The organism is Klenkia terrae (assembly GCF_900491935.1).
Lineage (GTDB): Bacteria > Actinomycetota > Actinomycetes > Mycobacteriales > Geodermatophilaceae > Klenkia > Klenkia terrae.
This window is the reverse complement of sequence record NZ_UEXK01000004.1, coordinates 160286-217956: the sequence shown is the minus strand read 5'-3', so window position 1 is coordinate 217956 and position 57671 is coordinate 160286. Positions and strand designations below refer to the sequence as shown.

51 protein-coding genes and 1 tRNA gene (1 of these 52 cut by a window edge) are annotated in these 57671 nt (G+C 73.6%); 33 read left to right on the top strand and 19 right to left on the bottom strand.

What is annotated here, in order from left to right; all coding sequences use genetic code 11:
• The 5 genes from LFA75_RS01265 to LFA75_RS01245 all read left to right on the top strand — a co-directional run.
• Positions 1-735, top strand: partial view of an RluA family pseudouridine synthase gene (locus LFA75_RS01265; RefSeq protein WP_225231964.1) — the 3' portion only. The gene continues 198 nt to the left of window position 1, outside the view; only the last 735 of its 933 coding nucleotides appear in the window; its start codon lies off the left edge, out of view; its stop codon occupies positions 733-735.
• A gap of 16 nt (positions 736-751) precedes the next feature.
• A complete protein-coding gene (locus LFA75_RS01260) occupies positions 752-1591 on the top strand; it encodes a CPBP family intramembrane glutamic endopeptidase (RefSeq protein WP_225231963.1) in 840 nt (279 codons plus the stop codon).
• Between the two features lie 144 nt (positions 1592-1735).
• A complete protein-coding gene (gene dnaE / locus LFA75_RS01255) occupies positions 1736-5293 on the top strand; it encodes a DNA polymerase III subunit alpha (protein ID WP_225231962.1) in 3558 nt (1185 codons plus the stop codon).
• A 24-nt stretch (positions 5294-5317) separates the two neighbouring features.
• Positions 5318-5995: a DUF2567 domain-containing protein gene (locus LFA75_RS01250; RefSeq protein ID WP_225231961.1), complete on the top strand. Its 678-nt coding sequence runs from the start codon at positions 5318-5320 to the stop codon at positions 5993-5995.
• 124 nt (positions 5996-6119) lie between these two features.
• Entirely contained in the window at positions 6120-7646 is a 1527-nt protein-coding gene (locus LFA75_RS01245) for an LCP family protein (protein WP_225231960.1), read from the top strand.
• Between the two features lie 30 nt (positions 7647-7676).
• On the opposite strand, the gene LFA75_RS01240 is transcribed toward LFA75_RS01245, so the two are convergent.
• Positions 7677-8552, bottom strand: coding sequence for an LON peptidase substrate-binding domain-containing protein (locus LFA75_RS01240; RefSeq protein ID WP_225231959.1), 876 nt, complete (start codon positions 8550-8552; stop codon positions 7677-7679).
• Between the two features lie 88 nt (positions 8553-8640).
• On the opposite strand from LFA75_RS01240, the gene hisD reads away from it, so the two are divergent.
• From hisD to LFA75_RS01220, 4 genes are read left to right on the top strand one after another with little or no spacing between them, the layout of a single operon-like run.
• Positions 8641-9942, top strand: a complete 1302-nt coding sequence (gene hisD, locus LFA75_RS01235; RefSeq protein WP_225231958.1) for a histidinol dehydrogenase — start codon at positions 8641-8643, stop codon at positions 9940-9942.
• Positions 9939-11024, top strand: coding sequence for a histidinol-phosphate transaminase (locus LFA75_RS01230; RefSeq protein WP_225231957.1), 1086 nt, complete (start codon positions 9939-9941; stop codon positions 11022-11024). The genes hisD and LFA75_RS01230 overlap by 4 nt, the downstream gene beginning before the upstream one ends.
• A 33-nt stretch (positions 11025-11057) precedes the next feature.
• Positions 11058-11654 (top strand): imidazoleglycerol-phosphate dehydratase HisB, encoded by a 597-nt coding sequence (gene hisB / locus LFA75_RS01225; protein ID WP_225231956.1) that lies wholly within the window; start codon positions 11058-11060, stop codon positions 11652-11654.
• A 3-nt stretch (positions 11655-11657) separates the two neighbouring features.
• Entirely contained in the window at positions 11658-11831 is a 174-nt protein-coding gene (locus tag LFA75_RS01220) for a hypothetical protein (protein WP_225231955.1), read from the top strand.
• A 12-nt stretch (positions 11832-11843) separates the two neighbouring features.
• On the opposite strand, the gene LFA75_RS01215 is transcribed toward LFA75_RS01220, so the two are convergent.
• Together LFA75_RS01215 and LFA75_RS01210 are read right to left on the bottom strand one after the other, a co-directional pair.
• Entirely contained in the window at positions 11844-12176 is a 333-nt protein-coding gene (locus LFA75_RS01215; protein ID WP_225231954.1) for a MerR family transcriptional regulator, read from the bottom strand.
• An 11-nt stretch (positions 12177-12187) separates the two neighbouring features.
• Positions 12188-13672 (bottom strand): SulP family inorganic anion transporter, encoded by a 1485-nt coding sequence (locus tag LFA75_RS01210; protein ID WP_225231953.1) that lies wholly within the window; start codon positions 13670-13672, stop codon positions 12188-12190.
• Positions 13673-13924: 252 nt separating this feature from the next.
• Between LFA75_RS01210 and LFA75_RS01205 the strand changes: the two genes are divergently transcribed.
• Positions 13925-14311: a nucleotidyltransferase family protein gene (locus LFA75_RS01205; protein ID WP_225231952.1), complete on the top strand. Its 387-nt coding sequence runs from the start codon at positions 13925-13927 to the stop codon at positions 14309-14311.
• Between the two features lie 38 nt (positions 14312-14349).
• The gene (gene hisH, locus LFA75_RS01200) at positions 14350-14985 is read left to right on the top strand and encodes an imidazole glycerol phosphate synthase subunit HisH (protein WP_225231951.1); all 636 of its coding nucleotides are present in this window, start codon (positions 14350-14352) and stop codon (positions 14983-14985) included.
• 3 nt (positions 14986-14988) lie between these two features.
• Here the strand turns inward: hisH and LFA75_RS01195 are convergent, their stop codons facing one another.
• The 4 genes from LFA75_RS01195 to LFA75_RS01180 all read right to left on the bottom strand — a co-directional run bounded on the left by LFA75_RS01195 (position 14989) and on the right by LFA75_RS01180 (position 18566).
• Complete coding sequence (locus LFA75_RS01195; RefSeq protein ID WP_225231950.1) at positions 14989-16053, bottom strand: molybdopterin-dependent oxidoreductase; 1065 nt, start codon at positions 16051-16053, stop codon at positions 14989-14991.
• 4 nt (positions 16054-16057) lie between these two features.
• Positions 16058-16675: a nitroreductase family protein gene (locus LFA75_RS01190; protein ID WP_225231949.1), complete on the bottom strand. Its 618-nt coding sequence runs from the start codon at positions 16673-16675 to the stop codon at positions 16058-16060.
• Between the two features lie 5 nt (positions 16676-16680).
• Positions 16681-18117: an HNH endonuclease signature motif containing protein gene (locus LFA75_RS01185; RefSeq protein WP_225231948.1), complete on the bottom strand. Its 1437-nt coding sequence runs from the start codon at positions 18115-18117 to the stop codon at positions 16681-16683.
• Between the two features lie 245 nt (positions 18118-18362).
• A complete protein-coding gene (locus LFA75_RS01180) occupies positions 18363-18566 on the bottom strand; it encodes a hypothetical protein (RefSeq protein WP_225231947.1) in 204 nt (67 codons plus the stop codon).
• A gap of 165 nt (positions 18567-18731) precedes the next feature.
• Here LFA75_RS01180 and priA point away from each other — a divergent pair, with 165 nt between their 5' ends.
• Genes priA through hisF form a run of 3 tightly spaced genes read left to right on the top strand, consistent with a single transcriptional unit; the run spans position 18732 to position 20643 of the window.
• Positions 18732-19469, top strand: coding sequence for a bifunctional 1-(5-phosphoribosyl)-5-((5-phosphoribosylamino)methylideneamino)imidazole-4-carboxamide isomerase/phosphoribosylanthranilate isomerase PriA (gene priA / locus LFA75_RS01175; RefSeq protein ID WP_225231946.1), 738 nt, complete (start codon positions 18732-18734; stop codon positions 19467-19469).
• Complete coding sequence (locus LFA75_RS01170) at positions 19466-19855, top strand: RidA family protein (RefSeq protein ID WP_225231945.1); 390 nt, start codon at positions 19466-19468, stop codon at positions 19853-19855. Before priA ends, LFA75_RS01170 begins: the two co-directional genes overlap by 4 nt.
• A complete protein-coding gene (hisF, locus tag LFA75_RS01165; protein ID WP_225231944.1) occupies positions 19852-20643 on the top strand; it encodes an imidazole glycerol phosphate synthase subunit HisF in 792 nt (263 codons plus the stop codon). The genes LFA75_RS01170 and hisF overlap by 4 nt, the downstream gene beginning before the upstream one ends.
• Here the strand turns inward: hisF and LFA75_RS01160 are convergent.
• Entirely contained in the window at positions 20640-21242 is a 603-nt protein-coding gene (locus LFA75_RS01160; protein ID WP_225231943.1) for a TIGR03085 family metal-binding protein, read from the bottom strand. The two genes, hisF and LFA75_RS01160, sit on opposite strands and share 4 nt — an antisense overlap.
• A 134-nt stretch (positions 21243-21376) precedes the next feature.
• On the opposite strand from LFA75_RS01160, the gene LFA75_RS01155 reads away from it, so the two are divergent.
• Genes LFA75_RS01155 through LFA75_RS01145 form a run of 3 tightly spaced genes read left to right on the top strand, consistent with a single transcriptional unit; the run spans position 21377 to position 25523 of the window.
• A complete protein-coding gene (locus LFA75_RS01155) occupies positions 21377-23254 on the top strand; it encodes an ABC transporter ATP-binding protein (RefSeq protein WP_225231942.1) in 1878 nt (625 codons plus the stop codon).
• Positions 23251-25068 (top strand): ABC transporter ATP-binding protein, encoded by a 1818-nt coding sequence (locus LFA75_RS01150; protein WP_225231941.1) that lies wholly within the window; start codon positions 23251-23253, stop codon positions 25066-25068. Before LFA75_RS01155 ends, LFA75_RS01150 begins: the two co-directional genes overlap by 4 nt.
• A gap of 47 nt (positions 25069-25115) precedes the next feature.
• Positions 25116-25523, top strand: a complete 408-nt coding sequence (locus tag LFA75_RS01145; protein WP_225231940.1) for a hypothetical protein — start codon at positions 25116-25118, stop codon at positions 25521-25523.
• 31 nt (positions 25524-25554) lie between these two features.
• On the opposite strand, the gene LFA75_RS01140 is transcribed toward LFA75_RS01145, so the two are convergent.
• On the bottom strand, positions 25555-25974 hold the full coding sequence (locus LFA75_RS01140) for a cupin domain-containing protein (RefSeq protein WP_225231939.1): 420 nt from the start codon (positions 25972-25974) through the stop codon (positions 25555-25557).
• A gap of 61 nt (positions 25975-26035) precedes the next feature.
• Between LFA75_RS01140 and LFA75_RS01135 the strand changes: the two genes are divergently transcribed.
• Positions 26036-26506, top strand: coding sequence for a hypothetical protein (locus LFA75_RS01135; protein ID WP_225231938.1), 471 nt, complete (start codon positions 26036-26038; stop codon positions 26504-26506).
• Positions 26507-26525: 19 nt separating this feature from the next.
• A complete protein-coding gene (locus LFA75_RS01130) occupies positions 26526-28184 on the top strand; it encodes an FAD-binding dehydrogenase (protein ID WP_225231937.1) in 1659 nt (552 codons plus the stop codon).
• 24 nt (positions 28185-28208) lie between these two features.
• Here LFA75_RS01130 and LFA75_RS01125 read toward each other — a convergent pair whose 3' ends face one another.
• Positions 28209-29321: a GGDEF domain-containing protein gene (locus tag LFA75_RS01125; RefSeq protein WP_225231936.1), complete on the bottom strand. Its 1113-nt coding sequence runs from the start codon at positions 29319-29321 to the stop codon at positions 28209-28211.
• A gap of 91 nt (positions 29322-29412) precedes the next feature.
• Here LFA75_RS01125 and hisI point away from each other — a divergent pair, with 91 nt between their 5' ends.
• The 11 genes from hisI to LFA75_RS01070 all read left to right on the top strand — a co-directional run bounded on the left by hisI (position 29413) and on the right by LFA75_RS01070 (position 44742).
• Complete coding sequence (hisI, locus tag LFA75_RS01120; RefSeq protein WP_225231935.1) at positions 29413-29784, top strand: phosphoribosyl-AMP cyclohydrolase; 372 nt, start codon at positions 29413-29415, stop codon at positions 29782-29784.
• The gene (locus LFA75_RS01115; RefSeq protein ID WP_225231934.1) at positions 29771-31270 is read left to right on the top strand and encodes an anthranilate synthase component I; all 1500 of its coding nucleotides are present in this window, start codon (positions 29771-29773) and stop codon (positions 31268-31270) included. Before hisI ends, LFA75_RS01115 begins: the two co-directional genes overlap by 14 nt.
• Positions 31267-31920 (top strand): Trp biosynthesis-associated membrane protein, encoded by a 654-nt coding sequence (locus LFA75_RS01110; RefSeq protein WP_225231933.1) that lies wholly within the window; start codon positions 31267-31269, stop codon positions 31918-31920. The genes LFA75_RS01115 and LFA75_RS01110 overlap by 4 nt, the downstream gene beginning before the upstream one ends.
• Before the next feature lie 111 nt (positions 31921-32031).
• Positions 32032-32841, top strand: a complete 810-nt coding sequence (gene trpC / locus LFA75_RS01105) for an indole-3-glycerol phosphate synthase TrpC (protein WP_225231932.1) — start codon at positions 32032-32034, stop codon at positions 32839-32841.
• Between the two features lie 22 nt (positions 32842-32863).
• The gene (trpB, locus tag LFA75_RS01100) at positions 32864-34222 is read left to right on the top strand and encodes a tryptophan synthase subunit beta (protein WP_263639341.1); all 1359 of its coding nucleotides are present in this window, start codon (positions 32864-32866) and stop codon (positions 34220-34222) included.
• Positions 34219-35010, top strand: coding sequence for a tryptophan synthase subunit alpha (gene trpA, locus LFA75_RS01095; protein ID WP_225231931.1), 792 nt, complete (start codon positions 34219-34221; stop codon positions 35008-35010). Before trpB ends, trpA begins: the two co-directional genes overlap by 4 nt.
• Positions 35007-35939: a prolipoprotein diacylglyceryl transferase gene (gene lgt / locus LFA75_RS01090; RefSeq protein WP_225231930.1), complete on the top strand. Its 933-nt coding sequence runs from the start codon at positions 35007-35009 to the stop codon at positions 35937-35939. The genes trpA and lgt overlap by 4 nt, the downstream gene beginning before the upstream one ends.
• A gap of 289 nt (positions 35940-36228) precedes the next feature.
• Positions 36229-40887, top strand: coding sequence for a glutamate synthase large subunit (gene gltB, locus LFA75_RS01085; RefSeq protein ID WP_225231929.1), 4659 nt, complete (start codon positions 36229-36231; stop codon positions 40885-40887).
• Entirely contained in the window at positions 40880-42364 is a 1485-nt protein-coding gene (locus LFA75_RS01080; protein WP_225231928.1) for a glutamate synthase subunit beta, read from the top strand. Before gltB ends, LFA75_RS01080 begins: the two co-directional genes overlap by 8 nt.
• A 96-nt stretch (positions 42365-42460) precedes the next feature.
• The gene (pyk, locus tag LFA75_RS01075) at positions 42461-43876 is read left to right on the top strand and encodes a pyruvate kinase (RefSeq protein WP_225231927.1); all 1416 of its coding nucleotides are present in this window, start codon (positions 42461-42463) and stop codon (positions 43874-43876) included.
• A complete protein-coding gene (locus LFA75_RS01070; RefSeq protein ID WP_225231926.1) occupies positions 43873-44742 on the top strand; it encodes an acyl-CoA thioesterase in 870 nt (289 codons plus the stop codon). Before pyk ends, LFA75_RS01070 begins: the two co-directional genes overlap by 4 nt.
• Here LFA75_RS01070 and LFA75_RS01065 read toward each other — a convergent pair.
• Complete coding sequence (locus tag LFA75_RS01065; RefSeq protein WP_225231925.1) at positions 44728-46371, bottom strand: pyridoxal phosphate-dependent decarboxylase family protein; 1644 nt, start codon at positions 46369-46371, stop codon at positions 44728-44730. The genes LFA75_RS01070 and LFA75_RS01065 overlap by 15 nt on opposite strands.
• A 249-nt stretch (positions 46372-46620) precedes the next feature.
• Positions 46621-46694, bottom strand: a tRNA-Leu gene (locus tag LFA75_RS01060).
• Between the two features lie 51 nt (positions 46695-46745).
• Between LFA75_RS01060 and LFA75_RS01055 the strand changes: the two genes are divergently transcribed.
• Together LFA75_RS01055 and LFA75_RS01050 are read left to right on the top strand one after the other, a co-directional pair.
• Entirely contained in the window at positions 46746-47348 is a 603-nt protein-coding gene (locus LFA75_RS01055; RefSeq protein WP_225231924.1) for an ANTAR domain-containing response regulator, read from the top strand.
• Positions 47349-47571: 223 nt separating this feature from the next.
• On the top strand, positions 47572-48903 hold the full coding sequence (locus LFA75_RS01050) for an ABC transporter substrate-binding protein (RefSeq protein WP_225231923.1): 1332 nt from the start codon (positions 47572-47574) through the stop codon (positions 48901-48903).
• A 113-nt stretch (positions 48904-49016) separates the two neighbouring features.
• On the opposite strand, the gene LFA75_RS01045 is transcribed toward LFA75_RS01050, so the two are convergent.
• The 7 genes from LFA75_RS01045 to LFA75_RS01015 all read right to left on the bottom strand — a co-directional run bounded on the left by LFA75_RS01045 (position 49017) and on the right by LFA75_RS01015 (position 54699).
• Positions 49017-49442 (bottom strand): DUF1772 domain-containing protein, encoded by a 426-nt coding sequence (locus LFA75_RS01045; protein WP_225231922.1) that lies wholly within the window; start codon positions 49440-49442, stop codon positions 49017-49019.
• On the bottom strand, positions 49439-49768 hold the full coding sequence (locus tag LFA75_RS01040) for a hypothetical protein (RefSeq protein ID WP_225231921.1): 330 nt from the start codon (positions 49766-49768) through the stop codon (positions 49439-49441). The genes LFA75_RS01045 and LFA75_RS01040 overlap by 4 nt, the downstream gene beginning before the upstream one ends.
• A gap of 72 nt (positions 49769-49840) precedes the next feature.
• Positions 49841-50692: an ABC transporter ATP-binding protein gene (locus tag LFA75_RS01035; RefSeq protein ID WP_225231920.1), complete on the bottom strand. Its 852-nt coding sequence runs from the start codon at positions 50690-50692 to the stop codon at positions 49841-49843.
• Positions 50689-51708, bottom strand: coding sequence for an ABC transporter ATP-binding protein (locus LFA75_RS01030; protein ID WP_225231919.1), 1020 nt, complete (start codon positions 51706-51708; stop codon positions 50689-50691). The genes LFA75_RS01035 and LFA75_RS01030 overlap by 4 nt, the downstream gene beginning before the upstream one ends.
• Positions 51698-52696, bottom strand: coding sequence for a branched-chain amino acid ABC transporter permease (locus tag LFA75_RS01025; RefSeq protein ID WP_225231918.1), 999 nt, complete (start codon positions 52694-52696; stop codon positions 51698-51700). Before LFA75_RS01025 ends, LFA75_RS01030 begins: the two co-directional genes overlap by 11 nt.
• Before the next feature lie 4 nt (positions 52697-52700).
• Complete coding sequence (locus LFA75_RS01020) at positions 52701-53957, bottom strand: branched-chain amino acid ABC transporter permease (protein ID WP_225231917.1); 1257 nt, start codon at positions 53955-53957, stop codon at positions 52701-52703.
• A 340-nt stretch (positions 53958-54297) separates the two neighbouring features.
• Positions 54298-54699, bottom strand: a complete 402-nt coding sequence (locus LFA75_RS01015) for a PaaI family thioesterase (RefSeq protein WP_225231916.1) — start codon at positions 54697-54699, stop codon at positions 54298-54300.
• Between the two features lie 72 nt (positions 54700-54771).
• Between LFA75_RS01015 and polA the strand changes: the two genes are divergently transcribed.
• Complete coding sequence (polA, locus tag LFA75_RS01010; RefSeq protein ID WP_225231915.1) at positions 54772-57513, top strand: DNA polymerase I; 2742 nt, start codon at positions 54772-54774, stop codon at positions 57511-57513.
• Positions 57514-57671: the final 158 nt, after the last annotated feature.

Below are 57671 nucleotides of genomic sequence, written 5' to 3'. Positions count from 1 at the left end.
CTGCCCCCGCCGCCGGGTGAGCCCGCCCCGCCGCGCGAGGTGGTCGGGATGGGCATCGTGCACGACGACGACGACGTGGTCGTGGTCGACAAGCCCGTCGGCGTCGCCGCGCACGGCAGCCCCGGCTGGGACGGCCCGACCGTCGTCGGCGGCCTGGCCGCCGCCGGGTACCGGATCTCGACCAGCGGGGCCGAGGAGCGGCGCGGCATCGTGCACCGGCTGGACGCCGCCACCACCGGGCTGATGGTGGTGGCCAAGAGCGAGCGGGCCTACACCCTCCTCAAGCAGGCGTTCAAGGAGCGCACGGTCGACAAGGGCTACCACGCGCTCGTGCAGGGGCACCCCGACCCGTCGCGCGGCACCATCGACGCCCCGATCGACCGGCACCCCAAGCACGACTGGCGGTTCGCCGTGGTCAGCACCGGGCGGCCGTCGGTCACCCACTACGACACCCTGGAGGCCTTCCCCGCGGCCTCCCTGGTCGACGTGAAGCTCGAGACCGGCCGCACCCACCAGATCCGGGTGCACTTCTCGGCCATGCGGCACCCGCTGGTCGGCGACATGGCCTACGGCGCGGACCCCACGCTGGCCGCCCGGCTCGGGGTCTCCCGGCAGTGGCTGCACGCGATGCGCCTGGGGTTCGCCCACCCGGCCGACGGCCGCTGGGTCGAGTTCGCCAGCACGTACCCCGCCGACCTCGCCGGCGCGCTGGGCCGGCTGCGCGACGAGTCCTGAGGGCTCCCCACCGCACGTGACCGGCCTGCCCGACACCCTCGCCGACTTCGGCCCGGCCGCCCTGGCCGCGGTCGTGGTGGCGGGGTACCTGGTCGTCGGCGAGCCGGTCGTCGGGCACGTGCTGCACCGCCGGTTCGAGGACCGGATGCGCACCGACGCCCGGGCCCGGCGGTCCTTCTACGTCCGGCTGCTGATCCTGGAGTGGGGCCTGTCGCTGCTGGTCCTGGTGGTCTTCCTGGCCGCCCCGGACGTCGACGGCGGGCAGCTCGGGCTGCGCTGGCCGAAGGCCTGGCCGGGGTGGGTCACCGGGGGAGCCTGCCTGCTGCTGGTCGGCTTCGTGGTGGTGTCGACCCGGGCGCTGCGCTCGGGTGCGCTCGCCGCGCAGCCGCCGCCGGGCCCGCGCCCGGGGGAGGGCCGGCACAGCGAGCCCGCCGTGCAGTCCACGGTGGCCCTGCTGCCCCGGTCGGCCGGCGAGCGCCGGTTGTTCGCCGTGGTGGGCGCCACTGCCGGGATCTGCGAGGAATGGCTCTACCGCGGCTTCTTCCTCGCGGTGGTCGCCGCCGTCGTCCCGGGCCTGGCGTCGGGCTGGCTGGTGGTCGTCGCGGCGGTCGCCTTCGGCGCCGCGCACGCCTACCAGGGCCTGGCCGGGGTGCTGCTCACCGGCGTCCTGGGGGGCGTGTTCGCCGCGCTCTACCTGCAGACCGGGTCGCTGCTGCTGCCGGTGCTGCTGCACGCCGCGGTCGACCTGCGCTTCCTGCTGGTGCCCTCCTCGGCGCTCCCGCCCCTGCGGCCGGCCCGTGGCGCGCGGCGGGACACGCAGGGAGACCAGCGCGACTCTGTCGGACCCTCGGAGTAGACAGCCAGCAGTGCGAGGATCGGGGGTGCACCCGGGGCCACACCCCGGGCGCCACCCCCGAGACACCGCACCGGTCCGCACACGGCCTTCCCCGCCGGTCAGCACCACCTGCACCTGCACCACCGACCTGTGAGGAGCGCATCCGTGCCCAGTGGTTCGAGCGAGAACTTCGTGCACCTGCACGTGCACACCGAGTACTCGATGCTCGACGGCGCGGCGAAGCTGCCCGAGCTGACCAAGGCCGCCGCGGCCCAGGGCATGCCGGCGCTGGCCATGACCGACCACGGCAACGTCTTCGGCGCCTACGACTTCTACAAGCAGTCCACGGCCGCCGGCGTGAAGCCGATCATCGGCATGGAGGGCTACTACACGCCCGGGTCGCGCTTCGACCGCTCCCCGTTCGAGTTCGGCGCCATCGCCGACGAGGACGGCGAGGGCGCGTCGTCCAAGGGCAAGGCCGCCTACACGCACATGACGCTGCTGGCCCGCACCACCGAGGGCATGCACAACCTGTTCCGGCTGTCGTCGCTGGCCAGCCTCGAGGGCCAGTACCGCAAGCCGCGCTTCGACCGGGACCTGCTGGAGCGCTACGGCAAGGGCCTCATCGCCACCACGGGCTGCCCGTCGGGCGAGGTCAACATGTGGCTGCGGGCGGGCAAGGTCGACCGGGCCCGGCAGGCCGCCGCGGACTTCCAGGACATCTTCGGCCGGGAGAACTTCTACGCCGAGGTCATGGACCACGGCCTGTCGATCGAGAAGCAGACCAAGCCGGCGCTGCTGGAGATCGCCAAGGACCTCGGCATCCCGCTGCTGGGCACCAACGACCTGCACTACACCCACCGCGAGGACGCCGACGCCCACGACGCCCTGCTCTGCATCCAGACCGGCTCGCGGCTCAACGAGCCCAACCGCTTCCGGTTCAACGGCGACGGCTACTACCTGAAGTCCGCCGCCGAGATGCGCTCGCTGTTCAGCGAGATGCCCGAGGCCTGCGACAACACCCTGCTGGTCGCCGAGCAGTGCCAGGTCACCTTCACCGAGGGTGCCGACCTCATGCCGCGGTTCCCGCTGCCCGAGGGCGAGGACGAGACCTCCTGGTTCATCAAGGAGGTCGAGCGCGGGCTGCACAAGCGCTGGCCCGGCGGCACCATCCCCGACCACGTGCGCAAGCAGGCCGACTACGAGGTCGGGATCATCGTCCAGATGGGCTTCCCGGGGTACTTCCTCGTGGTCGCGGACTTCATCAACTGGGCCAAGGACAACGGCATCCGCGTCGGGCCCGGTCGTGGGTCGGCCGCCGGTTCGCTGGCCGCCTACGCCATGGGCATCACCGACCTGGACCCGCTGGCCCACGGCCTGATCTTCGAGCGGTTCCTGAACCCCGAGCGCGTCTCCATGCCCGACGTCGACATCGACTTCGACGAGCGCCGGCGCGGCGAGGTGATCCGCTACGTCTCCGACAAGTACGGCGAGGAGCGGGTCAGCCAGATCGTCACCTACGGCACGATCAAGGCCAAGGCCGCGATCAAGGACGCCGCCCGGGTGCTGGACCGGCCCTTCTCCGTCGGCGACGAGCTCACCAAGCTCATGCCGCCGGACGTGATGGGCAAGGGCATCCCGCTGACGGGGGTCTTCGACCCGAGCCACCCGCGCTACAAGGAGGCCGCCGAGTTCCGGGCCCGCTACGAGTCCGACCCCGGCGCGGCCGAGGTGGTCGACCAGGCCCGCAAGCTCGAGGGCCTGAAGCGGCAGTGGGGCGTGCACGCCGCCGGGGTCATCATCGGCCGGTACCCGCTGATCGACAGCGTGCCGATCATGCGGCGCGAGGCCGACGGCGCGATCATCACGCAGTTCGACTACCCGACCTGCGAGACGCTCGGGCTGCTCAAGATGGACTTCCTGGGCCTGCGCAACCTCACGGTCATCGACGACGCGCTGCGCAACATCGTGATCAACGGCAAGCCGGCCATCGACCTGGACGAGCTCAGCAAGGAGCTCACCGACCCCAAGACCTACGAGCTGCTGGCCAAGGGCGAGACGCTCGGGGTCTTCCAGTTCGACGGCGGCCCGATGCGGTCGCTGCTGCGGCTGATGCGCCCGGACAACTTCGAGGACATCTCCGCCGTCGGCGCGCTCTACCGGCCCGGTCCGATGGGCGCCAACTCGCACACGAACTACGCGCTGCGCAAGAACGGCCAGCAGGAGATCGTGCCGATCCACCCGGAGCTCGCCGAGTCCCTGGAGGAGATCCTCGGCCAGACCTACGGCCTGATCGTCTACCAGGAGCAGGTCATGGCGATCGCGCAGAAGGTGGCCGGGTACTCCCTGGGTGCCGCAGACCTGCTGCGCCGCGCGATGGGCAAGAAGAAGAAGTCGGTGCTGGACGCCGAGTACGTGGGCTTCGAGGCCGGCATGAAGGCCAACGGCTACTCCGCGGCCGCGGTGAAGACGCTGTGGGACATCCTGGTGCCCTTCGCCGACTACGCCTTCAACAAGGCGCACTCGGCGGCCTACGGCCTGGTGTCCTACTGGACGGCCTACCTCAAGGCCAACTACCCGGCCGAGTACATGGCCGGGCTGCTGACCAGCGTCGGCGACGACAAGGACCGCCGGCCGATCTACCTCGCCGAGTGCCGCCGGATGGGCATCAAGGTGCTGCCCCCGGACGTCAACGAGTCCTCCTGGGACTTCACCGCCGTCGGCGCCGACATCCGCTTCGGCCTGGCCTCGGTGCGCAACGTGGGGCACAACGTGGTGGCCTCGATCGTCAAGGCCCGCGAGGAGAAGGGCGCCTTCCGCGACTTCGCCGACTTCATGCGCAAGATCGACACGGTGGCCTGCAACAAGAAGGTCATCGAGTCCCTGGCCAAGGCGGGGGCGTTCGACTCCCTGGGGCACTCCCGCCAGGGCATCGCGGCCATCCACGTGCAGGCCGTCGACTCCGCGATGGGGCTCAAGCGGCGCGAGGCCGAGGGCCAGTTCGACCTGTTCGGCGGCGGCGACGACCTGGGCGCCGACGACCCGCTGGCGGCCGCGCTGAACATCCCGATCCCCACCGCCGACTGGTCCAAGGCCGAGCGGCTGGTCTTCGAGCGCGACATGCTCGGCCTCTACGTCTCCGACCACCCGCTGCACGGCGTGGAGCACGTGCTGACCAGCCACGCCGACACCTCGCTGGCCGAGATCCTGGCCGGCGGGGTCGAGGACGGCGCCAACGTCACCGTCGCCGGGATCCTCACCGCGGTCTCCCCGCGCACCAACAAGCAGGGCGCACCCTGGGCGATCGCCACCGTCGAGGACCTCGAGGCCGGCATCGAGGTGCTGTTCTTCCCCAAGACCTGGCTCGAGGTGCAGGACAAGGTCGCCCGGGACCAGATCGTGGTGGTCAAGGGCCGCATCTCCCGACGCGACGACACACCCTCGATCTTCGGGTCCGAGGTGACCATCCCCGAGCTCACCGAGGGCCCGCGCGGTCCGGTGCTGGTCTCGATGCCGGCCGCCCGGTGCACCCCGCCGGTGGTGGAGCGGCTGCGCGAGGTGCTGGGCAGCCACCCCGGCACCACCGAGGTGCAGCTCAAGCTGATCAACGGGCAGCGGGAGACGGTCCTGCGGTTGGACCAGCGACTGTCCGTCCGGCCGAGCACCGCCTTGATGGGCGACATCAAGGCGCTGCTGGGTCCGACGAGCGTCGCGATCCTCTGAGGTCCGTGTGGTTGCATCGCGGCCGTGACCAGCGCTGACCTCCTGACCGGGCCGGAGGGTCCCCGTCCGCCCGCTGTCGCAACGGGCGTCCCCGGGCTGCGCGGCAGCCGGGAGGACGTCCGCGGCGGCGTGCTGACCGTGCTGCTGCTCGCCGTGCTCGGGCTGGGCGCCGGCCTGCTCTGGCTGTGGCTGGCCCCCCGGGCGCAGTTCACCGTCACCTCCGCCGCGGGGGACGTCGCGGTGACCGGCGGCGGCCTGGTGGACCCGGAGCTGTTCATGGGCGACGACGGCGTCTACGTGCTCCTGCTGGGCGGTCTCGGGCTGCTGGCCGGGCTGGTCGGCTGGACGCTGGTCCGCCGGCGCGGGGTGGTCACCCTGGTGTCGCTGGCCGCCGGCATGCTGGCCGCCTCGCTCACCGCCTGGCAGCTCGGCGCGCTGCTCGGGCGCGGCCCGTCCCGGGAGGACCTGACCACCGTGGGGCGGGAGGTGACCACCGCGCTGGACCTGAACATGCTGGCCTCGCTGGCCATCGGACCGTTCGCCGCGGTGCTGGTCTACCTGGTCGCCACCGTGCTCACCGGCCGCGATGACCTGGGCCGTGATGACCTGGGCCGTGATGACCTGGGCCGCGAGGACCCGCACCCGGCGCACCCCGCCGGACCGACCGCGGAGGGACGCCTGGGACCTGCGGTCCCCGAGTGACGGAACGGTACGGCGCCGACCCGCGTCGTTCCGTCACCCACAGCTCCCATGCTGTCACCCTCGGTTCCGTGCAGTCATGGTCCGTCCCCCCGTCCTCGCCGGCCGAGCCCGTCCGGGTCCCCCGATGAGCCCCGAGGAGCGGTCGGCGCTGCCGGCCCGGTTGGACCCCCGGCTGGGCCGGTCGCCCGGGGCCGGGTCGACCGGGCGGACCGGCACACGCCGGCTCGCCGTCGCCGCACGATTGATGGCCGGGGTGCTCAGCGTCGTCCTGGTCGCCGGCAGCGGGTGGGGCTGGTACCTGATCCGCGTGGCCGAGGCCAGCGTGAACCGCACCGACGCGATCCCGACGACCGGCAACTCCGACGTCAACGGGAACACCCACGCCGGCCAGGAGATGAACATGCTCCTCGTGGGCGTGGACTCCCGTGCGGGGCTGACCGCCGACCAGGTCGACGAGTACGCCACCGGCAACCCCGACGGACTGAACAACACCGACACGATGATGCTGGTGCACATCCCGGCCGACGGGTCCGCGGCGTCCTTCGTGTCCTTCCCGCGCGACATGTACGTGGCCATCCCCGGGCAGGGTCGGGGCAAGCTCAACTCGGCCTACAGCCTGGGCTACGACAGCGTCGACGAGCGGTCGACCGAGGAGGAGAAGCGGTCCGCCGGGGCGCGGCTGCTGATCCAGACCATCAGCTCGCTGTCCGGCCTGCAGATCGACCACTACGCCGAGATCAACCTGCTGGGGTTCATCAACCTCACCCAGATCGTCGGCGGGGTCGACGTCGACCTGTGCGCCGCGAGCGACGACTCGGTCACCGGCGCGCACTTCGACGCCGGCCCGCAGACCCTCAGCGGCGCGCAGGCCCTGCTCTTCGTCCGGCAGCGGCACGGGGTGGGGGAGCGGTCCTCGGACTTCGACCGGGTGGCCCGCCAGCAGGTGTTCATCGCCGGGATGCTGCGCAACGTGCTGTCGTCCAACACGCTGCTGGACCCGACCAAGCAGCGGCAGATCGTCGAGCAGGTGGGCACCAGCGTCACCCTCGACCAGGGGCTGGACATCTTCACCCTCGCCGCCCAGATGCAGAACGTGCAGCCGGGCAGCATCACCTTCCAGACCATCCCCGGCCTGACCGACGGCGAGGTCGACGGCACCTCCGTGCTGCGGCTGCCCGACGCCCCGGTGCTCACCGACTTCTTCGCCAACCTGACCGCCGACCCCGAGCCGGTCGCCGACCCGGGCGCTCCGGTGACCGAGGCCCCGGCCACCGTCGCCCCGGCCGACGTCACGGTGTCGGTGCTGAACGGCTCCGGGGTCGCCGGTGCCGCCGCCGGTGCGGCCGCGGCACTCGCCGAGTCCGGGTTCGCGGCCAGCAGCGGCGGCAACGCCGAGGCCACCCGGACGACGACCATCGCCCACGCCACCGGCGACGACGCGGCCGCGGCCGTGCTGGCCGCCCAGGTGCCCGGCGCCGCGCTGACCGTGGACGACAGCCTCGTCGAGGGCACCGTCACGCTGACCCTGGGCACCGACTTCGAGGCCGTCGGGGAGGCCGTGGCGGCCCCCGCCCCGACCACCGAGCCGGTCGTGCCCGGGTCCTACGTCAACCCCGAGCGCACCGCCGCCGACACCAGCTGCATCAACTGAGGCCGGGCCCGGCCGCGGCCGGGCTCTGGCTCAGTTGGGGGTCATCGGGGTGGCGAAGGACTGCAGCGGCACCGGCACAGCCCCGAGCTCGCGCAGCAGCGTGAGCTCCCGGCGCAGCAGCCGGGACTCCGCCGCCAGCCGCCGGCGGGTGGCGGACTCGGCGAGCAGGGCCTGCCGGTCCTCGGTGGTGAGCAGCGCGGCGGAGGCCACCAGGTAGGACAGCGCGCGGGCGTCGTCCCCGACCTGGTCCAGCAGCGCGGCCGCCGCCGACCCGGCCGTCTCGCCGTCCTCGACGCCGTCCAGGCCCAGGTCGGCCAGCAGCTCGGCCTCCTCCTCGTCGTCGAGCTCGATCGGACGGCCGCCGCTGCGCAGCACGGCCACCTCGGTCACGTACCGGGAGAACAGCTCGGAGACGTTGCCGACCAGCAGGTCCAGCGACCCCTGGGCGACCGACGCGGCCAGGTCGGCCTCGGCGCGGGTCGGAGACCCGTCGGTCGAGGTCAGGCCGTCGGCGTCGCCGGCGGCCTCCTCGGCCGCCTCCTCCTCGCCCAGCCACTCCACCTCGGCCTGCAGGTACGGCGGGTCGTCGGCGACCACCACGTCCAGCAGCCGGAACCGGTCGGCGCCCACGGTGACCAGCCGGTACCCGCCGTCGGCCTGCGGGGTGACCGCCCGGACGACCGCGGTGCAGCCGACGTCGAACAGCGCCTCGGTCGGTGCCACCCGCTCGACCTCCCAGCCCTGCCGGATGGCGACCACGCCGAAGGACCGCGGCCCGCTGCCCTCGGGCCGGGCGACGAGGTCGGCCACCAGCCTCCGGTAGCGCGGCTCGAAGATCTGCAGGGGCAGCACGACGCCGGGGAACAAGGGGCTCCCCAACGGGAACAACGGGATCAGCTCGCCCACGCGCCGAACCCTACGGGGGTGGGCACCCGGGGGCCCGTCGTCGCGCAACTACCCTGGGCAGGTCCGTCGTCGTCACCCGGAGGTACCCGTGCTCACCCGCATCGACCTGCGCGGATCCCAGCTGCCCGGGGTCCGCGAGCTGTCCGGGCTGCTGCCCCGGGCCGGCACCGACGTCGAGAGCGTGCAGGCGGTGGTCCGCCCGCTGCTGGAGGACGTCCGGCTGCGCGGGGCGCAGGCGGTCCGCGAGATCACCGCCCGGCTCGACGGCGTGGACGCCGAGGACTTCGCCGTCCCGCAGGCCGCCCTGGACGACGCGCTCGCCACCTGCGACCCGCTGCTGCGCGAGGCGCTGGAGGAGGCGGTCTCCCGGGTCCGGAAGGTGCACGCCGACCAGCGGCGCACCGACGTCACCACCGAGGTCGTCCCCGGCGGCACCGTCACCGAGCGCTGGGTCCCGGTCCGCCGCGTGGGCCTGTACGTGCCCGGCGGCCTGGCCCCGCTGCTGTCCAGCGTGGTGATGAACGTGGTGCCGGCCCAGATCGCCGGGGTCGAGTCGATCGCGGTGGCCACGCCGCCGCAGCGCGACAACGGCGGCCTGCCCGACAAGGGCGTGCTGGCCGCCTGCGCCCTGCTCGGCGTCACCGAGGTCTACGCCGTCGGCGGGGCCCAGGCCATCGCCGTCTTCGGCTACGGCGCGGGTGCCTGCGAGCCGGTCGACCTGGTCACCGGGCCGGGCAACGTCTACGTCACCGCGGCCAAGCGGCTGCTGCGCGGCCTGATCGGCATCGACAGCGAGGCCGGCCCGACCGAGGTCGCCGTGCTCGCCGACGACACCGCCGACCCGGTGCACGTCGCCGCGGACCTGATCAGCCAGGCCGAGCACGACCCGCTGGCCGGTGCGGTCCTGGTGACCACCAGCGAGCCGCTGGCCGACGCCGTCCTCGAGCTGGTGCCCGGCCAGGTGGCCGCCACCAAGCACAGCGACCGGATCGACACCGCCCTGGCCGGCAGCCAGTCCGGCATCGTGCTGGTCGACGACCTGGACGACGGCCTCGCGGTCGTCGACGCCTACGCCGCCGAGCACCTGGAGATCCAGACCCGCAACCCGCGCGAGATCGCGCTGCGGGTGCGCAACGCCGGGGCGATCTTCGTCGGGCCCTGGGCGCCGGTCTCCCTGGGCGACTACGCCGCGGGGTCCAACCACGTGCTGCCCACCGGCGGCTGCGCCCGGCACTCCAGCGGGCTGAGCGTGCAGACCTTCCTGCGCGGCATCCACCTGGTCGAGTACGACGAGCAGGCCCTCGCCGACGTCGCCCGGCACGTCGACGTCCTGGCGCACGCTGAGGACCTGCCCGCCCACGCGGCGGCCGTCGCCGTCCGGCAGAAGTGACCGGGCTGCCCGTCCGGCCGGAGTTCGAGGGGCGGTCGCCGTACGGCGCGCCGCAGGTGCCCGCCGCGCACCGGCTGAACACCAACGAGAACCCGTACCCGCTGCCCGACGCGCTGCTCGCCGACCTCGGCGCGGCGCTCGGCGCGGCGGCGCTGGACCTCAACCGGTACCCCGACCGGGACGCCGTGGCGCTGCGCACCGACCTGGCCGCGTTCCTCTCCCGGTCGGGCACCGCGGTGACGCCTGCGCAGGTGTGGGCGGCCAACGGGTCCAACGAGATCCTGCAGCAGCTCAGCCAGCTGTTCGCCGGCGCCGGGCGCACCGCGCTGGGCTTCACGCCGTCCTACTCGATGCACCCGCTGATCACCGCGGCCACCGGCGGCACCTTCGTCGACGGCCACCGGCGGGCGGACTTCACCATCGACCCCGAGGCCGCGGTCGCACAGGTGCGCGAGCTGCGCCCGGACGTCGTCTTCGTCACCAGCCCGAACAACCCCACCGGGACGGCGGTCGACCTGGCCACGGTCACCGCGCTGTACGAGGCGACCGAGGGCGTGGTCGTGGTCGACGAGGCCTACGCCGAGTTCGCCCGCCCGGGCACGCCGTCCGCGCTGACCCTGCTCGCCGGCCGGCCGCGGCTGGTGGTCAGCCGCACGATGAGCAAGGCGTTCGGGATGGCCGGGCTGCGGCTGGGGTACCTGGCCGCCGACCCGGCCGTGGTCGACGCGCTGCAGCTGGTCCGGCTGCCCTACCACCTGTCCAGCCTCACGCAGGCCGCCGCCCGCACCGCGCTGGCGCACACCGAGGCCCTGCTGGCCACCGTGGACGCCGTCACGCACGAGCGCGACCGGATCGTCGCCGCGATGCCCGGCCTCGGGCTGACCAGCGTGCCCAGCGACGCCAACTTCGTCCTGTTCGGCGGCTTCGCCGACGCCCCGGCGGTCTGGCAGGCCCTGCTGGACCGGGGCGTGCTGGTCCGCGACGTCGGGCTGCCCGGCTGGCTGCGGGTGACCGCGGGCACCCCGGCGGAGACCGACGCCTTCCTCACCGCCCTGGGTGAGGCCGTCGACCAGGTGGGCTGAGCTGTCGGCCGAGGGCCTGGGAGGATGACCACCATGAGCCGCACCGCCCGCGTCGAGCGCACCACCAAAGAGACGAAGCTGGTCGTCGAGGTCGACCTCGACGGCACCGGCACCAGCTCCATCGCCACCGGGGTCGGGTTCTACGACCACATGCTCACCGCGCTGAGCAAGCACAGCGGCATCGACCTGCGGGTGCAGGCCGACGGCGACCTGCACATCGACGCCCACCACACCGTCGAGGACGTCGCCATCGCCCTGGGCGTGGCGTTCGCGGAGGCCCTCGGCGACAAGCGCGGCATCACCCGCTACGGCGACGCGACCATCCCGATGGACGAGGTGCTGGTGCAGGCCGCCGTCGACCTGTCCGGCCGGCCGTACTTCGTGCACGCCGAGCCCGAGGGCATGACCCCGATGATCGGGCCGGACTACCCGACCTCGCTGACCAAGCACGTGCTGGAGAGCTTCGCGTTCAACGCCCGCATCTCCCTGCACGTCCGGGTGCTCTACGCCGGCCGGGACGCCCACCACATCGTCGAGGGCCAGTTCAAGGCCCTGGCCCGCGCGCTGCGCACCGCCGTCGCGCTGGACCCCCGGGTCACCGACGTGCCCTCGACCAAGGGCGCGCTGTAACCGGTGGGTTTCGCCTCGGGGCTCATCGCGATCGGGCTCTTCCTGCTCGGCGGCGCCTACTCGATCTTCCGCGCCGACGACCCGGTCAAGGGCCGGACGACCGGGCAGCTGGTGTTCACCGGCGTCCTGGTGCTGGCCGCCGCCCTGGCCATCGCCTCGGGCGTCCTGCGCTTCTGAGCCGGGCCCTGCTCAGGTCCTGAGCCGGTCGGCGAACGCCTCCGCGGTCGCCAGCCGGTCGCGCAGCCCGGCCACCCGCTCGGCCGCCGCCTGCCGGTAGTGCGCCAGCCGGTCGGCCGGGCCGCCGTCGTCCAGGACCTGCAGCAGCTCGCGCATCTCCTCCAGGGAGAAGCCCAGCGGCTTCATCTGCATGATCACCCGCAGCCGCTCGACGTCGTCCTCGGTGTAGAGCCGGAAGCCGCCCTCCGAGCGCGCCGAGGGGACGGCGAGGCCGACCTCCTCGTAGTACCGGATGGTCCGCAGCGACAGACCGATCCGGTCGGCCACCTCGCCGATCTGCAGCATGCCGTGGCCCATCAGTGCCCCGCGCCCAGCTGGCCGGCCAGCCGGCGGTGCCAGTGCCCGGCGTCGCCGGTGAGCCCGACCAGCTCGACGGTGGTGCCGCGGGCGGCGTAGCGGTGCTCGACGGCGTCCAGCGCCGCGACGCTGGAGGCGTCCCACACCTGGGCCGCCGACAGGTCCACCACCACCCGCGCGGGGTCGCCGGCGTAGTCGAACCGGCCGACCAGGTCGTTGCTGGAGGCGAAGAACAGCGCCCCGCTGACCGTGTAGGTGCGCACGCCGTCCTCGACCGGACCGGGCGTCACGGTGACCAGGTGCGCCACCCGGCGGGCGAAGAGCACGCAGGCGGTGAGGACGCCGACCCCGACGCCGATGGCCAGGTTGTCGGTGGCCACCACGACCGCCACGGTCACCAGCATCACCGCGCTCTCGCTGCGCGGCATGCGGCGCAGGGTGCGCAGGGAGTGCCAGTCGAAGGTCGCGATCGAGACGAAGACCATCACCGCGACCAGCGCCGCCATCGGGATGACGGCCACCACGTCGCCGAGCACCACGACCAGCACGAGCAGGAAGACCCCGGCCAGGAAGGCGGACACCCGGGTGCGCGCTCCCGACCGCACGTTGATCATGGTCTGGCCGATCATGGCGCAGCCGCCCATGCCGCCGAAGGCGCCGGTGACCAGGTTGGCCACGCCCTGGCCCACGGACTCCCGGGTCTTCGACGACCGGGTGTCGGTGAGGTCGTCGACCAGGGTCGCGGTCATCAGCGACTCGAGCAGGCCCACGACGGCGAGCCCCAGGGCGTAGGGGAAGACGATCTGCAGCGTCTCCAGGGTGTACGGCACGTCGGGCAGCAGCAGCGCGGGCAGGCTGTCGGGCAGGGCGCCCTGGTCGCCGACGGTGGGCACGTCGATGCCCGCGGCCACCGCGGTGGCGGTCAGCACCACGATCGCCACCAGCGGCGCGGGGACGGCGGTGGTCAGCCGGGGCAGGCCGAAGATGATCAGCAGGCCGACCGCGGCCATCGGGTACACCAGCCAGGGGACGTCGACCAGCTGCGGCACCTGCGCGGCGAAGATCAGGATGGCCAGGGCGTTGACGAAGCCGACCATCACGCTGCGCGGCACGAAGCGCATCAACCGGGCGACCCCGAGCAGGCCCAGGGCGATCTGCAGCACGCCGCCGAGCAGCACGGCGGCGATCAGGTAGGGCAGGCCGTGGTCGGCCACCAGCGGCGCGATGACCAGGGCGACGGCGCCGGTGGCGGCCGAGATCATCGCCGGTCGCCCGCCGACGACGGCGATGGTGACCGCCATGGTGAAGCTGGCGAACAGGCCGACCCGCGGGTCGACGCCGGCGATGATCGAGAAGCTGATCGCCTCGGGGATCAGTGCCAGGGCGACGACGAGACCGGCGAGCACCTCGACCCGCAGCCGGCGGGGGTCCTTCACGGCGGCGACCCAGTCGGGGGTCGTGCGGGGGAGCAGGGCAGACGTCATGGCACCGTTCTCGGGTCAGGGGGAGGCCGGCCGCACCGCGCGGTCGCGGGGCCGCACCGTCGCCGAACCTACCCTGACGTGAGGGGAGAGTCGGCATGGGTGACGAACGACGCTTCCTCGAGCTGGTGCTCGCCGACCCCACCGTGTCCGGGGTGCTGGACCGGGCGGGGGAGCTGGAGCTCCCGGACGCGTGGCTGACCGCCGGGGTTCTGTTCGGCCCTCGTGCAGGGGCCCGCCGCGAGCCTGCGAGTGGTGGGGGGCACGAGGGTCCTTCTGCTGTCCTGGGAGGCCGAGGACGTCGTCATCCGACGGGCCGGGGAGGTGTTCGCCGACGCCCCGGTACCGGTGGAGGTGCGCAACGAGGCCCGGGTGCACCTCTGGTACGCCGAGCACTTCGGCTCCCCGGCCCCACGACCTTTCACCGACTGCCGGGACGCCGTCGACCACTTCGCGGCGGTCTGCTGCTGCGTGGGGGTGTCGGTGCGGACCGGGGAGGTCTACGCACCGCACGGCTTCGACGACCTGTTCGGCCTGGTGGTCCGGCCGAACCCGGTCCTGGCACCGCGGCACGTGTACGAGGCCAAGGCGGCGCGCTGGCAGGCGCAGTGGCCCGAGCTCACGGTGCTGCCCTGGCGGTGACCGCCGTCCGGTGGCGGGGCGTGGGTAGCGTTGGGCGGGTGAAGAACGTCGTCGTCCTGGACTACGGATCGGGCAACCTGCGCTCGGTCGAGCGCGCGGTGGCCCGGGTGGGCGCCGAGGTGACGGTGACCGCCGACCCGCACGTCGCGCTGGAGGCCGACGGCCTCGTCGTCCCCGGTGTCGGCGCCTTCGCCGCCTGCATGGCCGGCCTGCGGGCCGTCGACGGCCCCAAGCTGATCGGCAAGCGGCTGGCCGGCGGCCGGCCGGTGCTGGGCATCTGCGTGGGCATGCAGATCCTCTTCGACCGCGGCATCGAGCACGGCTACGACGCCGCGGGCTGCGCCGAGTGGCCCGGCGTCGTGGAGGAGCTGCGCGCCCCGGTGCTGCCGCACATGGGCTGGAATACCGTGCAGGTGGCCGAGGGCTCGACGCTGTTCGCCGGCATCGAGGACGAGCGCTTCTACTTCGTGCACTCGTACGGCGTGCGCGACTTCCCGCTGGGCCGCGAGGACACCGGTCCGCTGAAGCCGCCTGCGGTGACCTGGGTCGAGCACGGCGACCGGTTCGTCGCCGCGGTGGAGAACGGCGCGCTGACCGCCACCCAGTTCCACCCGGAGAAGTCCGGGGACGCCGGTGCCGCGCTGCTCACCAACTGGCTGCAGACGCTGGGCTGAGCCCTACTGCAGCGGGAACGGGGGCTGCAGCCACCACGGGGAGTCCAGCACCTCGACCCGGTCCACCCACTTCACCCACCAGACGCCGCGCCGTCCGGGTGCGACCAGCCGGGCCGGTGCCCCGTGCCCGGAGGACAGCGGTCGCCCGGCGGCGTGGGTGGCCAGCAGGGTCGTCCGGGCGTCGCGGACCGGGATCCGGCGGGAGAAGCCGGTCACCGATGTGAGCCGGATGCAGTGCCCGTCGTCGTCGAGCATGCCCTCGCCGAGCTGCTCGGTGACCAGGCGGTGCAGCGTGGTCCCGCGCCAGTCCTGCTCGGCGTACCAGCCGCCGGTGCAGTCCAGCGTGGCCCGCACGGTGTCCCCGCGGTCCAGGTCGTCCACCGGGACGGCGACGGTGCGGCCGCCTCCGGTCAGCCGGACCTCGGTGGCCGTGGACTCCGGGACGGTGTCCGACGCCCACTGGGTGACGGGCATGGCCGGGGGGTCGTCGGTGCCGCGCTGGTAGGACCCGGTGCCGCTGCGGGTCGCGCCGGGCACGCCGGTCAGCCGCCAGATGCCCTCGGTCGCCGTCCACAGCACGTAGGACCCGCCGGCCAGCGCGCCGGCACCCAGGAGCGTGCGCCGGCTGAGGTCGACCGGCCGCGGTCGCTGGTGCCGGCCCCAGACGTGCGCGACCAGGACGACGACGACGCCGATGGCGGTGCCCACGTGCACCTGCAGCGCGGCGATCGGGGTGCCCGACGTCGCCCAGATGCCGGCGGCCCCGGCGGCGTGCAGCACCCCGCTGACCACGCAGACGGCTACCAGGCCGGTGAGCCAGTAGGCCGCCGAGGGCGCGCGCAGTGCTGGCGGTTTGCTCCGGGCCCGCCGGACGACGACGGTCTTCCACGGCACGAGCAGCAGCAGGCCGAGCCCGGCCGCGCCGTGCGCCACCGCGACCACCCGCCCGGCGGTCGGGGTGCCGACGGCGAAGCCCAGCACCCCGGTGCCGCCGGCGACCAGCAGCAGCCCGAGCAGGGCCAGGTTGGACCGTCGTCCGGCGCGCTGCAGACCTCGGGGCGCGACCACGGGCTCAGTGTGCGCCGGTGCCGCCCCAGCGGCCGCGGTGCACGACCTCGTCCACCCCGCGCCGGCCCCGGCGCAGCGACGGCGAGCGGCGGTCCTCGGTACCCGGGGAGCCGACCGAGACGCAGCCGATCGGCGTGTACGCCCCGGGGGCGCCGAACGCCGCGCGCAGCCCCGCCACCCGCCCGGGGGGCACGCCGAAAAAACAGGCGCCCAAGCCCTCGTCCACGGCGGTGAGCAGCATCATCAGCGATGCCATGCCGGTGTCGACGTCCCAGTAGGGCACCGGCCACCGGGCCTCGTCGCGGTCGGTCCAGCCCTTGTCGGGCTCGGCGTACCGGTCCAGGTAGGCGGCCTTGTGGCTGAACGGCACGACCAGCAGCGGGGCGCGGCGCATCCGGGTGAGCCAGCCGTCGGGGGCGCCGTCGCCGGTGGTCGCCGTCCAGAAGGCGTCGCGCTCCTCGGGGGACTCGAGCACCAGGAACGCCCAGCCCTGGCTGAACCCGGCCGACGGTGCGCGCAGGGCGTGCGCCAGCAGCCGCTCCCGGACCTCGCCCGGCACCGGCCGGTCGGGGTCGTAGTCGCGCACCATCCGCCGCCGGCGCAGCACCTCCGCGAACTCCATGCGGCTCAGCCTGCCCCGGGCCAGCTCGGTGGCGGGAACAGGGGTGGGTCGGCGGTGTGCAGGTCGGGGAGCGGGTCGCCGCGGGTGTCGGTGAGCGGCCCGGTCAGGATCTCGGTGCCGTCGGGGCGATGGGTGCGCCATCGGCCCGTGCCCGGGTCCCAGCTGAGCGCGAAGCCGTGGTGGACCTGGGTGTGGTGGCGTTCGCAGAGCAGAGCGGTGTTGTCGAGCGAGGTGTCGCCGCCGTCGATCCAGTGGACGAGGTGGTGGGCGTCGCACCACCAGGCGGGGGCGTGGCAGCCGGTGAAGACGCAGCCGCCGTCGCGGACTTCCGCGGCTCGGCGGATGTGGGCCGGGACCAGGCGCTGAGCTCGGCCGACGTCCAGGGGGAGGGAGTCGGGGCCCAGGACGATGCGGGCGATGTCGGCGTCGCAGGCGGCTTGGCGGGCGACCAGGGATGAGGCGGTCGCTCCCGACCCGAGCTTGGTCGCGGCGGCGACGCCGGTGGGGTCAGCGAGGTCCTCGAGCTGGATGAGGGCGGTGAGCTGGGGCTTGACCTTGCGCAGCACCGGCAGGTTCCCCGCGGCCAGCTGCAGGTCGGCGAGCTGCACGAGGGCGTCGGCTGACCGCTGCTCGGACGTGCGAAGGTCACCGTCGCAGCGGCTGGATGCAGCGATCGACTCGAGGGCGGCTTCGGCCTTCTCCCCGCCGGCGGCGTCGAGGGATCCGCGGATGGTGCGGGACCCGTCGGCCCGGCGGGTGATCCGCAGGAACCGGCCGGCGGTGGGGTCGGCGGGTGCGGGGCCGTCGGGGTCGATGAGGTCGGCGATCCGCTGGCACACCTGGGTCAGGGTGCGGGGGTGGTCGCCGGTGATCGTGTCGGTGACGGCCTGGTCGGCGGCGGTCATGTCCATCCCGGCGGCCTCACCGGTGGCCCAGACGTCGGCGGTGAGGATCCGCCCGATGACGCCGAGCTGGCCGTGGCTGACTGCGCCCTCGGCGGCTGCAGCGGCCAGGACCGGCATCCGCTCCAGCACCCGACCTGCGGCCAGCACCGCCGCGGCCTCCGGGCCGGTGGCTCCGACGTGTCCGCGCAGCCAGGGCCGCATGCCGGTCAGGCCGTCTGCGGAGGCGGCTTCGTGGGTCTCGGCGTGGGCGACGACCCGTGCGAGCTCGGTGGTGATCAGGTTCTGCGCCCTGGCCAGTCCGCGGGCACGGTCCAGCAGCTGCGCCGACGTCGCGCTGCTCAGCTCGGCATCGACGGCTGTCAGCAGTGCGTCGATCACCGCGGCGACGTCGTCCGGTGGGGGTTCGGGCAGTCGCCGGGCTGCCGCCACCGAGGAGCTGGCCGGTGCTCGGTCGGCCCCGAGCGCACCGGGCGGCAACGCCTCGGGCACCCACCCCGAGGGCGTCGTGCGCGGCGGTGTGCCGGAGTCCAGACCCACTTACCGACCTCCTCTCACGCTCCGAACACCTGATCGAATCATACCGCCTCGCTCTCCACCCGGCTAGGCAAACGAGCAGGTCAGATGGGTAGTGCGTCAACTGCGGGGAGTTGTGATCAGGGCTGGGTGGAGCTGTCCGCGCGGGGCAGGGGCGCGGCGATGCCCTGCCCTCCGCGCGCACCGGTGGCGAGCCGGCCGGCACCGATACCGGGGGGTCGACGCCAGGGTCGTCCGCCCCGCGGAGGTCAGCGGCACGCGGATACGCGGCGGGTGCGAAGGAAGTCGGGGACGTCCTGAGGGGTGACCTCCCGGGTGCGGGCGTGTTCGCCCCGCACCCGGCGCAGCTCCTGACCCCGACCCTGCCGCTCGACGTCGGCCCGGTCGGCGCCTGTGATGAGCGGGGCGCCGCGCCAGGCGGCCTTGTCGGTGGACAGCAGCGGCAGGCCCACGCAGTGCGCCGTCCGGTAAGGGTCGCCGGGCGCACCCCGGTCGGGCCGGTGGGCGGCAGGGCGGCCCGCCGGGGCAGCCCGCCGTCGGTGACGCTGCCCCCCCGGCGACCGGTCGGGCCCAGTGGGCTCCGCAGCGGTGTCGGAGACGCTCCCTAGGCTGTGGTCGTGCCGAAGCTGCAGCTGCTCCCCGCCGTCGACGTCGCCGATGGCCAGGCCGTGCGCCTGGTCCAGGGGGAGGCCGGCAGCGAGACCTCCTACGGCGACCCGCTCGAGGCGGCGATGACGTGGCAGCGGGACGGCGCCGAGTGGGTGCACCTGGTCGACCTGGACGCCGCCTTCGGCCGTGGATCCAACCGCGAGCTGCTGGCCCGTGTGGTGGGCGAGCTGGACGTCGACGTCGAGCTCTCCGGCGGCATCCGGGACGACGCCTCGCTGCAGGCGGCCCTGGCCACCGGCTGCCGGCGGGTCAACCTGGGCACCGCTGCCCTGGAGTCCCCGGAGTGGTGCGCCCGGGCGATCGCCGAGCACGGCGACCGGATCGCCGTCGGCCTGGACGTCCGCGGCACCCGGCTGGCGGCGCGCGGCTGGACCCAGGAGGGCGGTGAGCTCTACGAGACCCTGGCCCGCCTGGACGCTGAGGGCTGCGCCCGCTACGTGGTCACCGACATCACCAAGGACGGCACGCTGAAGGGCCCCAACCTGGAGCTGCTGCGCGAGGTCTGCGCGGCCACCGACCGCCCGGTGATCGCCTCCGGCGGCGTGAGCAGCCTGGACGACATCCGGGCGCTGGCCGGGCTGGTCACCGTCGGCGTCGAGGGCGCCATCGTGGGCAAGGCGCTCTACGCCGGCCAGTTCACCCTGCCCGAGGCGCTCGCCCTGACCGAGCAGGTCGCGACGGCGTGATCGCCTGGCGCCTGGGGTCCGGCGGCCCCTACGAGGACGTCGTCGGCTACAGCCGCGTCGTGCGCGCCGGCGAGCTGGTGTGGGTCAGCGGCACCACCGGCAGCGTGGACGGCGTGGTGGTCGAGGGCGGGGCCGCGGCCCAGATGCGCCAGGCGCTGACCAACGTCGTGGACGCGCTGGACGGCGCCGGGTCCTCGGTGCACGACGTCGTCCGCACCCGGATCTACCTCACCGACATCACCGCGTGGAAGGAGGTGGGCCGGGTGCACGGGGAGTTCTTCGGCCGGGCCCGCCCGACCACCACCATGGTGCAGGTCAGCGCACTGATCGACCCGGCCATGCTGGTCGAGGTCGAGGCGGACGCGTTCGTGGGGTTCGGGTCGTGAGCCTGGCCGTGCGGGTCATCCCGTGCCTGGACGTCGACGCCGGCCGCGTGGTCAAGGGCGTCAACTTCGTCGGGCTGCGCGACGCCGGCGACCCGGTCGAGATGGCCCGGGTCTACGACGCCGAGGGCGCCGACGAGCTCACGTTCCTGGACATCACCGCCTCCTCCGGGGACCGGGCGACCACCTACGACGTCGTCCGGCGCACCGCGGAGAGCGTGTTCATCCCGCTCACCGTCGGCGGCGGCGTCCGCAGCGCCGACGACGTGGACAAGCTGCTGCGGGCCGGCGCCGACAAGGTCGCCGTCAACACCGCGGCCGTCGCCCGGCCCGAGCTGATCGCCGAGATCGCCGACCGCTACGGCAACCAGGTCCTGGTGCTGTCCCTGGACGCCCGCAGGTGCCAGGACGGCGCGGTCACCGACTCCGGTTTCGAGATCACCACCCACGGCGGCCGCCGCGGCACCGGCCGGGACGCCGTCCAGTGGGTCGTCGAGGCCGCCCGGCTCGGCGTCGGCGAGGTGCTGATCAACTCGATGGACGCCGACGGCACCAAGGCCGGCTTCGACCTCGACCTGATCCGACAGGTCCGCCGCGAGGTCACCGTGCCGGTGATCGCCAGCGGGGGTGCCGGCGCCGTCGAGCACTTCGCCCCGGCCGTCGCCGCCGGGGCGGACGCGGTGCTGGCCGCCAGCGTCTTCCACTTCGGCGACCTGCGCATCGGCGACGTCAAGGCCGCCCTGGACGGCGCCGGTGTCCCCGTGCGGCACGGGACCGACCACCCGGTCTAGGAGACCTCGACCCGGGCCACGTCCTCCCGGCCGCTGGCCCACAGCAGCACCTCCAGCGGCTCGCCGGCGACGGTGACCACCGGCGACCCCTCGCGGATGGTGCGGGACTCACCGGTGTCGGTCCGCCGCACCTGCAGCCCGCGGTCCGAGCGCGGCCGGGTCCGGGCCAGGAAGCCCACCTGCGCCCACAGCTCGTCCTGCGCCGACCGGGGCAGCTCCCGCGGCGCCCAGTCCGGCCGGGCCCGCCGCACGTCCTCGTGGTGGATGGTCATCTCCGACCCGTTCACCAGTCGGTCCACCGGACCCCACGACGTCGGCACCCAGACCGGCGGGCCGGTCCGCACCTGCGCCACCAGCTCCGGCCACGACGTGCTGCGCCGGGTCCGGTCCATCACCCGCTCGGTCCACCGGCCGAACGGACCGCCCAGGACCGCGCCGGGGGCGGCGTCGGGCCGGCGGTCCCGCACCACCAGGTGGGCGGCCAGGTCGGCCGTCGTCCAGCCGGTGCAGCAGGTCGGCTCGTCGGGGCCGAGCTCGGCGAGCAGGTCGGCCAGGGCGGCGCGCTCGGTGCGGGACAGGGGTGCGGGGGAGTCGGCCACCACCCCGTTGTACCGGGCTGACCAAATCGCGTAGCCGAGGTAACGACCGCGAGTAGTCTCAGCTGACACCCAGCAGCACCACCAGAGGGAGAAGCGTGCCCCCGCGCACCACCGCCACACCCACCACCCGGGCTGTGGAGACCACCCCTCCCGCCCTCACCCCGCGACCCCGCGCGCAGAACACCGTCGTGCGCAGCGACCGCGAGCAGAAGAAGGTCATGCGCCGCGGCTTCCGGCACATCGGCCTGGCCATCCGCGAGCAGCGCGGCATGTTCACCCTGGCCGTCCTCGGCAGCAGCCTCTACGGCGCCATGACCGTGGCCAGCGCCTACGTCATCGGCGGCATCACCGAGCGCCTCGTCCTCCCCAGCTTCGAGCGCGGCTCGGTCACCGCCGGGGCCCTCGCCCTGGCGGCCGCGGCCATCCTCGGCGTCGCGCTGCTCAAGATCGTCGGCATCATCGGCCGGCGGTTGTTCGCCGGCATCATGAGCTACCGCCTGCAGGCCGACTACCGCCGCCGGGTCACCGGTGCCTACCTGCGGCTGCCGCTGTCCTGGCACCAGCGGCACCCCACCGGTCAGCTGCTGAGCAACGCCAACTCCGACGTCGAGGCCAGCTGGTTCTTCGTCGCCCCGCTGCCCTTCGCCTGCGGCGCCCTGGTGATGGTGGCCATCACCGTCGTCGCGCTGTTCCTCACCGACCCGCTCCTCGCGATCGTCGGCCTGGTCGTCTTCCCGCTGGTGTTCCTGGCCAACGCCCTCTACTCGCAGGTGATGAGCCCGCGCATGGCCCGCGCCCAGCAGCTGCGGGCCGAGGTCTCCGAGATCGCCCACGAGTCCTTCGACGCCGCCCTGGTGGTCAAGACCCTGGGCCGCGAGGCCGACGAGACCACCCGCTTCGCCGGCAGCGCCGACGAGCTGCGCGACGGGCTGGTCGCCGTCGGCCGGGTCCGCGGGCTGTTCGACCCGCTGATGGAGGCGTTGCCCAACCTGGGCACCCTCGCCGTCCTGCTGGTCGGGGCCGGTCAGGTGGCCAACGGCGCGACCAACGCCGGCGACCTGGTCTCGATCGCCTACCTGTTCACCCTGCTCGCCCTGCCGATCCGGGCGATCGGCTGGGTGCTCGCCGACCTGCCGCGGGCCACCGCAGGCTTCGACCGGGTCACCCCGGTGCTCACCGCCGAGGGCGAGACCCCGCACGGGCCCGACGCCGCGGCCGGGGGCACCGCCGGCGCCGGGGTCGGCGTCCAGGCGGTCGACTTCGGGCACGCCGACGCCGAGGGCACGATCAACCAGGTGCTGCACGGGGTGACCTTCGAGGTCGCCGCCGGACGCACCGTCGCCGTCGTCGGACCCACCGGCTCCGGCAAGTCCACGCTGGCCGGGCTGCTCGTCCGCCTGGTCGACCCGCACGACGGGCAGGTGCTGCTCGACGGGGTCGACCTGCGCAGCCTGCGCGAGGGCGAGGTGTCCACCCAGGCCGCCTTCGTCGCCCAGGGCACCTTCCTCTTCGACGACACCGTCCGCGGCAACATCACCCTGGGTGGCGACTACACCGACGACGAGGTGCACGCCGCGCTGCGGGTGGCCGCCGCCGAGGACTTCGTGGCCCGGCTGCCCGACGGGCTGGACACCAAGGTCGGCGAGCGCGGGGCCAGCCTGTCCGGCGGCCAGCGCCAGCGGCTCGCGCTGGCCCGCGCGGTCGTCCGCCGTCCCCGCCTGCTGGTGATGGACGACGCGACCAGCGCCGTGGACCCCAGCGTGGAGGCACGCATCCTCGACGCCCTGCGCACCACCGACACCCCGGCCACCGTCGTGGTCGTGGCCTACCGGCAGGCCACCATCGGCCTGGCCGACGAGGTGGTCTGGATCGAGCACGGCCGGCTGGTCGCCCGCGGCAGCCACGCCGAGCTGCTGGCCCGGGTGCCCGGGTACGCCAGGCTGGTGCAGGCCTACCAACCGCCGGACGAGATCACCCCGGCCGAGCCCGAGCCGGCGGGGGCGCAGGCATGACCGCCAGCACCGCCACCGACGACCGCGCCCTCGACGACCGCGGCACCGAGTCCGCCACCGCCACCCTGCGGCGCGGCCTGCGGATGATGCCGGAGTTCCGCCGCGGCCTGCCCGCCACCTTCGCCCTGGCGCTGGTGGCCACCGCCGGCCGGGTGGTCGTCCCGATCGCCGTGCAGCAGACCCTCGACCGCGGCCTGGGTGCCGCCGGAGGACCGGACATCCCGCTGGTCCGCGAGCTGGTCGCGATCTGCGCCCTGGTCGTGGTGGTCACCGCCGTCGCGGTCTACCGGATGAACGTCCGGCTGTTCCGGACCACCGAGACCGCGCTGGCCAACCTGCGGGTGCGGGCCTTCCGGCACGTGCACGACCTGTCCGTGCTGCACCAGCAGGGGGAGCGCCGCGGGAACCTGGTCTCCCGGGTCACCAGCGACGTCGACCAGCTGTCGGTCTTCATGCAGTGGGGCGGCGTGCTGGGCCTGGTCAGCCTGGGCCAGCTCGTCGTGGCCACCGTCGTCATGGCCGTCTACTCCTGGCAGCTGACCCTGCTCGTGCTGGTCTGCTTCATCCCTCTGGGCTTCGCGGTGAAGTGGTTCTCCCAGCGGCTGGCCGCGGTGTACGGCGTCGTCCGCGAGCGGGTCGGCGACGTGCTGGCCGCGGTCGGCGAGTCCGTCGTCGGCGCCCCCACGGTGCGCGCCTACGGCATCCGCGACCGGACGGCGGCCCGCATCGACACCGCAATCGACCGGCACTACAAGGCCTCCGTCCAGGCCCAGCGCACCACTGCGGGGGTGTACGTCAGCGGCGAGTTCGTCGCCGCCGTCGCCAACGCCGCGGTGGTCGTGGTCGGCGTCCTGCTCGGCGTCGGCGGCCAGATCTCGGCCGGCACGCTGATCGCCTTCCTGTTCCTGGTCACCCTCTTCGTGGCCCCGGTGCAGACCGCCAGCGAGGTGCTCAACGAGGCGCAGAACGCCGTCGCCGGCTTCCGCCGGGTGCTCGACGTGCTGGACACCCGGCCCGACGTGCAGGACCCCGAGGACGGCGAGACCCTGCCGCCGGGTCCGCTGGGCGTCCGCTTCGACCACGTGGTCTTCCGCTACGCCCCCGGCGCCCGCCCGGCGCTGGACGACGTCGACCTGGAGATCGCCCCGCGGACCCGGGTGGCCGTGGTGGGGGAGACGGGCTCGGGCAAGACCACCTTCGCCAAGCTGCTCACCCGGCTCATGGACCCCTCCGAGGGCCGGGTGCTCGTCGGCGGCGTCCCGCTGGCGCGGGTGGCGTTCTCGTCCCTGCGCGAGCGGGTCGTCATGGTGCCGCAGGACGGCTTCCTCTTCGACGCCTCGGTCGCCGACAACGTGCGGTACGGCAAGCCCGGCATGACCGACGCGCACGTGCACGCGGCCTTCGACGAGCTCGGCCTCGGCGAGTGGGTCGAGGGCCTGCCCGAGGGGGTCGCCACCCAGGTCGGCCAGCGCGGTGAGTCGCTGTCGGCCGGGGAGCGGCAGCTGGTCGCCGTCGCCCGGGCCTACGTGGCCGACCCCGACCTGCTGGTGCTCGACGAGGCCACCAGCGCGGTCGACCCGGCCACCGAGGCCCGGCTGACCCGGGCGCTGGACACCCTCACCGACGGCCGGACGACGATCACCATCGCCCACCGGCTGTCCACCGCGGAGCGGGCCGACGAGATCCTGGTGGTCGACGCCGGCCGGGTGGTGCAGCGCGGTGCGCACGCCGACCTGGTCGGGGTGGACGGCGTCTACGCCGGCCTGCACGCCTCGTGGCGGCGGTCCTCGGGCGGGGCGGTCGCGCCGGTCTGACGGCGCGCCGTCCGGGCGGGGTGCGGGCACGACCTACCGTCTGCGCCATGACCGCGTCCCCCGTGAGCAAGGTCCCGCCGATCCCCGCCGGGGTGGCGGCCCTGTGCGGGCTGCTCGGCGCCCTGCCGGTGGCGTTCTTCGCGGTGTTCGTCGGCCTGCTGTCGCTGGGCTACGAGGACTGGCGGGGGGCCGTGCTCGGCGCGATCCCCGCGGCGGTCTTCGTCGTCGTGCTGGTCGGCGTGGTGCTGCTGCTGGCCGGCCGGTCCTGGAAGGTGCTGGTGGTCGGCGCGCTCGCGACGTTGGCGCTGGTGCTCGTCGCGGTCGTCGACGGGGCGGCGGAGGACGACCTGGGGTCGATCGTCACGCTGGCCGCCGGGCCCGTGCTGGCCGCGGTGTTCGCGTCGCTGGCGCCGGTCCGGGCCTGGGTCGCCGCCCGCCGCGCCCCGCGCGGCTGAGCGGCGACCCAGCGTCTCCGGTGCTCGGGGCTCAGCTGGTCGGCGGCTCGTCCTGGCCGGACTCCTCGAGCTCGTCGGCCTCCTCCTTGGTGTGGTGCACCGCGCCGTCGGCGTGGTCGGCCGGGCCGTAGACGGTGTAGAGCACCCACGGGTTGGGGCCGTCGTTGACGAAGTTGTGCTTGGTCCCCGCGGGGACGACGACGATCTCACCCGGCTTCACGGTCTTGGTGGAGCCCTCGATGACGGCCTTGCCGACCCCGCTGACGAAGCTCAGGATCTGGTCGTTCTCGTCGTGGGTCTCCTCGCCGATCTCCCCGCCCGGGGGGATGGTCATGATCACCAGCTGGGAGTGCTCGCCGGTCCAGAGCACGCGACGGAAGTCGGCGCTCTTCTCGGCCACGGTCGCGATGTCGAAGTGGACGATGGTGCTCTTGCTGTCCTTGGCTGCCATGCCACCCCCTTGCCCCGATCCGATGTGGATCACTCGTCCCGGCCGTCCTACCCTCCCCGGCATGGCGAAGCAGTCGCGACCGACCGCGCAGGTGCGCCGCTCCCCGCGCGCCGCGCGCCCGGCGGCTCCCCGGCCCCCGACGACCCCGGCCAGGCCCCTGCTCGTGCCGTTCGCGGCGGTCTTCGGCGTGCTGACCGCGGTGGAGATGGGCTACCTGGCCTGGCTGCTGGTGGACCCCGACGCCGGGTTCGCCACCGTGCCGGTCTGGCCGGTCGCCGTGCTTGCCGGTCTGGCCGTGGTCTGCCTGGTCGGCGCGGTGCTGGTGGTCCTGGGCCGCTGGCGGGGCTGGCTGCCGCTGGCCGTCGGGAGCGCGCTGTCGCTGCTGGTGGTGCTGGCGATCGCGGTGCTGTTCGGCTCCCTGGGTGCCGGCGACGAGACCTGGTGGGCGGTGGTCATGGCGGTGGGCCCGATCGGCGCCCTCGTGCTGGCCTGCCGGGCCCCGGTGCGGGCCTGGACCACGGTCGGCCGCTGATCCCGGGTAGCCTCGCGACGTGAGCACCGACACAGCCGACGTCATCGTGGTGGGGGCCGGGCTGGCCGGGCTGGTGGCCACCGCCGAGCTGGCCGACGCCGGCAAGCGGGTGCTGCTGGTCGACGCCGAGCCCGAGCAGAACCTGGGCGGGCAGGCGCACTGGTCCTTCGGCGGCCTGTTCCTCGTCGACACCCCCGAGCAGCGCCGGCTGCGGGTGCACGACTCCCTGGAGCTGGCCCGCCAGGACTGGCTGGGCACCGCCGGGTTCGACCGGGACGAGGACCACTGGCCCCGGCAGTGGGCCGAGGCCTACCTGCAGTTCGCCGCGGGGGAGAAGCGCGCCTGGCTGCACCAGATGGGCGTGCGGTTCTTCCCGGTCGTCGGCTGGGCCGAGCGCGGCGGGTACACCGCCACCGGCCACGGCAACTCGGTGCCCCGGTTCCACATCACCTGGGGCACCGGCCCCGGTGTCGTCGCGCCCTTCGAGCGCCGGGTCCGCGACGCCGCGGCCCGCGGGCTGGTGGAGTTCCGCTTCCGGCACCGGGTCACCGGCCTGGTGGTCGAGGACGGCGTGGTCACCGGCGTCCGCGGCGACGTGCTGGAGCCCAGCGACGCACCCCGCGGGGTGGCCACCAGCCGCACCTCGACGGGGGAGTTCGAGCTCGCCGCGCAGGCCGTCGTCGTCACCTCCGGCGGCATCGGGGCCAACCACGACCTGGTGCGCAAGAACTGGCCGGCCCGGCTGGGCCCGGTGCCCGAGCGGCTGCTGTCCGGCGTCCCCGCGCACGTCGACGGGTCGATGCTGCTGACCACGGAGGCGGCCGGCGCCAGCGTGGTCAACCCCGACCGGATGTGGCACTACACCGAGGGCATCGAGAACTGGGACCCGATCTGGGCCCGGCACGGCATCCGGATCCTGCCCGGCCCCAGCTCGCTGTGGTTGGACGCCACCGGCAAGCGGTTGCCGGTGCCGCTGTACCCGGGCTTCGACACCCTGGGCACCCTGGCGCACATCGGCACGACCGGGCACGAGCACACCTGGTTCGTGCTGGACCAGAAGATCGTGGAGAAGGAGTTCACGCTGTCGGGGTCCGAGCAGAACCCCGACCTCACCGGCAAGGACCTCAAGCTGCTGCTCAGCCGGGTCCGCCCGGGTGCTGCGGCACCGGTGCAGGCCTTCCTGGACAAGGGCGCGGACTTCGTGACGGCGACCTCGGTGGCCGAGCTGGTCGAGGGCATGAACCGGATCACCGGCGGCACCCCGCGGCTGGACGCCGCGGCGGTGGAGGCCGAGATCGTGGCCCGCGACCGCGAGATGGCCAATGGCTTCAGCAAGGACGGCCAGGTCACCGCCATCCGCGCGGCCCGCAAGTTCCTCGGCGACAAGCTGATCCGGGTCGTGCCGCCGCACCGGATGCTGGACCCGGCCAACGGGCCGCTGATCGCCGTCCGGCTCAACCTGCTGACCCGCAAGACCCTGGGCGGGCTGGAGACCGACCTGTCCGGCCGGGTGCTGCAGCCCGGCGGTGCGGTGTTCCCGGGCCTGTACGCCGCGGGCGAGGTGTCCGGGTTCGGCGGCGGCGGCATGCACGGCTACCGGTCGCTGGAGGGCACCTTCCTGGGCGGCTGCCTGTTCTCCGGCCGGACCGCGGGCCGGGCGGTCGCCGCGGCGCTGTAGCGGGTCGCCGAGGCGGTGCAGCGGTCAGCCGGCGTCGGCGACCTGGTCGCGGCCGGCGGCCTTGGCCCGGTACAGCGCGGCGTCGGCGGCCGACACCGCGGCGGCGGTCTCCGCGGCGCCGGCGGCGCGGGGGCGCGTGGCGTGCACGCCGACGCTCACCGTGAGCCCGGACCCCGCGTCGCCGTCGGGGGCGCCGGCCCGGGCCCGCCGGGCGTCGGCGAGCAGCCGGGCCGCGGTGGACGCCGTGCCGTCGGCGTCGGTGCCGGGCAGCAGCAGGCCGAACTCGTCCCCGCCCAGCCGGGCGGCGAGGTCGCCGGGACGGCGCAGCGCCGCGGTGAGCAGCCCGGCGACCACGGCCAGCGCCCGGTCCCCGGCGGCGTGCCCGAAGGTGTCGTTGACCTGCTTGAAGTGGTCGACGTCGACCAGCACCAGGCCCAGCGGGGTGCCCTCCCGGGCGCAGCGCTCCCACTCCCGCTCCAGCGCCTCCTCCCAGCCGCGCCGGTTCGCCAGCCCGGTCACCGGGTCCAGGGTGGTCAGCCGCTCGAGGGCCTCGGTCTGGGCGAACAGCAACCGCGCCTGGGCCGAGACCCGGTAGGCGGCGGCGAGGCCGACCAGGTTGACGGTGGCGACCAGGAACACCGCCGTCCCCAGGTCCCGGCCGTCGACCCCGGCGGTGGTGGCCGCCAGCAGGCTGGCCACCGACCAGGCCGGGGCCAGGACGGCGGTGACCGGGAACGGCAGCCGGGCGTGCAGGCAGAGGATCGCCGCCGAGTGCAGGCTCAGCAGCAGCCAGCCGGTGGAGGTGCGGTCCCCGCCCAGGGCCAGCGCGACCAGCGCGTAGACCCCGAAGCCCACCACCACGACCCGGGCGGTCGCGCGGTAGGTCGGGGTGCGCCCGACGGCCGCCATCACCGCGACGGCCGCGGCGGCAAGCACGACGTGGTCGCTGAGGCCCAGCAGCCCCCAGGCCGGCCCGCGGAGCAGGTTGACCACGAAGAACACCACGTTGTAGACCAGCACCAGGCCGGCCACGAGCAGCACGTCCCGGCGCAGGCCGGGCAGCTGGGTGGCCAGGAAGCGGTCCTCCTGGGCGGGGTCGACCAGCCGCGCGGTGGAGCGGTTCAACGCAGCGGGCACGGCACATCACGGGCATGCGCTCCGCGCGGGTCGGCCCGGGGTGCCCGGGAGGCAGCCGGTGCCCCGCGCGCGGGCTGCGAGACTGGACGGCGTGCCTCCCGCCCTCGACCCCTCCGTCGCCGATCTCCTGCGCCGCACCCCGGACGGCCTGGTCGCCGCCGTCGCCCAGCAGCACGACACCGGCGAGGTGCTGATGCTGGCCTGGATGGACGACGAGGCGCTGCGCCGCACCCTGGCCACCGGCGAGGCCACCTACTGGTCGCGCAGCCGCGGTGAGTACTGGGTCAAGGGCGCCACCAGCGGCCACCACCAGGCCGTCCGCGAGGTCCGGCTGGACTGCGACGGCGACGCGCTGCTGCTGCTGGTCGACCAGACCGGGCCGGCCTGCCACACGGGGGAGCGCACCTGCTTCCACCGTCCGCTCGAGGTCACCGCGCCGGAGGTGTCCCGTGCAGTTGGGTGAGACGACCCCGTTCGACCAGCTCGGCGAGGGCCCCGTCCTCCCGGTCACCCGGCGGCTGCTGGCCGACTCCGAGACCGCGGTCGGCGTCTACCGCAAGCTCGCCGGCAACCGGCCGGGCACCGTGCTGCTGGAGTCCGCCGAGCAGGGCAAGCAGTGGTCGCGGTACAGCTTCGTCGGCGTCGCCAGCGCCGGGGTGCTCACCGAGCGGGACGGCGCCGCGCTGTGGCTGGGTGACCCGCTGCCCGGGTTCACCGACGACCTGCCGGCCGACCCGCTGGCCGCCGTCCGGACGCTGGCCCGCCGGCTGCGCACCCCCCGCGCGCCCGGGCTGCCCCCGCTGACCGGCGGGCTGGTCGGCTACCTGGGCTACGACGTCGTCCGGCGGCTGGAGCGGCTGCCCGAGACCGCCGTGGACGACCTGGGCATGCCCGAGCTGGCGATGACGCTGGTGACCGACCTGGCCGTGCTGGACCACCACGACGCCACCGTGCTGCTGATCGCCAACGCCTTCGCCCGCACCCCCGAGGCCTACGCCGACGCGGTCGGCCGCCTGGACGCGATGGCCACCGCGCTCACCCGGGCCTCCCCGCCCGGGGTGGCGGAGCTGACCACCGCCGACCCGGCGACGGTCTACGACGCGGTGACCAGCAACATGGCGCCTGGGGAGTACGAGGCCGGCGTCGAGGCCGTCCGCGAGCACGTCCGCGCCGGCGACGTCTTCCAGACCGTGCTGTCCCAGCGGTTCAGCCGGCCGACCGACGTCGACGCGCTGGACCTCTACCGCGTGCTGCGGGCGTCGAACCCCTCGCCGTACATGTACCTGCTCCGGTTCGCCGGCCGCGAGTCGCCCTTCGACGTGGTCGGGTCCTCCCCGGAGGCGCTGGTGACCGTGACCGGCGACCACGCCGTGGTGCACCCGCCGGCCGGCACCCGCCCGCGCGGCGGCTCGCCGGAGGAGGACGCCCGGTTCACCGAGGAGCTGCTGGCCGACCCCAAGGAGCGGGCCGAGCACGTGATGCTGGTCGACCTGGCCCGCAACGACCTGGGCCGGGTCTGCGTCCCGGGCACCGTCGAGGTCGCGGACTTCATGCGGGTCGAGCGGTACAGCCACGTCATGCACCTGGTGTCCACCGTGGCCGGTCAGGTCCGGCCCGGGCGCGACGCCCTGGACGTGTTCGACGCGACCTTCCCGGCCGGCACCGTGTCCGGGGCGCCCAAGCCGCGGGCGATGGAGGTCATCGAGTCCCTGGAGCCGACCCGGCGCGCGCTCTACGCCGGGACCGTCGGGTACCTGGACGCCAGCGGCGACATGGACATGGCCATCGCGATCCGCACGGCGGTGCTGCACGGGGGGACGGCGTACGTGCAGGCCGGCGCCGGGGTGGTGGCCGACAGCGACGCGGACGCCGAGCAGGCCGAGACCCGGCACAAGGCCCGGGCGGTGCTGTCGGCGATCGCCACGGCCGAGGGGCTGCGCGAGCTGTGACCGCCCCCGAGACCGCCCCCGGGACCGCCCAGGCGCCGAACGTCCGACGGGAGCTCACGGCTGCCGTCGTCCTGTGCGCGGCCGGTGGCGCACTGGCGCTGTCGGCCGGTGGCCAGACGTGGGCCGAGGTCGCGGTGACCCGGCAGGCGCCGCTGCCGCCGGTGGCCGCCGTGCTGACCGGCGGCACCATCGCGCCGCTGGTCCCGGCCTGCGGGTTGCTGCTGCTGGCCGCCGCGGTCGCGGTGTTCGCCCTGCGCGGGTGGGGCCGCACGGTGCTGGGCGTGCTGGTGGCCGCCGCCGGTGCCGCCGTCGCGGTGGCCGCGGTGCGCGGGCTGACCGGCTCGGTGGACGTCGACACCGGCGACCTGGGGTCCCAGGTCGGGCTGGGCGGCGCGCAGGTCGACGTGCACGTCGTCGCCGGCTGGCCGGTGCTGGCCCTGGTGGCCGGGGTGCTCGGGCTGGCCGGCGGGGTGCTGGTGACCCTGCGCGGCCGGGGCTGGCCGGGCATGGGCCAGCGCTACCAGCGGGCCGGTGCCGCCCGCCCGGTGCGGCCGGGCCGGCCGGAGTCGCCCGAGGACCGCCACCAGGCGGCGTGGAAGGCGCTGGACGGCGGCACGGACCCGACCGAGGACGACGGGGGAGCACGGTGACCCGGCTGCCCGCGTGGCCGGTCGACCTCTCTATGGTGTCCCCACCGATCCGACCGGTGAGGGAGCACGCGTGATGAGCACAGCCGTAGTCGAGATCCGGAGCACCCGGTCGTGAACGTCCTCATGGACATCGTCGCCGGCGTCCGCGAGGACGTCGCCGCCCGCCAGGCCGCCCTGCCGCTGGTGGAGGTGCAGGCCGCCGCCCGAGACGCCCGCCCCGCCCTGGACGCCCTCGCCGCCCTGCGCGCCCCCGGCGTCGGGGTGATCGCCGAGGTCAAGCGCACCAGCCCGTCCAAGGGCGAGCTGGCCCGGATCGAGGACCCCGCGTCCCTCGCCGTCCGCTACGCCGACGGCGGCGCCCGGGTGATCAGCGTGCTCACCGAGCGGCGCCGGTTCCACGGCAGCCAGGCCGACCTGGCCGCCGTCCGGGCCGCGGTCGACGTCCCGTTGCTGTGCAAGGACTTCGTGGTCTCCAGCTACCAGGTGCACGAGGCCCGGGCGATCGGCGCGGACCTGGTGCTGCTCATCGTCGGGGCGCTGGAGCAGAACGCGCTGGTCGGCCTGCTCGAGCGGGTCGAGTCCCTCGGCATGACCGCCCTGGTCGAGGTGCACACCGAGGCCGAGGCCTCCCGGGCGCTGGAGGCCGGCGCCTCGGTGATCGGGGTCAACGCCCGGGACCTCACCACGCTGGAGATGCACCACGAGACCTTCGAGCTGATCGCCCCCGGGCTGCCCACCGAGATCGTCAAGGTCGCGGCGTCGGGCGTGAAGGGCCCGCGGGACCTGATCAAGTACGCCGGCGCCGGCGCCGACGCCGTCCTGGTGGGCGAGGGGCTCGTCACCGCCCCGGACGCCCGGCAGGCCGTCGCCGACCTGGTCACCGCCGGGTCGCACCCGGCCACCCCCCGCGCCACCCGCTGAGCAACCCGGGGACACTGGGGCGGTGACCACCACCGCCCCCGTGCCCCCGTCCGACGCGAGCCTGTCCCGGCCGCGCCCGGAGTGGCCCGACGCGACGGGGCACTTCGGCCCCTACGGCGGCCGCTTCGTGCCCGAGGCCCTGATCGCCGCCCTCGACGAGCTGTCCGAGGCCTACGAGGCCATGCGGGTCGACCCCGCGTTCCTGGTCGAGTTCGAGCGGCTGCACCGCGACTACACCGGCCGGCCCTCGCCGATCACCGAGGTGCCCCGGTTCGCCGAGCACTGCGGCGGCGCCCGGGTGCTGCTCAAGCGCGAGGACCTGAACCACACCGGCTCGCACAAGATCAACAACGTGCTGGGCCAGGCGCTGCTGACCAAGCGGATCGGCAAGAAGCGGGTCATCGCCGAGACCGGCGCCGGCCAGCACGGCGTCGCCACCGCCACGGCCGCCGCGCTCATGGGCCTGGAGTGCACGGTCTACATGGGCGAGGAGGACACCCGGCGCCAGGCGCTCAACGTCGCCCGGATGCGGCTGCTGGGCGCCGAGGTCATCCCGGTGACCACCGGCTCGAGGACCCTCAAGGACGCCATCAACGAGGCCTTCCGCGACTGGGTGACGAACGTGGAGACCACCAACTACGTCTTCGGCACCGTCGCCGGCCCGCACCCCTTCCCGGCGATGGTCCGGGACTTCCAGCGCGTCATCGGCGACGAGGCCCGCGCCCAGCTGCTGGCCCGCGAGGGCCGGCTGCCCGACGCCGTCCTGGCCTGCGTCGGCGGCGGCTCCAACGCCATCGGCATCTTCACCGCCTTCGTGCCCGACGCCGACGTCCGGCTGGTCGGGCTGGAGGCCGGCGGCGACGGCGTGGAGACCGGGCGGCACGCCTCCTCGATCACCGGCGGCGACCCCGGCGTGCTGCACGGCGCGCGGTCCTACCTGCTGCAGGACGCGCACGGCCAGACCGTCGAGTCGCACTCGATCTCGGCCGGCCTGGACTACCCCGGCGTCGGGCCCGAGCACAGCTACCTGCACGACATGGGCCGCGCCGAGTACCGCCCGGTCACCGACAGCCAGGCCATGGAGGCCTTCGCGCTGCTGTGCCGCACCGAGGGCATCATCCCGGCGATCGAGAGCGCGCACGCCCTGGCCGGCGCGATCACGCTGGGCAAGGAGATGGGTCCCGACGCGCTGCTGCTGGTCAACCTCTCCGGCCGCGGGGACAAGGACGTCGAGACCGCGAGCGCCTGGTTCGGCCTGGCCGAGCACACCGCCCCCACCGACGGCGACGAGCGCGCGGTCGAGGAGGGACGCGGCGGCGAGCCCGGCCCGCCGCTGGGCGACGCCGACCACACCACCGTCCAGGACGGGGACGCGCTGTGAACTCCCAGCTGGACACCCGCATCGGCGCCGCGAAGGCCGAGGGCCGGGCCGCGCTGATCGCCTACCTGCCGGTGGGCTACCCCGACGTCCCGACCTCGATCGAGGCCATGGTCGCCGCGGTCGAGGGCGGCGCGGACGTCGTGGAGATCGGGGTGCCGTACTCCGACCCCGGCATGGACGGGCCGACCATCCAGGAGGCCGTGGACGTCGCCGTCCGGGCCGGTGTGGGCATGGCCGACGTGCTGTCCGCGGTGTCCGCGGTCGCCGCGGCCGGCGCGGTCCCCGTGGTGATGAGCTACTGGAACCCGATCGAGCGCTACGGCGTCGAGCGGTTCGCCACCGACCTGGCCGCCGCCGGGGGAGCAGGGGCGATCACCCCCGACCTCATCCCCGACGAGGCCGGCGCGTGGCTGGCCGCCAGCGACGCGGCCGGGCTGGACCGGGTCTTCCTGGTCGCGCCGTCCTCGACCGACGCCCGGCTGGCGATGACCCTGGCGGCCTGCCGCGGGTTCGTCTACGCCGCCTCCACCATGGGCGTCACCGGCACCCGGTCCACCGTCGGGGACACCGCCCAGGCCCTGGTCACCCGGACCCGCGAGGTCGCCCCCGACCTCGCGGTCTGCGTCGGTCTCGGGGTCAGCGACGGCGACCAGGCCGCCGAGGTCGCCGGGTTCGCCGACGGCGTCATCGTCGGCTCGGCCTACGTCCGCCAGCTGCTGGACGGCCACGGCCCCGCCGGGGTGCGCGCGCTGTCCGAGGACCTCGCGGCGGGGGTGCGGCGCCGGTGACCGCCGACCTGCTCGCCTCCATCCCCAGCCCCAGCCAGGGCGTCTGGGAGATCGGGCCGTTCCCGCTGCGCGCCTACGCGCTGTGCATCATCGCCGGGATCGTGCTGGCCGCCTGGATCACCGAGAAGCGCTTCGTCGCCCGCGGCGGTGCCCCCGGCGACGTCCTGGACATCGCCGTCTGGGCGGTGCCCTTCGGCATCGTCGGCGGTCGGCTCTACCACGTGATCACCACCCCCGAGCCCTACTGGGGCGCCGACGGCGACCCCGTCCGGGCGCTCTACATCTGGGAGGGCGGCCTGGGCATCTGGGGCGCCATCGCCCTGGGCGGGGTGGGTGCCTGGATCGCCTGCCGGCGCCGCGGCATCCCGCTGCCGGTCTTCGCCGACGCCCTGGCACCCGGTCTGCTGGTCGCCCAGGCGGTGGGCCGGCTGGGGAACTACTTCAACCAGGAGCTCTTCGGCCGGCCGACCACGCTGCCGTGGGGCCTGGAGATCGCCCCGCAGTTCCGCCCGGCCGGCTACGAGCAGTTCGCCACGTTCCAGCCCACGTTCCTCTACGAGCTGCTGTGGAACCTGGCGGCCGCGGCGGTCGTCGTCTGGGCCGACCGGAGGTTCCAGCTGTCCCACGGCCGCGCGTTCGCGCTCTACGTGGCCGCCTACTGCCTGGGCCGCGGCTGGATCGAGATGCTCCGCATCGACACCGCCGAGCGGTTCTTCGGCGTCCGGCTCAACGTGTTCACCGCGGTCGTCGTCGGTGTCGCGGCGGTCGCCTACCTCGTCTGGCAGCGTGGCCGCCCCCGGGAGCAGCTGACCCGGGGCGACGAGTTCCGGGCCAGGGCCGACGAGGGGACGGCGGCCGCCGAGCCGACCGTCGAGGACGACGAACCGGCCGGCGCTGCACCTGCGGAACCGCGGAAACCCGAGCCCTGATCGAGACGTTCGCCTCACCTCCTGGGCGTGTCGCGACGATGTCGGATCTGTGTACTCTCGGCCAGCAGCCTCCCGGCGATCCCGGGTGGTCAGCCGACGTCGGAACCGGGCCAGCGACGCCCCGCGCCACGACAGCCCGCGGGCCCACCGCCCGAGGTGCGCGAACCCCGACGATCAGCTGAACGGCCCCCGTCGTCGAACCACCGAACCACCCGGTGTCCTGCCCCCCGCCCGCCCAAGACCAGCCGGCCGGGCCCCTCGCGGGCCCCCCGCCGTCGACGGGAGTGACATGTCCCCCACGCAGTCCGGCACCGCACCCTCCGGGACCCGGGTCCCGTTCTCGGCCGTCCCGGCGGCCTCGGGCCTCTACGACCCGGCCAACGAGCACGACGCCTGCGGTGTGGCCTTCGTGGCCGACGCCCAGGGCCGGCGCTCGCGGTCGATCGTGGCCATGGGCCTCACGGCGCTGCACAACCTGGACCACCGCGGCGCCGCCGGCTCCGAGCCGAACTCCGGCGACGGCGCGGGCATCCTCACCCAGGTCCCCGACGCCCTGCTGCGGGCCACCGCCGACTTCGACCTGCCGCCGGCGGGGGAGTACGCCGCGGGCGTGGCCTTCCTGCCCCAGGACGACGCTGAGCGCGCCGAGCGGGTCGCCGACGTGGCCCGCCTGGCCGCCGAGGAGGGCCTGGTCGTCCTCGGCTGGCGCGAGCTGCCGATCGACCCCGAGGGCGCCGACATCGGCCCCACCGCGCTGGCGGTCATGCCGCACTTCGCCCAGCTGTTCGTCGCCGAGGCCACCGCGGCCCGCGCCGACGCCACCGCCTTCGGCGGCGCCACCACCAGCCACGGGGTCACCCGGCTGGAGCGGCGTGCCTTCGTGCTGCGCAAGCGCGCCGAGCGCGCGGCGACCGAGGCGGGGAGCTCGCTGTACTTCGCCTCGCTGTCCTCCCGGACGATCACCTACAAGGGCATGCTGACCACCGACCAGCTGCCCGCGTTCTTCCCGGACCTGACCGACGAGCGCTACGTCTCGGCGATCGCGCTGGTGCACAGCCGGTTCTCCACCAACACCTTCCCGAGCTGGCCGCTGGCCCACCCGTTCCGGGCGATCGCGCACAACGGCGAGATCAACACCATCAAGGGCAACCGGAACCGCATGCGGGCCCGCGAGGCCAAGCTGCACACCGACCTGTTCGACGGCCCCGCGGGCCCGGCGTCCGAGCTCGGCCTGGAGCGGATCTTCCCGCTCACCGCCGGCGACTTCAGCGACTCCGCGACCTTCGACGAGGTGCTGGAGCTGCTGCACCTGTCCGGTCGCTCGCTGCCGCACGCGCTGCTGATGATGATCCCCGAGGCGTGGGAGAATCACGCCGAGATGGACGCCGCCCGCCGGGCGTTCTACCGCTTCCACTCCGCGGTCATGGAGCCCTGGGACGGGCCGGCCTGCGTCTGCTTCACCGACGGCACGCTGATCGGTGCGGTCCTGGACCGCAACGGCCTGCGCCCGGGTCGCTGGTGGCGGACCAAGGACGACGTCGTCGTCCTCGCCTCGGAGGTCGGCGTGCTCGACATCCCGGCCGCCGACGTCGTGGCCAAGGGCCGGCTCAAGCCGGGCCGGATGTTCCTGCTGGACACCGCCCAGGGCCGGATGATCCCCGACGACGAGGTCAAGGGCGCCCTGGCCGCCGAGCAGCCCTACGACGACTGGCTGCACGCCGGGCTGATCCACCTGCCCTCGCTGCCCGAGCGCCGCCGCTCGCGGCCCAGCCACGAGTCCGTCGTCCGGCGCCAGCTGCTGTTCGGCTACACCGAGGAGCAGCTGCGCATCCTGCTGCAGCCGATGGCCGCCAGCGGCGCCGAGCCGATCGGCTCGATGGGCACCGACACCCCGGTCGCCGCGCTGTCGGACCGCTCCCGGCTGCTCTACGACTACTTCAACCAGCTCTTCGCGCAGGTGACCAACCCGCCGCTGGACGCCATCCGCGAGGAGCTGGTGACCAGCCTGGGCCGCACCTTCGGCCCCGAGGGCAACCTGCTCGCGGCCAACCCGGCGTCCTGCCGGCAGGTCGTGCTGCCCTTCCCGGTCATCGACAACGACGAGCTGGCCAAGATCCTGCACATCGACGACGACGGCGACCTGCCCGGCTTCGCCGCGGTGCGGATCACCGGCCACTTCGACGTCAACGGCGGCGGCGCGGCGCTGGAGAAGGCGATCGGCGACCTGCAGACCAAGGTCAGCAAGGCCATCGCCGCCGGCGCCCGGGTCATCGTGCTGTCCGACCGGGACTGCGACGAGCAGCGCGCCCCCATCCCGTCGCTGCTGATGACCGCCGCCGTCCACCACCACCTGGTGCGCGAGCGCACCCGGATGGAGGTCGGCCTGGTCGTCGAGTCCGGCGACTGCCGCGAGGTGCACCACGTCGCGCTGCTGCTGGGCTACGGCGCCGCCGCGGTCAACCCCTACCTGGCCTTCGAGAGCGTCGAGGACCTGATCCGGGACGGCCTGCTCACCGGTGTCCAGCCCGCCCAGGCCGTCCGCAACGTGGTCAAGGCCATGGGCAAGGGCGTCCTGAAGGTCATGAGCAAGATGGGCATCAGCACCGTCGGCTCGTACACGATGGCGCAGATCTTCGAGGCCGTCGGCCTGTCGCACGACCTGGTCGAGAAGTACTTCACCGGGACGTCGTCGACCCTGGGCGGCGTCGGCCTGGACGTGCTGGCCGAGGAGGTGGCCATGCGCCACCGCCGCGCCTACCCGTCCAACCCGACCGAGGTCGCGCACCGCAAGCTCACCGTGGGCGGTGAGTACCAGTGGCGCCGCGAGGGCGAGATCCACCTGTTCAACCCCGAGACGGTCTTCCTGCTGCAGCACGCCACCCGCTCGCGGCAGTACGACGTGTTCCAGAAGTACACCGACGCGGTCGACCAGCTCTCCCGCGACGCCTCGACCCTGCGCGGTCTCTTCGGCTTCCGGGAGGGCGTCCGCCCGTCGGTGCCGATCGAGGAGGTCGAGCCGGTCAGCGAGATCGTCAAGCGGTTCTCCACCGGGGCGATGAGCTACGGCTCGATCTCCCAGGAGGCGCACCAGACCCTCGCCATCGCGATGAACCGCCTGGGCGGCAAGTCCAACACCGGCGAGGGCGGCGAGGACCCCGACCGCTTCACCCCCGACGAGAACGGCGACCTGCGCCGCTCGGCGATCAAGCAGGTGGCCAGCGGCCGGTTCGGCGTGACGAGCGAGTACCTGGTCAACGCCGACGACATCCAGATCAAGATGGCCCAGGGCGCGAAGCCCGGCGAGGGCGGCCAGCTGCCCGGCTCCAAGGTCTACCCGTGGGTGGCCCGGACCCGGCACTCCACGCCCGGCGTCGGCCTGATCTCCCCGCCGCCGCACCACGACATCTACTCCATCGAGGACCTCAAGCAGCTCATCCACGACCTGAAGAACGCCAACGACCAGGCGCGGGTGCACGTCAAGCTGGTCTCCGAGGTGGGGGTCGGCACGGTCGCGGCGGGTGTCTCCAAGGCCCACGCCGACGTCGTCCTGATCTCCGGGCACGACGGCGGCACGGGTGCCGCGCCGCTGACGTCGCTCAAGCACGCCGGCTCGCCGTGGGAGCTCGGCCTGGCCGAGACCCAGCAGACCCTGCTGGTCAACGGCCTGCGCGACCGGATCACCGTGCAGGTCGACGGCCAGATGAAGACCGGCCGCGACGTGGTCATCGCCGCGCTGCTCGGCGGCGAGGAGTTCGGCTTCGCCACCGCGCCGCTGGTGGTCAGCGGCTGCGTGATGATGCGGGTCTGCCACCTGGACACCTGCCCGGTCGGCGTGGCCACCCAGAACCCCGAGCTGCGCAAGCGCTTCACCGGCCAGCCCGAGTTCGTGGTCACGTTCTTCGAGTTCCTCGCCCAGCAGGTCCGCGAGCTGCTCGCCCAGCTCGGCTTCCGCTCGATCGCCGACGCCGTCGGCCAGGTCGAGGTGCTCGAGACCCGCGCCGCGGTGGAGCACTGGAAGGCCGCCGGGCTGGACCTCAGCCCCGTGCTGGCCCTGCCCGAGCTGCCCGAGGGTGCCCCGCGCCGTCGGATGCGCGGCCAGGACCACGGGCTGGACGTCGCGCTGGACCAGACGCTGATCCAGCTCTGCGAGGGCGCGCTGCTCGACGCCCGCCCGGTGAGCCTGCAGCTGCCGGTGCGCAACGTGAACCGCACCGTCGGCACGATGCTCGGCGCGATGGTCACCCGGCGCTTCGGCGGCGAGGGCCTGCCCGAGGGCACCATCGACCTCACCTTCGAGGGGTCGGCCGGCCAGTCCTTCGGCGCCTTCGTGCCCGCGGGCATCACCATGCGGCTGCTCGGCGACGCCAACGACTACGTCGGCAAGGGCCTGTCCGGTGGCCGGATCGTCGTCCGGCCCGACCCCTCGGCCAGCTTCGCGGCCGAGGACGCGGTCATCGCCGGCAACGTGATCGGCTACGGCGCCACCGGCGGGGAGATCTTCCTGCGCGGGCGGGTCGGCGAGCGGTTCTGCGTGCGCAACTCCGGCGCGCTGGCCATCGTCGAGGGCGTCGGCGACCACGCCTGCGAGTACATGACCGGTGGCCGGGCGATCATCCTGGGCGAGACCGGGCGCAACGTGGCCGCGGGCATGAGCGGCGGCATCGCCTACGTGCTGGACCTGGCCGTGCACCGGGTCAACGGCGAGATGGTCGACGTCGAGTCGCTGTCCACCGAGGACTCGCTGTGGTTGCGGGAGACCCTGACCCGCTACCGCGAGGAGACCGGTTCGACCGTGGCCAGCTCGCTGCTGGCCGACTGGGGCCGCTGGTCCGAGCGGTTCAGCGTGATCATGCCGAGGGACTACCGCCGCGCGATGGAGGCCCGTCGGGCCGCCGAGGCCGCGGGGTACGACGTCGACCGTGCAGTGATGGAGGCAGCTCGTGGCTGACAGCACCGGATTCCTGAAGTTCGAGCGGTCCGTGCCGCCCCGGCGGCCCGTCGACGTCCGCATCCGGGACTGGAAGGAGGTCTACCTCGAGCGCCAGGCCGGCGGCGAGGAGGCCTTCACCTCGGCCACCCTGCGCACGCAGGCGGCCCGCTGCATGGACTGCGGCATCCCGTTCTGCCACCACGGCTGCCCGCTGGGGAACCTGATCCCCGAGTGGAACGACCTGGTGCGCCGGGACGACTGGCGCGAGGCCATCGAGCGGCTGCACGCCACGAACAACTTCCCGGAGTTCACCGGGCGGCTGTGCCCGGCGCCCTGCGAGGGCTCCTGCGTGCTCAACCTGACCGAGTCGCCGGTGACCATCAAGCAGGTCGAGGTCGAGATCATCGACCGGGCCTTCGCCGAGGGCTGGGTCACCCCGCAGCCGCCGGCGGAGCTGTCGGGCAAGAAGGTCGCCGTGGTCGGCTCCGGCCCCGCCGGGCTGGCCGCCGCCCAGCAGCTGACCCGGGCCGGGCACGAGGTCACCGTCTTCGAGCGGGCCGACGCGGTCGGCGGGCTGATGCGCTACGGCATCCCCGAGTTCAAGATGGAGAAGCGCCACCTGGACCGCCGGTTGGACCAGATGCGCGCCGAGGGCACCCGGTTCGTCACCGGGGTCGAGGTCGGCGCCGAGGGCTCCGACGTCACCGTGGCCCAGCTGCGCGAGGACTTCGACGCCGTCGTCCTGTCCGGCGGGGCCACCGTCGGCCGCGACCTGCCCGCCCCGGGCCGGGAGCTGGCCGGCATCCACCTGGCCATGGAGTTCCTGCCCTACGGCAACAAGCAGGCGCTCGGCGAGCTGGACAGCCCGCCGATCAACGCCGAGGGCAAGCACGTGGTGATCATCGGCGGCGGCGACACCGGCGCCGACTGCCTGGGCACCTCGCACCGGCAGGGCGCGGCCTCGGTCGCGCAGCTGGAGATCATGCCCGAGCCGCCGTCGTCCCGGGGGCCGAAGAACCCCTGGCCGACCTACCCGATGGTCATGCGGGTCTCCTCGGCCCACGAGGAGGGCGGCGACCGGATCTACGCCGTCAACACCGAGCGGTTCGTCGACGACGGCGCCGGCAACGTCAAGGCGATCCTGGTGCACGACGTGGAGATGGTGGACGGGAAGTTCACCAAGGTCGAGGGCACCGAGCGCGAGCTCCCCGCCGACCTGGTGTTCCTGGCCATGGGCTTCACCGGTGCGCAGAAGGAGGGCCTCGTCGAGGGCCTGGGCGTCGACGTCGACGGGCGCGGCAACGTCGTCCGGGACGCGGAGTTCATGTCCTCGGTCCCGGGGGTGTTCGTGGCCGGTGACATGGGCCGCGGCCAGTCCCTGATCGTCTGGGCCATCGCCGAGGGACGGGCCGCCGCCGGCGCCGTCGACAGCTGGCTGACCGGCTCCTCGATGCTGCCCCGACCGATCACCCCGACGGCCGTCGCGCTCCGCTGACCTGCGCATAGACGTCCTGGACGTCTGATCCGACACCCTCTCGCCCCCGCCTCCCGGGGTCGGGAGGGTGTCGTGTCTTGCACTAGCGTGAGCGGCATGAGCCGTCGCGCCAAGATCGTCTGCACCCTGGGCCCCGCCGTGGGCTCGGCCGAGCAGATCACCGCCCTCGTCGAGTCCGGCATGGACGTCGCCCGCCTGAACTTCAGCCACGGCGAGCACGCCGACCACGAGCGCAACTACCACCTGGTCCGCCAGGCCTCGGACGCCGTGGGCCGCGCGGTCGCCGTCCTCGCCGACCTGCAGGGCCCCAAGATCCGCCTCGGCCGCTTCGCCGACGGCCCGGTGGTGTGGGAGACCGGTTCCCGCGTCTGCATCACCGTCGAGGAGGTCATGGGCACCGCCGAGCGGGTCGGCACCACCTACAAGAACCTGGCCAACGACGTCCGCGTCGGTGACCGGCTGCTCGTCGACGACGGCAACCTCGCCCTCACCGTGGTCGAGGTCGACGGCCCCGACGTGTGGTGCCTGGTGCTCGAGGGCGGCAAGGTCTCCAACAACAAGGGCCTCTCGCTGCCCGGGGTCGCCGTCAGCGTCCCGGCGATGAGCGAGAAGGACGAGGAGGACCTCCGGTTCGCCCTGGCCCTCGGCGTGGACTTCATCGCGCTGTCGTTCGTCCGGCGGGCCGAGGACGCGGAGCTGGTCCGCGAGATCATGCGCCAGATGGACGTCGACCTCCCGGTCATCGCCAAGCTGGAGAAGCCCGAGGCGGTCGAGAACCTCGAGGCGATCGTGGAGGCCTTCGACGGCATCATGGTCGCCCGCGGCGACCTGGGCGTGGAGCTGCCGCTGGAGCAGGTCCCGATGGTGCAGAAGCGCGCCGTGCAGGCCGCCCGCGAGCGCAACAAGCCGGTCATCGTGGCCACCCAGATGCTCGAGTCGATGATCAACTCCTCGCGGCCGACCCGGGCGGAGGCCTCCGACGTCGCCAACGCGGTGCTCGACGGCGCCGACGCGGTGATGCTGTCGGGGGAGACCTCGGTGGGCAAGTTCCCGATCGCCGCCGTCCGCACCATGGAGCGGATCATCGACGCGGTCGAGACCGACGAGGTCCGGGTGCCCGCGCTGGTGCGCCAGTCCCGCTCGCGGTCCGGGGCGATCGTCAAGGCCGCCCGCGAGATCGGCGAGGCCCTCGACGTCGACGCGCTCGCCGCCTTCACGATGACCGGTGACACGGTCCGCCGGCTGGCCGCGCTGCACACCCGGCTGCCGATCCTGGCCTTCACCACCGACCCCCGGGTGCGCAGCCGGATGGCGCTGTCGTGGGGCGTGGAGACCTTCCTGGTGCCGCAGGTCGGGCACACCGACGACATGGTCGGCCAGGTCGACTTCTCCCTGCTGTCGATCGGCCGGCTCAAGGAGGGCGACCGCGTGATCGTCGTCGCCGGCTCCCCGCCGAACGTGCAGGGCTCGACCAACCTGATCCGCGTCCACGAGATCGGTACGCATGCGTGAGTGAGTCCCCGGCGGCGGCCCTCCTCGAGGTCCTCGACCTCGAGGAGCGGTCCACCGACCTGTACGTGGGCCGGACGCCGAGCAGCCCGCTGCAGCGGGTGTTCGGCGGTCAGGTCGCCGCCCAGGCGCTCACCGCGGCCACCCGCACGGTCCCCGACGGCCGGGGGGTGCACTCGCTGCACTCCTACTTCCTGCGCCCGGGCGACCCGCACGAGGAGCTGCGCTACGAGGTCGACCGGATCCGCGAGGGCCGGTCGTTCTCCACGCGCCGCGTCGTCGGCCGGCAGACCCGCAAGGGCGAGGACGTCGCCGTCTTCGCGCTGACGGCGGACTTCACCGCGGGGGAGGCCCCGGTCGTCGAGCATTCGCTGCCCATGCCGCAGGTGCCCCCCGCCGAGTCGCTGCCCGGCATCGACGAGGTCAGCGCCGCGCACCCGGGGCGGGCCACGGGTGCCCGGGCGTTCGCCCGGGTGGTCGAGCAGCGCTTCCTCGAGGACCCGTTCGACCCGGCGCCGAAGACCCCGCCGCACACCCAGAGCCACACCTGGTTCCGGGTGACCGGCCGGCTGCCCGACGACCCCGGGGTGCACGCCGCCGATCCGGGCCAGCCCCGCCGACAGCAGTGTCAGGTCCGACACGAACGTCAGCGCGGCGGCGGGTGGGGCGGCGAGCACGTGGGCGCCTCGCTGGACCACGCGGTCTGGTTCCACCGGCCGGTCCGCGCCGACCAGTGGTTCCTCTACGAGACCGACAGCCCGGCCGCCGCGTCGGGCCGGGCGATGAACCTGGGCCAGATCTGGGCCGCGGACGGCACCCACGTGGCGACCGTGGCCCAGGAGGGCCTCATCCGGTCACTCGACGGCTGAGGTCTCCTCGTCCCGCTCGGCCTCGACGGCCTTGGGGACGGTGCTGAACTCGACCGGGTCGGCGGGCTCGGCCTCCGGGGCTGCCTCGACCTCCTGGGCGGCCTGCGCCTCCGCTGCGGCGGCCGCGCGTGCCGCCCGGGCCTCGGCGGCCGCGGCCTCGGCGGTGGCGGCGGCCTCGGCGAAGTCGTTCGCCAGCCAGTCGTGCGCCTCGCGGAGCAGCGTCCACAGCCGCTCGACGTGCCGGCGCTGCGTCGCCGGGGCGCCGAGGGCCACCCGCAGCACGACCTCCCCGGAGATCGAGGTGTGGGTCAGGAACACCTCGCCGCCGTCGTTGAGCCGCTCCAGCAGGGTCATGGTCGCGACGTCGGCGTCCACCCCGCGCGCCCAGCGGGGCTTGAGGCAGACCAGCGAGAGCGGGTGCGGCGCGACGACGTCGAACCGGTCGTCGGCCCCGACCCAACCGGCCAGCTCCTGGGCGAGGGCGACGGCTCCGCGGACGTGCTCGCGCAGGCCCTCGGCGCCGTACCAGCGGACGACGAACCACAGCTTGAGCGCGCGGAACCGGCGGCCCAGCTCGATCTGCCAGTCCCGGTAGTCCACGACCGTGCCGCTGTCGGTGGCCGCGTTGCGCAGGTACTCGGGGAGGATCGCGAGGGCGCCGGTGAGCGCGGCCCGGTCGGCGGTCCAGAACAGCGTGGCGTCGAAGCCGGTGAGCAGCCACTTGTGCGCGTCGGTGGTGTAGCTGTCGGCCCACTCCACCCCGGCCTGCAGGGGGCGCAGCTCGGGGGCGACGGCCGACACCCCGGCCCAGGCGGCGTCGACGTGCAGCCACACGCCGCGGTCCCGGCAGATCGGGCCGAGGGCGTCCAGCGGGTCGAACGCGCCGGTGGAGGTGGTGCCGGAGGTGGCGCACACCATGACGGGGGTGAACCCGCGGGCGACGTCGGAGTCGATCCGGCGGGCCAGCTCCTCGGGCCGCATGGCCAGGTCGCCGTCGACGGGGACGACCCGGACGGCGTCGGAGCCCAGGCCGGCGATGCGGGCGGCCTTCTCCATGCTGGAGTGCGTCTGGGCGGAGACGTAGACGGTCATGGCGCCGGGCTCGACGCCGCTGCGGACGGTGCGCCCGCCGGTGGCCCGGTGCAGGGCGGCCAGCAGGGCCACCAGGTTGGCCCCGGAGCTGGAGTCCTGGACGACGCCGCCGCCGGTGCTGCCGTGGGTGAAGGACTCCGGCAGGCCGAGCAGCTCGACGAACCAGTCCATGACGTGCTGCTCGAGCTCGGTGCAGGCCGGGCTGGTCACCCAGGACATGCCCTGCACGCCCAGCGCGGAGCTGACCAGGTCACCGAGGACAGAGGGCCCTGACGTGTTGGCGGGGAAGTACCCGAAGAACCCGGGGTGCTGCCAGTGCGTCAGCCCCGGGACGACGATCCGGTCCAGGTCGGCGAGCACGTCGGCGATCGGCTCGCCCTGCTCGGGCGCCGACGCCGGCAGCGCGGCCCGCACATCCCCCGGCGCCACCTGCGACCGCACCGGCAGCGACTCCACCCGCCCCATGTGGTCCGCCACCCAGTCCACGACCTCGTGCCCGTAGCGCCGGAACTCCTCAGGTGTCATGTGTCCCGTCACACCCCAACCGTAGAGCCCCGGCAGAACGCCCCACCGCAGGGCGAAGCCGCGCCGACGACGGGAGGTCGACGAAGGAGACCTCCCCGAGGAGGCGCTCGAGGTGACCCGACCTGGACGGACTGCGCGCAGCGCCCTGCGCCGACGGTGCGGAGGACGAAGTCCTCCCGCCGGAGCCGCAGCGGAGGGCTCGTCGCAGCCCGCACCGGCACGTGGCCGCGGTGGGAGCCCGCAGGGCGACAATGCGCACCGTGCCCCCGGTCCGATTCGAACGGACACTGTGCGGGTTTTGAATCCGCTCCCTCTGCCAGTTGGGGTACGGGGGCTCTCCGGGGAGCGTACGGGCAGCGGTGGTGCTGTCTCGATAGGGTGACCGGGTGACCAACGAGCCGACCCGGGTCCTCATCGCCGAGGACGAGGCACTGATCCGCCTCGACCTCAAGGAGATGCTGGAGGAGGAGGGCTACGTCGTCGTCGGCGAGGTCGGCGACGGCCAGGCCGCGGTCGACCAGGCCCGTGAGCTGCGTCCGGACCTGGTGGTGCTGGACGTGCAGATGCCGGTGCTGGACGGGTTGTCGGCGGCGGAGCAGATCGCGGCGTCGCGGATCGCGCCGGTGATCGTGCTGACCGCCTTCTCCCAGCGGGAGCTGGTCGAGCGGGCGCGGGACGCCGGGGCGATGGCCTACCTGGTGAAGCCGTTCTCCAAGGCGGACCTGGTGCCGGCGATCGAGGTCGCGGTGGGCCGGTTCGCCGAGATGACGGCGCTGGACGCCGAGGTCGGTGACCTCAAGGAGCGCCTGGAGGCCCGCAAGGTGGTCGAGCAGGCCAAGGGCAAGCTGATGGCCGACCGCGGGATCACCGAGGCCGAGGCGTTCCGCTGGATCCAGCGGACGGCGATGAACGAGCGCACGTCGATGAAGGCGTTGGCGCAGCTGGTCATGAGCGGCGAGGCCGGCCCGGCGGAGCCCGCGACCTCCTGACCCGGGTGGGCCCGGGATCCTCCGGGTCGTCCCGGGTGGTGGAGACGGGGCCGGTGTGTGTCGTGGCGGTTGCCGAGGTCACAACCACATCACGGTGCGGTCGCAGAGTCCGATCGCGTCCCGGTTCCCGGTTAGGTTCCTGCCACTGACCGGACAGGTCGGGGTGCTCCTGCGCCTCGGTGGCTCCGGTCGAGCGATGAACCACCACACTGGGAGTCACTTGATGCGCACTGGCACCTTCGCCCGCGCTGTCGCCGTGTCCGGTGCCGTCCTGCTCGCTGCAACCGCCTGTGGCGGCGGCAGCGACAGCGACGACGCCGCGGCCAGCGACAGCGACAGCGGCACCAAGCAGGTCAACATCTACGGCACCGACGGCAACATGGGCAACGCCCTGGGCGCCGACTTCACCGAGCAGGGTGCCCTGGCCGGCATGAAGGGCACCACGCCCCTCACCGAGCTGGCCGGTGACTTCACCGACCGGCTGCTGGAGATCAACCCCGACCTGCAGGACTACAACTACGCCGGTGAGTCCTACGACGCCGTGATCATCACGGCGCTGGCGGCGCAGGCCGCGGGCACCAACCAGGCGACCACCTTCGGTCCCTACGTCAACGGGATCACCGTGGGCGGCGACGCCTGCACCGACTTCGCGGGCTGCCTCGCGATCATCAACGCGGCCGGCAACGTCGACTACGACGGCATCACCGGTCCGCTGAGCTTCACCGACGCCGGCGAGCCGGCCCAGGCCAGCTTCGGCATCCTGCAGTTCGGCGAGGACAACGCGATCGACCCGGCCGACAACCAGTACGTCATCGCCGGTGACGAGGCCAACGCCACCACCGACGAGGGCCCGGCCTACGCCCCCGCCGGCGCCACCGGCGCCCCGCTGGTCATCGGCACGCTGCTGCCCGAGACCGGCAACCTGGCCTTCCTCGGCCCGCCGGAGGTCGCCGGCGTCCAGCTGGCGATCAACGACATCAACGCCGCCGGTGGCGTGCTGGGCCAGCCGGTCCAGCTCGTGACCGGTGACTCGGGTGACGCCTCGACCGACACCGCCACCCAGACCGTGGACCGCCTGCTGCAGTCCGGCGTCAACGCGATCATCGGTGCGGCGTCCTCGGGCGTGAGCCTCACGGTCATCGACACCATCACCGGTGCCGGCGTCCTGGAGTTCTCCCCGGCGAACACCTCCGACCAGTTCACGACCTACAACGACCAGGGGCTGTACTTCCGCACCGCGCCCCCGGACACGCTGCAGGCCCGCGCCCTGGCCGACCTGATCGGCCAGGACGGCAACAACACGATCGGCATCCTGGCCACCAACGACCCGTACGGCACGGGTCTGTCGGAGAACACCGTCAACAACCTGGTCAGCGACGGTCTGTCCGAGGACAACATCCAGGCGATCACCTACGACCCGCAGGCTGCGAACTTCGACTCGGAGATCCAGCGCATGGTCGACTTCAACCCCGACGCCATCGTGGTGATCGGCTTCGAGGAGTCGTCGCGGATCATCCAGGGTCTGAACGCCCAGGGCATCGGGCCCCAGCGCTGAGCGCTGAGTCCGACACTGCGCTGACCTCGGTCACGTAGGAGCACCACCGCACCACCTGCACGCAGACGACGGCCCGGTTCCCCCTTCGCGGGGGAGCCGGGCCGTCCCGCGTCTCAGCCCAGCACCAGCCAGGCGGCGGCCAGCACGCCCAGCGAGGCGGCCGCGACCCGGACGGAGTCGACCCGGAGCAACCGGTGGTGGGCTGCGGCGTCCCAGCCGGCGTCCAGCACCCGGTGCAGCGGGACGGCGCCCAGCGCGGTCACCACGAGGACGACGGCGAGGCAGACCGCGCCGGCCAGCACGGGCAGGGCGGGGGCGTCGCCGCGCGCCGCCAGCACCAGCAGCCAGAGGGTGGTCACGCCCTGGCCGACGAACAGCGGGCCGACCACCCGGGTGATCCGCTGCTGGTGGGAGCGCTCGTACCCGGCGAACCCGGTCGGCACCTGCGCGAACTGGGGGTAGACCAGGACCCGCACGGTCCACTGGAAGCCCGCGTAGGCGGCGACCAGGACCAGGTGGACGACGGCGAGGCCGGTCACGCCGTGGGCGCCGTGGAGGCCTTAGTGGGCTTCCCGCGCCAGACCAGGCTCTGCCGGTCCAGCTCGCGCAGCAGGGGGTCGCCCTCGGCGTCGATCCGCTCGGCCAGGGCGACCGCGGCGGCCAGCCGGTCGTCGTCCAGCTGCGCGAAGGCGGGGGAGCGGCGGCGGTCCAGCACGTCGTACCAGCGGCCGCCGACGGCGTGGTCGAGGACGATCCGGCCGAAGCAGTGGTCGGCGGTGACCACCCACCGCTGCTCCCGGGCGCGGGCCGGGAGCCGGCCGAGGACGAGCTCGCGGTAGCGGGCCAGCAGCTGCTCGCGGGTCACCGCCCCATGACAGCACGACGCCGGCCGCCCCGCGTGGGGACGACCGGCGTCGTACCGGGTGGAACAGGGTTGCTATTGGGCCTTGGCGAGGGTGCCCAGGTACAGCTCGATCACCTTGGGGTCGTTCATCAGCGACTTGCCGGTGTCGGTGTAGGCGTTCCGCCCCTGGTCCAGGACGTAGCCGCGGTCGCAGATCTGCAGGCAGCGACGGGCGTTCTGCTCGACCATGATGATCGAGACGCCGGTGGCGTTGATCCGCCGGCAGCGGATGAACACCTCGTCCTGGTAGGCCGGCGAGAGGCCGGCCGACGGCTCGTCGAGCAGCAGCACCGACGGGTCCATCATCAGCGCCCGGCCCATCGCCACCATCTGGCGCTCACCGCCGGACAGCGCACCGGCCTTGCCGTTGCGCCGCTCGCCCAGCAGCGGGAACAGGTCGATGACGTAGTCGAACCGCTCCTTGAACGTCTTGGGTCGCAGGTACACGCCCATCTGCATGTTCTCGGAGATGGTCAGCGACGGGAAGACGTTGTTGTTCTGCGGCACGTAGCCCACACCCAGCTGCACCAGCTTGTGGGCCGGGGCCGAGGTGATGTTCTCCCCACGCAGGGTGACCGCGCCCGACCGCACCGGGATGAGCCCGAAGAGGGTCTTCAGCAGGGTGGACTTGCCGGCGCCGTTGGGACCGATGATCCCGACCAGCTCGCCGTCCTGCAGGTAGAAGTCGCACCCCCGCAGGATGTTGACCCCGGGCACGTACCCGGCGACCAGGTCGTCGGCCCGCACCAGCGCACCCTCGGCGAGCTTGAGGTGCTCCTCGCGGGTGGCCGCCTTCTCCGCGGGGGACAGCTCGGCACCGCCGGCCTCCTGGGCGCGGGTGACGTCCTCGCCGGTCTCGTCGACCTCGAACAGCGGCTCGCTCATCGCTTCCCGTCCTTCTCGCTGGAGATCGTCTCGGGGGTGCCGCCGCCGGGCGGGACCCCTTCCTCGCGGGCGATGGCAGCCTCCGCCTCGGCGAGGACGCGGTCCTCCTCCTCGTTGGTCAGCGGCGCGTCGTGGTGGGCGCCCAGGTAGGCGTCGACCACGGCCTTGTTCTGCGAGATGGACTCGGGCGGGCCCTCGGCGATGACCTTGCCGGCGGCCATGACGACCACCCAGTCGCTGATGTCCCGGACGACGTCCATGTCGTGCTCGACGAAGACCACCGTCATGCCCTCCTCGCGGAGGTCCTTGACGTGCCCGAGCAGCGACTGGGTCAGCGCCGGGTTCACCCCGGCCATCGGCTCGTCGAGCATGACGACCTTCGGGTCGCTCATGAGCGCCCGGGCCATCTCCAGCAGCTTGCGCTGGCCGCCGGACAGGATCCCGGCGAAGTCGTCCTTCTTGGCGTCGAGCTTGAACCGCCGGAGCAGGTCCATCGCCTTCTCGGTGTTGGCCTTCTCCTCGGCCCGCCAGGTGCCGGGGATCAGCGCCTTGAGGAAGGACTCACCGGTCTGGCCCTGCGCCCCGAGCAGCATGTTCTGCAGCACGGTGAGCCGGGACAGCGCCTTGGTCAGCTGGAAGGTGCGCACGACCCCCAGCCGGGCGACCTGGTGCGGCGAGAGCCGGCCCAGCGAGCGCCCGTCGAAGGTCCAGGTGCCGGTGTTGGGCTGGTCGAACCCGGTGAGCAGGTTGAACAGCGTGGTCTTGCCGGCACCGTTGGGGCCGATCAGGCCGGTGATGCCGCCGCGCTGGATCTCCAGGTGATCGACCGAGACGGCGGTCAGGCCGCCGAAGGTGCGGGTGACCTTGTCCACGACCATGGCCGGGTCCGGCTTGGCGACGCCGACCTCCCAGGGCAGGTCGGCCAGGGCCTTCTGCGCCAGCCGGGCCGGGGGAGCGCTGTGGCCCCCGCCGGTGCCGGACGCGGCGTGCGAACCGGTGTTCTGGTCAGCGGGCATCGAGCATCACCTCTCGTCGGTCACCGAAGATGCCCTGTGGTCGGAAGATCAGCAGCAGCATGAGGCCGATGCCGACCAGCACGAAGCGGATCTGGGCGACGTCGGTGGAGGACAGCAGGGCCTCGGGGATGGTGCCGTTGCTGATCAGTGCCCGCAGGAACGTGTCGGCGAACTGCAGGATGAACAGCAGGATGATCGAGCCCACGACCGGGCCGAGCACCCGGGCCGCACCGCCGAGGATCAGCGCCGCGTAGGCCAGGAACGTGTTGGCGTTCTGGTACTGGTCGGGGATGGCCGACCCGGTGCCGACGGCGTAGACCATGCCGCCGAAGGCGCCGAAGACGGCGCCGAGCACCAGGGCCTGCATCTTGTAGCTGTAGACGTTCTTGCCCAGTGCGCGGACGGCGTCCTCGTCCTCGCGGATGGCCTTGAGCACGCGGCCCCAGGGGCTGCGCATGAGCAGGAACACCAGCAGGCTGGCCAGCGCGACCAGGGTCCACCCGACGAGGGCGACCCAGAGCTCGCCACCGCTCCAGGAGGTCCCGAGCAGGTCGTACCGCCGCTGGGTGCTCCACGGCGCCAGGGCGATGAAGCTCTGGTTGAACGACGAGAGCCCGCGGGTGCCGTTGGTGACCGGGGTCGCCGACACCGACCGGAACAGCAGGCGTAGTCCCTCGGCGGTAGCGATGGTGACGATCGCCAGGTAGTCCGCGCGCAGCCGGAGGGTGGGCAGGCCCAGCAGCAGCGCCAGCACGATCGCCGCGGCGACGCCGACGACGACGCCGACCCAGAAGGGCAGGCCCCACTGGCTGACCGAGATGGCGATGCCGAAGCCGCCGAGCATGGCGAAGGCGATCTGGCCGAAGTTCAGCAGCCCGGTGTACCCGAAGTGCACGTTGATGCCGATGGCCAGCAGCGCGAAGAAGATGGCCTGGAACCCCAGGCCGGACTTCACGCCGATGGCGAGGGCGTCGAGGAGGTCGCTCACCGGGTCAGCCGATCCGGGCCCGGCTGCCCAGGATGCCCTGGGGCCGGATGACGAGGATGACGATCAAGAGGAGCAGACCTCCGACGTACTTGATGTCGTCCGGGATGACCAGGGTGGACATCTGGACGAACACACCGATGATGACGCTGCCGACCAGGGCGCCGTAGGCCGTGCCGAGCCCGCCGAGGGTGACCCCGGCGAACATGAGCAGCAGCAGCCGGAAGCCCATGTCCCACTGGACCTGGTCGGACAGACCGAGGAGGACGCCGCCCAGGGCGGCGAGCGCGCCACCCATCATCCAGACGACCAGGATGACGCGGTTGACGTCGATGCCCGAGGAGGCGGCGAGGTCGCGGTTGTCCGCGACCGCCCGCATGGCCTTGCCGATCTTGGTGCGCTGCAGCATGAGGGCGACCAGCACGAGCACGACGACAGCGATGACGATCGAGGCCAGGGCCCGGTTGGTCATCGTGAACACGCCGTAGTTCACGGCCCGCTGGGACTGGTAGTCCCCGTACGGGTTGGAGAACCCGCCGTAGACGATCTGGATCAGGTAGCGCAGCAGCAGCGACAACCCGATGGACACCACGAGCGCGGCGACCAGGCCGGTGCCGCGCTTGCGCAGCGGGCGCCACAGCGCCAGCTCGTTGAGCGCGCCGACCGCGGCCCCGGCGACCATCGCGATGAGGGTGGCCGCGATCAGCGGCACCCCGCCCTGCACGTTGACGTACCAGGCGACGACGGCGCCGATGGTGACCAGCTCGCCGTGGGCGAAGTTGGTCAACCCGGTGGTGCCGAAGATCAGCGACAGGCCGACCGCGCAGACGGCGATGATCAGGCCGAAGCGCAGGCCGTCGACCAGCAGCTGGATGGCGCGGATGCCGCCGCCGCCGCTGTTGGTCGACCCGTCCTCCAGGCCGAACAGCACGTTCTGCTGGCCGTTGGGCTGGACGGTCACCGTGCGCTCGGCGCCGTTGTCGCCGAGCTCGACGCCGTCGGGCAGCGAGTCGGCGTCGATGCTGACGGTGTACTGGCCGGGCCCGTCGGGCAGCTCGACCTCGAAGCGGCCGGTGTCGTCGGTCTCGACCGAGTCCACCTCGTCACCGGAGGAGTCGGTGACGGTGACCTCGATGCCCTCGATGGGGCCGGACTTGCTGGTCTGCAGCGTGCCGCGGACCGTCTCTCCCTCGGCCTGGGCGATGCCCGAGGGGAGCAGGGTGGCCAGGGCCATGGCGAAGGCCGCGACGAGCAGGGCGAGCACGAGTGGGCGGCGTCCCCGCACCGAGGAGCCGGACCACCACCTCCGGCGTCCTGACCGGTCGTCCGGCGGGCCCGGGGGCCCCGTCCGGGCACCGTGCACGGGGGCACGGTGGGGTGCGTGCGTCACTCGACCTCCTGGGCCGTTCGGGTGGTGCGGCCCCCGCGCCCGGCCGGGGGTGGCCCGGGTGGACGGCAGGTGGCTGCGAGGCGATCGGATCGGGACAGTAATGCACGGTTGTTGCGGTTCTGGGTCCCCGGACGTGGTCCGTGACACAACTGCGACCCAGGCCTGCGGGCCCAGGCGGTCCGATCCGGGTGCGACCGGGTCGCAGGAGGAGCTGCTAACCCGGCTTGATCATCGTGGTCAGCCGCGCGCTGGCGGTGGGCCGGCCGGCGTCGTCGGTCATGTCGATCCGGAAGGTCGCCAGCGTCCGTCCCCGGCGGACCGGGGTGCAGACCGCGGTGACCGTGCCCTCGGTCGCCCCGCGCAGGTAGGACACGTTCAGCTCGATGCCCACGACCTGCCGGTCCGGGCCGGCGTGCAGTGCCCCGGCCCAGGACCCCACGGTCTCGGCCAGGGCGCAGGTCGCCCCGCCGTGCAGCAGGCCGAAGGGCTGCTCGTTGCCGCGCACCGGGATGGTCGCGACCAGCCGGTCGGGGTCGAAGTCGACGATCTCGATGCCGAGCTTGCTGTCGAGGGGGCTCAGGTCGGCGGGGGCCCAGTCCGGGCGCGGGGTGGTCACCCGCCGCACGCTAGCCAGGACGCCGCCGTCGGGGTGGAGGAACCGTCGTACCCCCGCCATACGATGGCTGCGATGTCTGCTCCGGTGTCCGAGACGGTCCACCCATCCACCTCCACCACCCCGGGCGTGCGCCCGCGGCTGCTGCTGCTGGACGGGCACTCCCTGGCCTACCGGGCCTTCTTCGCCCTGCCCGTGGAGAACTTCTCGACCACCACCGGGCAGCCGACGAACGCCGTCTACGGCTTCACCTCGATGCTGATCAACGTGCTGCGCGACGAGGCGCCCACCCACCTGGCGGTGGCCTTCGACGTCGGCCGCAAGACCTTCCGCAGCGAGATCTTCGCCGAGTACAAGGCCAACCGGTCCGAGAGCCCGACCGACTTCCGCGGCCAGGTCAGCCTCATCCAGGAGGTGCTGGCTGCCCTGCACGTGCCGGTGCTCACCGCCGAGGGCTACGAGGCCGACGACGTCATCGCCACGCTCACCGTGCAGGCCGTCGAGTCGGGCATGGACGTGCTGATCTGCACCGGCGACCGCGACGCCCTGCAGCTGGTCAACGACCACGTCACCGTGCTCTACCCCCGCAAGGGCGTCTCCGACCTCACCCGGTTCACCCCGGAGGCGGTCGAGGAGAAGTACGGCCTGAGCCCGGTGCAGTACCCCGACTTCGCCGCGCTGCGGGGCGACCCCTCGGACAACCTGCCCGGCATCCCGAGCGTGGGGGAGAAGACCGCCGCCAAGTGGATCCGGGAGTACGGCTCGCTGGACGCCCTCGTCGACCAGGTCGACACCGTCAAGGGCAAGGTGGGCGAGAAGCTCCGCGAGCACCTGTCCTCGGTGCTGCAGAACCGCCGCCTCACCGAGCTCGACCGGACCGTGGCCCTGGAGCTGCACCCGGTCGACCTCGCCGTCCGGCCCTGGGACCGGGCCGAGGTGCACACCCTGTTCGACAACCTGCAGTTCCGGGTGCTGCGCGACCGGCTGTTCGCCACCCTGTCCAGCGCCGAGCCCGAGGTCGACGGCGGCATCGACGTGACCGTCGACAACGTCGCCGCCGGCGGGCTGGCCGACTGGCTGGCCGCGCACGGCCGCAAGGGCCACACCGGCATCGTCTTCCGCGGCTCCTGGGGCCGCGGCACCGGCGAGCTGACCGGCATCGCCCTGGCCGCCTCCGACGACCACACCGTCTTCGTCGACCTCGGCCCCGACCTCGACGTCGCCGACGAGCAGGCGCTGGCCGCCTGGCTGGCCGACCCGACCGCGACGAAGGTCGTGCACGAGGAGAAGGGCCCGCTGCTGGCGGTCTGGGCCCGCGGCTGGGAGCTCGAGGGCGAGATCAGCGACACCGCGCTGGCCGCCTACCTCGCGCTGCCTGGTCAGCGGTCCTTCGACCTCGGCGACCTCGCCGTCCGCTACCTGCGGCGCGAGCTGACCGAGGCCACCCCCACCGAGCAGCAGCTCACCCTGGACGGCATGGGCCCCACCGAGGCCGACCTGGCCCAGGAGGCCGCCGTCGCCGATGCCCGCAAGGCCGTCGCGGTCAACGACCTCTCCGACGCCCTGGAGCAGCTGCTGGGCCAGAAGGGCGGCGACCGGCTGCTCACCGAGCTGGAGCTGCCGCTGACCAAGGTGCTGGCCCGCATGGAGCAGCGCGGCATCGCCGCCGACCTCGAGCTCCTGCACGACCTGCAGTCGGAGTTCGCCGGCAAGGTCGCCGAGGCCGCCGCCGACGCCTACGAGGCCATCGGCACCGAGATCAACCTCGGCTCGCCCAAGCAGCTGCAGGCGGTGCTGTTCGACCAGCTGGGCCTGCCCAAGACCAAGAAGAACAAGACCGGCTACACCACCGACGCCGATGCGCTGGCGTGGTTGCAGGAGACCAGCCCGCACCCGTTCCTCGAGGCGCTGCTGCGGCACCGCGACGTCACCCGGCTGCGCACCGTCATCGACGGGCTGATCCCGATGGTCGACGACTCCGGCCGCATCCACACCACCTTCCAGCAGACCATCGCGGCCACCGGCCGGCTGTCCTCGGTCGACCCCAACCTGCAGAACATCCCGATCCGCTCGGCCGAGGGCCGCCGCATCCGGCAGGCCTTCGTCGTCGGCGCCGGCTACGAGTCGCTGATGACCGCCGACTACAGCCAGATCGAGATGCGGATCATGGCCCACCTCTCCGAGGACGCCGGCCTGATCGAGGCCTTCACCTCCGGGGAGGACCTGCACACCTTCGTCGCCGCCCGGGCCTTCGACATCCCCATCGAGTCCGTCGACCCCGAGATGCGCCGCCGGATCAAGGCCATGAGCTACGGCCTGGCCTACGGGCTCAGCGCCTACGGGCTCTCCCAGCAGCTCAAGATCACGCCGGAGGAGGCCCGGGTGCAGATGCACGCCTACTTCGAGCGGTTCGGCGGCATCCGCGACTACCTCGACACCGTCGTCGACGACGCCCGGCAGACCGGCTACACCCAGACCACCATGGGCCGCCGCCGCTACCTGCCCGACCTCACCAGCGACAACAAGCAGCGCCGCGACATGGCCGAGCGGATGGCGCTCAACGCCCCCATCCAGGGCTCGGCCGCCGACGTCATCAAGGTCGCCATGCTGCGGGTCGAGCGCGGGATCGCCGAGCGCGGCCTGACCAGCCGGATGCTGCTGCAGGTGCACGACGAACTCGTCCTCGAGGTCGCCCCCGGCGAGCGCGAGCAGCTCGAGGAGCTCGTCCGCACCGAGATGGCCGGCGCCGCCGAGCTGTCGGTCTCCCTGGACGTCAGCGTCGGCGTCGGGCAGAGCTGGGACCAGGCGGCGCACTGAGCTGATCGCGATCCTCCGGATCGCACCGCGGCCAGGAGCCGTGCCCCTGGGGCGGCGAGCGATGCTGCTCCCGCCTCGGGCGGGGGGCGCTCGTTCCTCGGCCCCCAGCCGTCGGCGGGACTGAGGGCGGGTCCCGCCGACGGCTGGGGGCCGAGGAA

Excerpts from the sequence above, each read along its gene's own strand:
- LFA75_RS01150 (WP_225231941.1), top strand. The coding sequence starts at position 23,251 with ATGACCGCCAGCACCGCCACCGACGACCGCGCCCTCGACGACCGCGGC.
- LFA75_RS01145 (WP_225231940.1), top strand. The coding sequence starts at position 25,116 with ATGACCGCGTCCCCCGTGAGCAAGGTCCCGCCGATCCCCGCCGGGGTG.
- pyk (WP_225231927.1), top strand. The coding sequence starts at position 42,461 with ATGAGCCGTCGCGCCAAGATCGTCTGCACCCTGGGCCCCGCCGTGGGC.
- LFA75_RS01210 (WP_225231953.1), bottom strand. The coding sequence starts at position 13,672 with ATGACGTCTGCCCTGCTCCCCCGCACGACCCCCGACTGGGTCGCCGCC.
- LFA75_RS01215 (WP_225231954.1), bottom strand. The coding sequence starts at position 12,176 with ATGCTGCAGATCGGCGAGGTGGCCGACCGGATCGGTCTGTCGCTGCGG.
- LFA75_RS01135 (WP_225231938.1), top strand. The coding sequence starts at position 26,036 with ATGGCGAAGCAGTCGCGACCGACCGCGCAGGTGCGCCGCTCCCCGCGC.
- hisB (WP_225231956.1), top strand. The coding sequence starts at position 11,058 with ATGAGCCGCACCGCCCGCGTCGAGCGCACCACCAAAGAGACGAAGCTG.
- LFA75_RS01140 (WP_225231939.1), bottom strand. The coding sequence starts at position 25,974 with ATGGCAGCCAAGGACAGCAAGAGCACCATCGTCCACTTCGACATCGCG.
- gltB (WP_225231929.1), top strand. The coding sequence starts at position 36,229 with ATGTCCCCCACGCAGTCCGGCACCGCACCCTCCGGGACCCGGGTCCCG.
- LFA75_RS01050 (WP_225231923.1), top strand. The coding sequence starts at position 47,572 with ATGCGCACTGGCACCTTCGCCCGCGCTGTCGCCGTGTCCGGTGCCGTC.
- LFA75_RS01245 (WP_225231960.1), top strand. The coding sequence starts at position 6,120 with ATGAGCCCCGAGGAGCGGTCGGCGCTGCCGGCCCGGTTGGACCCCCGG.
- LFA75_RS01190 (WP_225231949.1), bottom strand. The coding sequence starts at position 16,675 with ATGGAGTTCGCGGAGGTGCTGCGCCGGCGGCGGATGGTGCGCGACTAC.
- LFA75_RS01035 (WP_225231920.1), bottom strand. The coding sequence starts at position 50,692 with ATGAGCGAGCCGCTGTTCGAGGTCGACGAGACCGGCGAGGACGTCACC.
- polA (WP_225231915.1), top strand. The coding sequence starts at position 54,772 with ATGTCTGCTCCGGTGTCCGAGACGGTCCACCCATCCACCTCCACCACC.
- LFA75_RS01030 (WP_225231919.1), bottom strand. The coding sequence starts at position 51,708 with ATGCCCGCTGACCAGAACACCGGTTCGCACGCCGCGTCCGGCACCGGC.